This is a genomic window from Aquabacterium sp., from assembly GCF_035476535.1.
GTDB lineage: Bacteria > Pseudomonadota > Gammaproteobacteria > Burkholderiales > Burkholderiaceae_C > Pseudaquabacterium.
In genome coordinates this window covers 1-41,601 of the sequence record NZ_DATILJ010000051.1, presented here as the reverse complement: position 1 = coordinate 41,601, position 41,601 = coordinate 1, and the positions used below count along the sequence as shown (strand labels likewise).

35 protein-coding genes and 1 pseudogene are annotated in these 41,601 nt (G+C 67.3%); 28 read left to right on the top strand and 8 right to left on the bottom strand.

Annotated features, from left to right (window positions below; genetic code table 11):
- The 4 genes from VLK61_RS05470 to VLK61_RS05455 form a co-directional block, all read left to right on the top strand.
- A partial coding sequence (locus VLK61_RS05470; protein WP_325419071.1) for a hydantoinase/oxoprolinase family protein occupies positions 1–1,614 on the top strand: 1,614 nt, incomplete at its 5' end.
- Between the two features lie 14 nt (positions 1,615–1,628).
- On the top strand, positions 1,629–3,287 hold the full coding sequence (locus VLK61_RS05465; protein WP_325419070.1) for a hydantoinase B/oxoprolinase family protein: 1,659 nt from the start codon (positions 1,629–1,631) through the stop codon (positions 3,285–3,287).
- On the top strand, positions 3,284–4,129 hold the full coding sequence (locus tag VLK61_RS05460) for an SDR family oxidoreductase (RefSeq protein WP_325419069.1): 846 nt from the start codon (positions 3,284–3,286) through the stop codon (positions 4,127–4,129). The genes VLK61_RS05465 and VLK61_RS05460 overlap by 4 nt, the downstream gene beginning before the upstream one ends.
- A gap of 17 nt (positions 4,130–4,146) precedes the next feature.
- Positions 4,147–4,848: an HpcH/HpaI aldolase family protein gene (locus VLK61_RS05455; protein ID WP_325419068.1), complete on the top strand. Its 702-nt coding sequence runs from the start codon at positions 4,147–4,149 to the stop codon at positions 4,846–4,848.
- A gap of 7 nt (positions 4,849–4,855) precedes the next feature.
- On the opposite strand, the gene VLK61_RS05450 is transcribed toward VLK61_RS05455, so the two are convergent.
- Complete coding sequence (locus VLK61_RS05450; protein WP_325419067.1) at positions 4,856–5,770, bottom strand: TetR/AcrR family transcriptional regulator; 915 nt, start codon at positions 5,768–5,770, stop codon at positions 4,856–4,858.
- On the opposite strand from VLK61_RS05450, the gene VLK61_RS05445 reads away from it, so the two are divergent.
- A complete protein-coding gene (locus VLK61_RS05445; protein ID WP_414636773.1) occupies positions 5,664–7,781 on the top strand; it encodes a molybdopterin-dependent oxidoreductase in 2,118 nt (705 codons plus the stop codon). The two genes, VLK61_RS05450 and VLK61_RS05445, sit on opposite strands and share 107 nt — an antisense overlap.
- Positions 7,782–7,822: 41 nt before the next feature.
- Entirely contained in the window at positions 7,823–8,743 is a 921-nt protein-coding gene (locus VLK61_RS05440; protein WP_325419065.1) for a DUF1295 domain-containing protein, read from the top strand.
- On the opposite strand, the gene VLK61_RS05435 is transcribed toward VLK61_RS05440, so the two are convergent.
- Positions 8,740–9,699, bottom strand: a complete 960-nt coding sequence (locus tag VLK61_RS05435) for a LysR substrate-binding domain-containing protein (protein WP_325419064.1) — start codon at positions 9,697–9,699, stop codon at positions 8,740–8,742. The two genes, VLK61_RS05440 and VLK61_RS05435, sit on opposite strands and share 4 nt — an antisense overlap.
- 105 nt (positions 9,700–9,804) lie before the next feature.
- Here VLK61_RS05435 and nac point away from each other — a divergent pair, with 105 nt between their 5' ends.
- The 20 genes from nac to VLK61_RS05335 all read left to right on the top strand — a co-directional run bounded on the left by nac (position 9,805) and on the right by VLK61_RS05335 (position 33,642).
- Complete coding sequence (nac, locus tag VLK61_RS05430) at positions 9,805–10,707, top strand: nitrogen assimilation transcriptional regulator NAC (RefSeq protein ID WP_325419063.1); 903 nt, start codon at positions 9,805–9,807, stop codon at positions 10,705–10,707.
- A gap of 172 nt (positions 10,708–10,879) precedes the next feature.
- Entirely contained in the window at positions 10,880–12,010 is a 1,131-nt protein-coding gene (locus VLK61_RS05425) for a methyl-accepting chemotaxis protein (protein ID WP_325419062.1), read from the top strand.
- A gap of 23 nt (positions 12,011–12,033) precedes the next feature.
- Positions 12,034–12,402 (top strand): response regulator, encoded by a 369-nt coding sequence (locus VLK61_RS05420; RefSeq protein ID WP_325419060.1) that lies wholly within the window; start codon positions 12,034–12,036, stop codon positions 12,400–12,402.
- An 11-nt stretch (positions 12,403–12,413) separates the two neighbouring features.
- Positions 12,414–12,749: an STAS domain-containing protein gene (locus VLK61_RS05415; RefSeq protein WP_325419058.1), complete on the top strand. Its 336-nt coding sequence runs from the start codon at positions 12,414–12,416 to the stop codon at positions 12,747–12,749.
- A complete protein-coding gene (locus VLK61_RS05410; protein ID WP_325419057.1) occupies positions 12,746–14,977 on the top strand; it encodes a chemotaxis protein CheA in 2,232 nt (743 codons plus the stop codon). The genes VLK61_RS05415 and VLK61_RS05410 overlap by 4 nt, the downstream gene beginning before the upstream one ends.
- Positions 14,978–14,986: 9 nt before the next feature.
- Positions 14,987–16,609: a methyl-accepting chemotaxis protein gene (locus VLK61_RS05405; protein ID WP_325419056.1), complete on the top strand. Its 1,623-nt coding sequence runs from the start codon at positions 14,987–14,989 to the stop codon at positions 16,607–16,609.
- A gap of 53 nt (positions 16,610–16,662) precedes the next feature.
- The gene (locus VLK61_RS05400; RefSeq protein ID WP_325419055.1) at positions 16,663–18,279 is read left to right on the top strand and encodes a methyl-accepting chemotaxis protein; all 1,617 of its coding nucleotides are present in this window, start codon (positions 16,663–16,665) and stop codon (positions 18,277–18,279) included.
- A 12-nt stretch (positions 18,280–18,291) separates the two neighbouring features.
- Positions 18,292–18,861, top strand: coding sequence for a chemotaxis protein CheW (locus VLK61_RS05395; protein WP_325419054.1), 570 nt, complete (start codon positions 18,292–18,294; stop codon positions 18,859–18,861).
- 46 nt (positions 18,862–18,907) lie between these two features.
- Positions 18,908–20,446, top strand: a complete 1,539-nt coding sequence (locus VLK61_RS05390) for a methyl-accepting chemotaxis protein (RefSeq protein ID WP_325419052.1) — start codon at positions 18,908–18,910, stop codon at positions 20,444–20,446.
- Positions 20,443–20,904 (top strand): cache domain-containing protein, encoded by a 462-nt coding sequence (locus VLK61_RS05385; RefSeq protein ID WP_325419050.1) that lies wholly within the window; start codon positions 20,443–20,445, stop codon positions 20,902–20,904. Before VLK61_RS05390 ends, VLK61_RS05385 begins: the two co-directional genes overlap by 4 nt.
- 60 nt (positions 20,905–20,964) lie before the next feature.
- Complete coding sequence (locus tag VLK61_RS05380) at positions 20,965–21,423, top strand: cache domain-containing protein (RefSeq protein WP_325419049.1); 459 nt, start codon at positions 20,965–20,967, stop codon at positions 21,421–21,423.
- A 90-nt stretch (positions 21,424–21,513) separates the two neighbouring features.
- Positions 21,514–23,097: a methyl-accepting chemotaxis protein gene (locus tag VLK61_RS05375; protein WP_325419047.1), complete on the top strand. Its 1,584-nt coding sequence runs from the start codon at positions 21,514–21,516 to the stop codon at positions 23,095–23,097.
- 9 nt (positions 23,098–23,106) lie between these two features.
- Positions 23,107–23,910, top strand: a complete 804-nt coding sequence (locus VLK61_RS05370; RefSeq protein WP_325419045.1) for a CheR family methyltransferase — start codon at positions 23,107–23,109, stop codon at positions 23,908–23,910.
- Entirely contained in the window at positions 23,907–24,476 is a 570-nt protein-coding gene (locus VLK61_RS05365) for a chemotaxis protein CheD (RefSeq protein ID WP_325419043.1), read from the top strand. The genes VLK61_RS05370 and VLK61_RS05365 overlap by 4 nt, the downstream gene beginning before the upstream one ends.
- Complete coding sequence (locus VLK61_RS05360) at positions 24,473–25,534, top strand: protein-glutamate methylesterase/protein-glutamine glutaminase (RefSeq protein WP_325419041.1); 1,062 nt, start codon at positions 24,473–24,475, stop codon at positions 25,532–25,534. The genes VLK61_RS05365 and VLK61_RS05360 overlap by 4 nt, the downstream gene beginning before the upstream one ends.
- A gap of 22 nt (positions 25,535–25,556) precedes the next feature.
- Positions 25,557–26,171 carry a response regulator gene (locus VLK61_RS05355; protein ID WP_325419039.1) on the top strand — a complete coding sequence of 205 codons (615 nt, stop codon included), beginning with the start codon at positions 25,557–25,559 and terminating at the stop codon, positions 26,169–26,171.
- A complete protein-coding gene (locus VLK61_RS05350; RefSeq protein ID WP_325419072.1) occupies positions 26,171–26,803 on the top strand; it encodes a response regulator transcription factor in 633 nt (210 codons plus the stop codon). The genes VLK61_RS05355 and VLK61_RS05350 overlap by 1 nt, the downstream gene beginning before the upstream one ends.
- Positions 26,803–29,793 carry an EAL domain-containing protein gene (locus tag VLK61_RS05345; RefSeq protein ID WP_325419037.1) on the top strand — a complete coding sequence of 997 codons (2,991 nt, stop codon included), beginning with the start codon at positions 26,803–26,805 and terminating at the stop codon, positions 29,791–29,793. The genes VLK61_RS05350 and VLK61_RS05345 overlap by 1 nt, the downstream gene beginning before the upstream one ends.
- A complete protein-coding gene (locus VLK61_RS05340) occupies positions 29,786–31,183 on the top strand; it encodes a PAS domain-containing sensor histidine kinase (RefSeq protein ID WP_325419035.1) in 1,398 nt (465 codons plus the stop codon). The genes VLK61_RS05345 and VLK61_RS05340 overlap by 8 nt, the downstream gene beginning before the upstream one ends.
- Positions 31,180–33,642, top strand: coding sequence for a tetratricopeptide repeat protein (locus tag VLK61_RS05335; RefSeq protein ID WP_325419034.1), 2,463 nt, complete (start codon positions 31,180–31,182; stop codon positions 33,640–33,642). The genes VLK61_RS05340 and VLK61_RS05335 overlap by 4 nt, the downstream gene beginning before the upstream one ends.
- 19 nt (positions 33,643–33,661) lie before the next feature.
- On the opposite strand, the gene VLK61_RS05330 is transcribed toward VLK61_RS05335, so the two are convergent.
- On the bottom strand, positions 33,662–35,830 hold the full coding sequence (locus VLK61_RS05330; RefSeq protein ID WP_325419032.1) for an InlB B-repeat-containing protein: 2,169 nt from the start codon (positions 35,828–35,830) through the stop codon (positions 33,662–33,664).
- Between the two features lie 284 nt (positions 35,831–36,114).
- Here VLK61_RS05330 and VLK61_RS05325 point away from each other — a divergent pair, with 284 nt between their 5' ends.
- Both VLK61_RS05325 and VLK61_RS05320 read left to right on the top strand, forming a co-directional pair.
- Positions 36,115–36,438: a helix-turn-helix transcriptional regulator gene (locus tag VLK61_RS05325; protein ID WP_325419030.1), complete on the top strand. Its 324-nt coding sequence runs from the start codon at positions 36,115–36,117 to the stop codon at positions 36,436–36,438.
- A gap of 3 nt (positions 36,439–36,441) precedes the next feature.
- A complete protein-coding gene (locus VLK61_RS05320) occupies positions 36,442–37,716 on the top strand; it encodes a type II toxin-antitoxin system HipA family toxin (protein ID WP_325419028.1) in 1,275 nt (424 codons plus the stop codon).
- Positions 37,717–37,776: 60 nt separating this feature from the next.
- Here VLK61_RS05320 and VLK61_RS05315 read toward each other — a convergent pair whose 3' ends face one another.
- The 5 genes and pseudogenes from VLK61_RS05315 to VLK61_RS05295 form a co-directional block, all read right to left on the bottom strand.
- Positions 37,777–38,316: a hypothetical protein gene (locus VLK61_RS05315; protein ID WP_325419026.1), complete on the bottom strand. Its 540-nt coding sequence runs from the start codon at positions 38,314–38,316 to the stop codon at positions 37,777–37,779.
- Positions 38,317–38,367: 51 nt separating this feature from the next.
- Entirely contained in the window at positions 38,368–38,805 is a 438-nt protein-coding gene (locus VLK61_RS05310) for a CBS domain-containing protein (protein ID WP_325419024.1), read from the bottom strand.
- A gap of 179 nt (positions 38,806–38,984) precedes the next feature.
- Positions 38,985–39,932 (bottom strand): AraC family transcriptional regulator, encoded by a 948-nt coding sequence (locus VLK61_RS05305; protein ID WP_325419022.1) that lies wholly within the window; start codon positions 39,930–39,932, stop codon positions 38,985–38,987.
- A gap of 15 nt (positions 39,933–39,947) precedes the next feature.
- A complete protein-coding gene (gene dalD / locus VLK61_RS05300) occupies positions 39,948–41,375 on the bottom strand; it encodes a D-arabinitol 4-dehydrogenase (protein ID WP_325419020.1) in 1,428 nt (475 codons plus the stop codon).
- A 25-nt stretch (positions 41,376–41,400) separates the two neighbouring features.
- Positions 41,401–41,601 (bottom strand): annotated as a pseudogene (locus VLK61_RS05295) (glucose dehydrogenase); the annotation flags it as partial.

The window sequence follows — 41,601 nt, the reverse complement described above, 5'->3', positions numbered from 1 at the left end:
TCGGTGGCGGTCTGCCTGCTGCATGCCTACAAGTACCCGCAGCACGAACAACGCATTGGCGAACTGCTGGCCGAGTACGCGCCCGGTGTCTCGGTCTCGCTGTCGTCCAGCGTCTGCCCCGAGGTGCGCGAATACGACCGCGCCTCCACCACGGTCGCCAATGCCTACACGCGGCCGATGATGGTGCAGCACGTGGACCACCTGGAACGTGAACTGGGCCAGCGCGGCGTGAAGAGCCAGCTGCTGTGGATGACGTCCAGCGGCGGCGTCGTGCCCAGCAGCAGCGCGGCACGCACGCCCGTGCGGCTGATTGAATCGGGGCCCGCTGCGGGTGCCGTCGCCGCGGCCGATTACGCCCGCATCGCCGGCGAACAGAGCGTGCTGTCCTTCGACATGGGTGGCACCACCGCCAAGCTGTGCCTGATTCCCGATGGCCAGCCGCAGATCGCCAACGAGCTGGAAGTGGCGCGGCATGAACGCTTTCGCAAGGGCAGTGGCTTCCCGCTGAAGATCCAGTCGATTCACATGATCGAGATCGGCGCCGGCGGCGGCAGCATTGCGTCGCGCACCAAGCTCGGCACGCTGCAGGTGGGCCCGCGCAGCGCCGCCGCGGCGCCCGGCCCGGCCTGCTATGGCCGCGGCGGCACCGAGCCGACGGTCACCGATGCCGACCTGCTGCTGGGTTACCTGGACGAGAAGTCCTTCCTCGGCGGCGACTTCGCGCTCGACCGCGCCGCGGCGCAGAAGGCGATGGCACGCCTGGCGGACCAGTTGGGCATCAGCATCGAACGTTGTGCCTTCGGCATCCACGACATGGTCAACGAAAGCATGGCCGAGGCCGCTGCGATGCAGGCCACCGACAGCGGCGTCGATCCGCGCGCGCTGCCGCTGATCGCGTTCGGCGGTGCGGGGCCCGTGCATGCGTATGGCGTGGCGCGCAAGCTCGGCATCAAGAAGCTCATTGCGCCGCTGGGTGCGGGCGTTACGTCGGCGATCGGGCTGCTGGGTGCACCAGTGGCGGCCGACCTGTCGACCAGCCATCCGATTGCTGTGCCGCAATGGGACGCAGGCGTGGTGAAGGGCGTTCTGGCATCACTGGCGGCACAGGGCCGCGAGGTCGTGCTGGCCAGCGGTGTGCCCGCGCAGGACATCCGGTGCTCCTACACCGTCGACATGCGCCATGTCGGCCAAGGCCATGAGATCTCGGTGGCGCTGCCCGACGGCGACCCGGCCACGACAGCGTTCCTGGATGAACTGCTGGTGCGATTTCATGACGCGTACATCAAGCTTTATGGGCGCAATGTGTCCGGCACCGACGCCGAGGTCATCACCTGGCGCATCCGCGCCAGCGGGCCGAAGGGGTCTGTGTCCGTCAGCAGCATGCGCGGCGAAGCCAAGGCCGTGCGCAATCCACGCAAGGGCAGCCGGCCGGTGTACTTTGCCGAGTCCGGTGCTTATGTGGACACAGCGGTGTATGACCACTATGCACTGGCGCCCGGCGTGGCCGTGCAAGGCCCGGCCATCATCGAGCAACGCGAGTCCACGGTGGTCGTTGGCCCGAATGCCAGCGCCGCGCTCGATGCGCAATTCAACCTGATCATGCTGCTGGATTGAGTGAGAAACGAATCATGAGTCTGAAGCACCCCGACTACAACGACCCGATCACGCTGCAGGTGATGTGGGACCGCCTGGTCTTCATTGCCGACCAGGCTGACAGCGCACTCGGCCGCACGGCCTTCAGCCCCATCGTGCGCGAGAACCACGACTACGTCACTGTCGTGCTCGACGCCCAGGGCCGGGCGCTGTCGCAATGCACCTGGTCGATCCCGGTGTTCATCACCTCGCTGCCGATGGCGGCACAGAACCATTTCCTGCCGGCCTTCCCGCCCGAGACGCTGGAACCCGGCGACGTCATCGCGACCAACGACCCGGTGATCGGCACCGGCCACCTGCCGGACATGGTGATGCTGACGCCTATCTTCCGCAATGGCAGGATCGTGGCCTACGCCGGCAGCATTGCGCACCTGCCCGACATCGGCGGCCGCCCGCAGTCGCCCGACTCGACCGACATGTTCGAGGAGGGCATCCGCATCCCGATGCTCAAGCTCTACAAGGCCGGCAAGCCGAATGTGGACGTCTTCGCCGTCATCGAAGCCAGCGTGCGCCTGCCCAACGAAGTACGCGGCGACATCCAGAGCATGGTGGCTGCAAACGAGGTGATGAGCCGCGAACTGACACGCTTCATGGACGAATATGGCCTGGACGATGTCGCAGGCCTGGGCGCCGCGATCCACGGCCGCTCGGAAGCCCACATGCGCAAGGCCATCGCTGCCTGGCCGCAAGGCAGCTACAAGGCCGAAGTCACGATCGACGGCTTCGAGAGCGACGTCAAGCTCTGCGTCGATGTGCAGGTGCGCAAGGACTCGATCCACGTCGACTATGCCGGCACCTCGCCCGAGGTGGCGCGCGGCATCAACGTGGTGCCGCACTACCGCGTTGCGCACACGGTGTACGCACTGAAATGTCTGCTCGACCCGGAGACGCCGAACAACGAAGGCTGCATGCTGCCGATCACCGATGAAGCGCCGCTGGGCAGCATCCTCAACCCGCATCCGCACGCGGCCGGCGCGGCACGCAATCTCGTCGGCCACGTGATCCCGAGCCTGATCTTCCGCGCCTTGCAGGGCGTGGTGCCGGACCGCGTGAAGGGCGACAGCGGCGGTGCGCCGATCTGGGGCATCAACTGCCAGGGCCACACGGCCGACGGCAAGGCCTATGGCAGTGCGCAGAACTTCCATGGCGGCCAGGGCGGGCGTTCGACGATGGATGGCCTGGACACCTTGAGCTTCCCGTCGAACTGCAAGGTCACGCCGATCGAGATGTACGAACTGGCGGTGCCGGTGCTGACCGAATGCAAGGCGCTGATTCCCGATTCCGGCGGTGCCGGCAAATACCGCGGCGGCCTGGGCCAGCGCGGCGTGCTGCGCAACCTGTCGGACCGGCCGATGAACGTTTACCTGTCGACCGAACGTGTCAAGCACCCGTGCTTCGGCGTCGTGGGTGGCGGTGACGGCAGACCTGGCGCGGTCCGGCTGAACGGCGAGGCCGTGTTCCCCAAGGGCAAGCTGACATTGCAGCCGGGCGACCGGCTGCAGCTCGAACTGCCGGGTGGCGGTGGTTGGGGCCATGCGCTCGAACGTCCGCGCGAGCTGGTCGAGAGTGACCTGCGCGAAGGCCTGGTCAGTGCAGCGCATGCACGCAGCGCCTACGGGTGGACCGGCGTATGAGCGCCCCGAAGCCAACCGAAGCCGAGCGTGCCCCGCTCGGGAACGCCTTGCAGGGGCAGCTGGCCCTCATCACCGGCGGCGGATCGGGCATCGGCCGCTCGACCGCGCTGCGCCTGGCGGGCGAAGGGGCGCGTGTGGTCGTGACCGGCCGCCGGCAACAGCCGCTCGACGAGGTTGTGGCCGAGATCCACGCGGCAGGCGGCGAGGCCTGGGCCCGCAGCGCCGACCTGCAGCAGCGAGAAGCTTTGCAGGCCCTGGTGAAGGGGATCGAGGCCGATCTCGGTGCGATCGACATCCTGATCAATAACGCGGGCGCATCGAGCCGCGTGCGCAACATCCTCTGGGTTGAGCTGGAGGATTGGGACGCGACGATCGCGGTGAACCTGAACGCCGTCTACACGCTGATCCAGGCCGTGCTGCCCGGCATGCTCGCCAAGGGCGGCGGCACGGTGGTGACGGTGTCCTCGCTGGCCGCAGTGCGTCCGGGCCTGCTGGGCGGTGCGCCGTACGGCGCGGCCAAAGCGGCGGTGAGCAACCTGATGACGTTTCTGCACGCCACATTCCGCAACCAGAACATCCGCTCCACGACCATCCTGCCCGGCGAGGTCAATACGCCGATCATGGACACCCGCGTTCGCCCGCCGACTGCCGCCGAACGTGAGCGCATGGTCGACCCCGACGACGTGGCCCGCGCGATCCTGCTGGTCTGTTCGCTGCCGCCTCGCACCACCATCGAGCAATTGGTGATCAGCCCGACCTTCGCCCGCGACCAGGGGCCGGACACCGAGATCAGCCGCTGGATGGGGGCGCCACAAGACTGGCCCGGCCGGCCTTCGTCCTGACAACCCCAGAGATCCCCATGAGCAAGACCCTGAAAGAACGCATCGCCAGCGGCACCCCGGTGCTGATGGTCAATCCGAACCATGTGTCACCGACCCTGTGCGAGAAGCTCGTGCGCTCCGGCGCCGATGCGGTGTTCATCGACTGCGAGCACGGCCTCGCCAGTTTCGAAGACATCCACCACATGGCCAAGGCCGCGCGCTACGCCGGCGGCTTCGGCATCGTGCGCCCGCAGAACCAGGAGCGCTCGACGATCACACGCTGCCTCAACGCCGGCGCCGACGGCTTGATGGTGCCCTTGATCCACACCGCCGAGATTGCGCGCCAGGTGGTGCAGCATTTCCGCTACGCCGTGCCGGACGAGCATGCGAACAAGCTGCTGATCGGCATGGTCGAATCAGTCGAGGCGGTGGCCAACCTGGATGCAATCCTGGCCGTCGAAGGCATCGATGTGTTCTTCGTCGGCCCCGGCGACCTGTCGCAATCGATGGGCTATTCACCCAGCGTGCCGGCCAGCGGCAAGCGTGCGCAGGAGGTGCTGGATCTCGTCGACAAGACACTGCAGCGCATCCGTGCCGCCGGCAAGGCGGCTGGCACGCTGGTCGTCAAGCAGGACGCGGCGCACCTGGTGGCACAGGGGGCGCAGCTGCTGTACTACCACGCCGACCCGTTCGTGGTCGATGGCGTGAGCACCATGAGGCAGTTGACGGTGCTGCGCTGATCAGGCGCTAGGACTTTCGCAAGGCCGATTCGCACTGCCTGCACAGTTGATCGACCCACCCGTCCAGCGTTCGAATATCCCCCGAGCGCTGACGGAAATATCGCGCCCCCCATACAGCGAGTGCGAGGGCGGCCACCTGGTCACGCTCGGGACGCGGCCCCTCCCAATTCTCGACCAGCGCAACCCAGCGTCGCTCCAGCCTCGCAAAGAAGCGGGTGTAGTCACCGCGTCGCGCCAGCGATGACTCCAATTGCAGCATCTGATCGTCGCAGTAGCCGTCCGCCTGGAAGTCGCAGCACGCGCCTATGAAGCGGTGCAGCCGCTCCCTCCAGTTGCCCTCAGTGCGCGCGAGTTCAGCGTCCAATCGTGCCAGCGCCGTGTCGGCAAGGTGGCGGGCATAGCCTGAGAGCAGCGCGTCGACGTTGGGAAAGTATTCGTACAAGGTGCCGATGGCGAAACCCGACTCGAGCGCCACGTTGCGCATCGTCGCCGCCGCCGGACCGTCTCGAGACCAAATCCGAACAAATGCGTCGTAGATCACCAAGATCGTGAACCGGGAGCGCCGCTGCCGCGGTCGTTTGTGCGGCTGCGCGGGGGCGCTGTCCTGTGCGGCAACCCCGGCCACCAAATCCGAGCGCCGCTTCTGCCTAACTTCTCTATGCTTGGTCACAGGGGTCGATCCTTCGTTCTTCCCGTCCGGAATCACTCGAGAGTGGCCGTCGGCAGCGCCGATTTTCATTGTGGCAGCGCGCTGCCGCCCCATGCCGACAGCCATGGCGCGACCTTCGGCCGCCTTACCACCGTTGACGCCAAACATGTCCGAAGTCCAGACCCATTTCAGAACCTGCAACATCTGCGAGGCCCTATGCGGCCTCGAGATCAGCCACCAGGCCGGCGCCATCCTGTCGATCAAGCCGGACAAGAAGGATCCGTTCAGCCGCGGCCACATCTGCCCCAAGGCCGTGGCGCTGCAGGACTTCCACGCGGATCCGGACCGCATCCGCACGCCGCTGCGCAAAACGGGAAGCGGCTGGCACGAGATCAGCTGGGACGAGGCCTACGCGGAAATCGGGCAGCGGGTGCGTGCCATCCAGCAGCAGCGCGGGGCGGACAGCGTGGGCGTCTACCTGGGCAACCCGAACGCGCACAACCTGGGCAACGCCCTCTTCCTGCCGCGGTTCCAGAAGGCACTGGGCAGCAGGAACCGCTACAGCTCGGCGTCGGCCGATCAACTGCCGCACCACGTCGCCGCGAACTACATGTTCGGCGCGAGCATGGCGATCTCCGTGCCCGACATCGACCGCACGGACTTCATGCTGATCATCGGGGGCAATCCCGTCGTCTCCAACGGCAGCATGATGAGCGGCGCGGGCATGGCCGGACGCCTCAAGGCCCTACAAAAGCGCGGTGGCAAGGTCGTGGTGATCGATCCGCGCCGCACCGAAACGGCCAAGATCGCCAGCGAGCACCTCGCCATCCGCCCCGAGGCCGATGCCTTGCTGCTGTTCGCGCTGATCCGCACCGTGATCGAGGAAGGCCGGGTGGACCTCGGCCACCTCGAGGGCAGGGTCGACGGCTACGAACACATCGCGACCGCCAGTGCTGACTTCACGCCGGAGCGCGTCTGCGCCGCGGTGGGCATTCCCGCGGACCGCATCCGCCGCCTGGCGCGCGAGTTCGCAGCCGCACCGTCGGCCGTGTGCTACAGCCGCATGGGCGCCTCGACGCAGTCCTTCGGCGGGCTGTGCCAGTGGCTGACGGTCGTGCTGAACGTCGTGACCGGCAATTTCGACCGCGAAGGCGGCGCGATGTTTCCGCAACCCGCCTTCGATCTGCTCGCTCGGGTCCAACGCAACGACCCGGACGCGCGCCCGCCGGCACGGTCGCGTGTGCGTCAGCTGCCGTACTTCAGCGGCGAGTTTCCGGTCGCCACCCTGGCCGATGAGATCCTGACCGAAGGTGCCGGGCAGATCCGGGCCATGTTCACGATCGCCGGCAACCCGGTGCTGTCCGCGCCGAACGGCGACCGCCTCGACACCGCCTTCGCGCAGCTGGACTTCATGGTCTCGGTGGACATCTACCTGAACGAGACCACCCGGCACGCGGACATCATCCTGCCGGCCACGACCGGGCTCGAAATCGCCCAGTTCGATGTGTTCTTCAACAGCTTCGCGGTGCGCAACCCCGCGAAGTACTCGCCGCCGCTGTTCCAGGCGAAGGGCAAGCAGCGCCACGACTGGCAGATCCTCAAAGGCCTGATCGCCTGCCTGACCGGTGCGGCCGACGATGGCACCACCCCCGAGATGCTGCTCGACGCCGGGCTGCGATCCGGCCCCTACAAGGACCAGGGCCTGAGCCTGGCGATGCTGTCGGAGCACCCGCACGGCCTCGATCTCGGTCCGCTCAGGCCGTGTGCGCACGAACGCGTCAGAACCCTCAATGGGCACATCCGGCTTGCACCCGGCCTGTTCCTGAACGACCTGCCGCGCCTGAGCGCAGCGCTCCGTGCCGATGCGGGCGAGTGCGAGAACTACCCCTTCAGGCTGATCGGCCGGCGCCTGGTGTGGAACCACAACACCTGGACGCACAACTCGCGGCGCTTGCTCAAGGGCGCGGGCCCGATCACCGCGCAACTGCACCCGTCGGACGCGAGCCGCCTCGGCGTCAGTGCCGGACAAGTCGTCACCGTGCGCTCCCGAACCGGGCAGCTGGACATCGAGGTCGAGATCGATGACGACATGCTCCCCGGCGTGGTCAGCATCCCGCAAGGCTGGGGACACCATCGCCCCGACATCGGCATGCGCACGGCCGCCGGGCATCCCGGCGTGAGCATCAACAGCCTGACCGACGGCGGGCGCGTCGACCCGCTCACCGGCAATGCCGCATTCAACGGCACGCCGGTGGCCATCAGCGCATCACGTCAGGCGGGCTGATCGCTCCTGACAGTCCATCCCCATTCCGCATCCGCCCGCCCATGGTCTTCATCGCCCCGCTGCTGCCGTTCGTCGGTGCCTCCCTCCTGTACTTCTTCCTGCCCGACATGGCCCGGCTCGGCTGGATCAACGGCGTGGGACAGCTGCTGCTGTTCACGCTGGTGGTCTGCATCCCGGCCTGGCGGACGGGCCGGCTGTCCTATGTGGACATCGGCTGGCCGCTGGGCTTGGCGCTCATCGGCCTGGTGGCCCTGAGCTTCGCCCAGGGCGTGGGCTGGCGCCGGCTGATCATCGGCCTGGTCTACCTGTTCATGGGCCTGCGCATGGGCCTGGCGGCGCTGAGGATGTGGCACGCAGGGCACTTCAAAACGGAGTTCCCGCGCTACCAGTACCAACACCTGCGCTGGGAACGCAAAGGCATCACCAAGGTCCGGCTGATGATCCAGGTGGAGGCGCTGGTGCAGGGCTTTGCCAACATCTCCTTCCTGGCCTTCCCTGCCTTCGTCATCGCCACCAACCGGAGCGAGCAGGTTCATGCGCTCGAAGTCGCGGGGCTGCTGCTGTGGCTGGCCGCTTTCGCGACGGAGAGCCTGGCGGACGCGCAGAAGCTGGCGTTCCTGCGCGAGATGAAGCGACAGAACCAGACGCGCCGGGTCTGCAACGTCGGCTTGTGGCGCTACAGCCGGCATCCCAACTACTTCGCCGAATGGATGGTCTGGAACGCGCTCGTCGTCGCGGCCATTCCCGCCTGGCTGGATCATCACGGCCGCAGTCCGCTGGCAGCGTGGGCGCTGCTGGGCATCGGCATCCTCTACGTGTCGCGCATCATGTACACGACGCTGGTGCACTACACCGGCGCCAGGCCCGCGGAGCACTTCTCGGTGCAAAAGCGACCGGAGTACAAGGCCTATCAGCAGGCGACCAACATGTTCTTCCCCGGACCGACCCGGGACCCGGGCTAGGCCGCTGCTGCGCCCGCCGGCGCACGAACCCCGACGCATCGACCGGTCTCGACCAGTTCGTGCACCAGCGCGCCGAGAATGTCGCGCACGATCAGCGCCGGCTCGCTCATCGTCTGCTGCGCCGAGACACACAGCGACACCGTGGTCTCGATGCTGGGTTCGATAACGCGGCGGATCACTGGCAGCGCCGGTCCGGCGAAGGTGCTGGCCAAGGCCCAGGGCAGGATCGTCGCGCCGAGCCCGGCCTCGATGGCCTCGCGCAGCGTGGCCGCCGATTCGATCTCGGCGGTCACGCGGGGCTGCAACTGCGCGCTCGCGAACGCGCTCTCGATCAGGCGGCGCAGGTAGTGCGTGCGCCCCGGCAGCAGCAGTTCCATGCCGGCCAGCACCGCCAAGGGAATCGTCGCTTCGCAACCAGCCGGCAACACGGTGCCCGGCGGCGCGATGAAGAACAGCTCTTCCACCAGCATCGGTTCCAGCTGCACGCCGGCCAGCTGGCTGGGCGCGTAGATGATGGCCATGTCCATGCGGCCGGTCATCACCATCTCGCTCAGCACCAAGCCGAAGTTGTCGTTGATGAACAGGCGGATGCCGGGGTGGTTTTCGCGCACGGCCTTCAGCAAGGGCGTCGAGAGAATCGAGGTCGTGCTGTAGGTCGCCAAGCCCACGGATACCGTGCCCGACACAGTCCCGGCATGGCGCGCGACGTCGCGCTCGGCGCGCTCGAGCTGGTCCAGCATCAGCTTCGCATGACGGTAGAGTTCCCGGCCGGCCGCCGTGGGCACCACGCCGGTGTTCGAGCGCAATAGCAGCTTCTGTGCGAAGTGGCTTTCCAGCACCGCGATCTGCTGGCTCAAGGCCGGTTGCGCCACCTTCAGCGCGTTTGCGGCGGCCGACAGGCTGGTCGTCTCGACCGCTGTCACAAAACTGCGCAGGATCTTGAAGTTCAGCGCCATGGCCGCGATTGTCCCCCGGGCGCATCGCGAGGGTTGCGCCGATTGACGCTGGTGTGCCGCTTGCTTCAGCATCGCCGAGAACCCCTGCCCAACATGTACCGCTGAATGAACCTCCGGCGCCTGAAGTATTTCGTCAAGATCGTCGATGTCGGCAGCCTGACCCAGGCCGCCGAGATCCTGCACATCGCCCAACCGGCCTTGAGCCAGCAGATCGCCACGCTGGAGAGTGAATTCCGCCAGCAACTGCTGCTGCGCACCAAGCGCGGCGTCACGCCGACCGAAGCCGGGCGTGTGCTGTACCGCCACGCCCAGCTGATGCTCAAGCAGTTCGAACAGGCGCAAGCCGATGTGCGCAATTCAGGGCGTGCGTTATCGGGCCAGGTGTCGGTGGGCCTGGCGCCCGGCACGGCGGCATCGGCGCTGGCCTTGCCCTTGTTGAAGGCCGTGCGCGGGCGCCACCCGGATGTCGTGCTGTACCTCAACGAGAACCTCGGCACCACGCTGTGCGAGCAGGTCGGCAACGGCCGCATGGACATGGCCGTGCTCTACGGTGGCCGCAGCATCGTGCAGGGCCTGAGCTTCGAGCCGCTGCTGACCGAAGAACTGGTGCTGGTGACACCGGCCGGGGACATGGGCGACCCGCAGCCGGTGGCGCTGGCCGACCTGCGCCATGTCGAGCTGCTGTTGCCCCGCGCGCACAACTACCTGCGCCAGTATGTCGACGAAGCCTTCGCCAGCCTGCAGATGGTGCCCCGCGTCGTCGCCGAGATCGAGTCGGCGGCCACTTTGTCCGCCGCGGTCGCGAGTGGCGTTGCGGCCACCGTGCTGCCGGCCTCGGCCGCGCGTGCGGTGGCCGAGTCGATTCAGGCACGCATCTGTCGCATCGTGTCGCCAGCGATTGAAGTGCCGCTGGCCCTGTGCACCTCCGACCGGCTGCCGCTGTCGGAGCCGGCACAGGCGGTGCGGGCGATCATTCTCGAACTGGCGGACGGCCTCGAGACGCCCTGAGCGCATCGCTCCCGCCCCGCGTGCCCGCAGGGCCGGCCAGGTGCGAGGTAGGGGAAGCCTGACCCCGCGAATCAGGCGAATCTGAAGTCATTTGCAATCACTTCTGATTTTGTAAGTACCCGCTAGCGACGATGTTACGGGTATGCAATCTTCTGATTCCATCCTTGACACCTTGCGCAGGCAGCCCTGGGCCGCGGGCCTCGCGCCGGTGTGCGCGCTGCTCGCCGGCTGGTTGCTGGGCGAGGCCCGCGTGCACGCAGTTCTGCCCTGGCTGGGTCTTGGGCTGGCGGCGTTGGCACTGTTCCTGGTTTGGCGTCGCGAGCGGGCTGCGGTGGCGCGCACCAGCGCCGCGCCCGGCGTTCCCGGCCTGGACGCCTTGTGCACCGAGGTCCTGCCGGTCTGGGCAGCGCATCTGGAAAGCTCGCGTTCGCAGACCGAGGCCGCCATCGTCGGCCTGTCGGAGCGGTTCTCGGGTATCTGCGGCCGCCTGTCGTCCACGGTCGATCTGTCCCGCCGGGGTGCGGGCAACCAGAGCGTGGTGCTGGCGCTGGGCTCCAGCCGTGATGCGCTGAGCGGCCTGGTCACCGAGCTCAAACAGGCTGCCGGCAGCAAGAACGGCGTGCTGGGAACGATCGAACAGCTGACCGGCGTCAGCCACGAGCTGAAGGACATGGCCAGCGACGTGGCCGCCATCGCGCACCAGACCAACTTGCTGGCCATCAACGCCGCCATTGAAGCGGCGCGCGCGGGCGAGGCCGGCCGCGGTTTTGCCGTCGTCGCACAGGAGGTGCGGGTGCTGTCCAACCGCTCGGCCGCCACTGGCCGCCAGATCGCCGAGCGCGTCGAGTCGGTCGATGAGGCGATGCGCGCGATCTTCCAGGCCGTGCAAGGCTATGTGGCCCACGACGCCCAGATGGTCGGCCACTCCGAGCAGGCCATCGGCCAGGTGCTGGGCGCGTTCGAACGTGTCACCGGTGCCTTGAGCGAAAGCGCCGCGCTGATGCAGCGCGAAGGCGAAACCCTGAACACCGAGATCAGCCAGGTGCTGGTCGAACTGCAGTTCCAGGACCGCACCAGCCAGATCCTGCGCCATGTCATCGACGACACCGAGCGGCTGCATGCCGCACTGGCCGTGGCCGCCCAGGCGCTGGCCGCCGGCGAAACAGTGCACGCGCTTGACGTGCCAGCCTGGCTGGAGGCCCTGCGCAGCACCTACACCACGCCCGAGCAGCAGCAGTTGCATGGGCGCGGCGCACCGGCCGGCAAGACGAGCGAGCCGAGCGCCGAAGTCACTTTCTTCTAACAAGACAAACGAACGGAGTTCCCATGGCAAAGACCATTCTGATCGTCGACGACTCGGCCAGCGTGCGCCAGGTGGTGAGCATCACGCTCAAGCAGGCCGGCTACGACGTGATCGACGCCGCCGACGGCAAGGAAGCGCTGACCAAGCTCGACGGACGCAAGCTGCATCTGGTGATCAGCGACGTCAACATGCCGCGGCTGGACGGCATTGGCCTGCTCAAGCAGATGAAGGAGATGCCAGCCTACAAGTTCACGCCGGTGATCATGCTCACCACCGAGGCCGGCGACGCCAAGAAGCAAGAAGGCCGGGCCGCCGGCGCCAAGGCCTGGGTCGTCAAGCCCTTCAACCCCGACCAGCTGCTGGGCGCGGTGGCCAAGCTGGTCCTGCCCTGAGCGGCGCCGCGATGAACGCGACCCTCGAACAACGCGGCGCGCTGCACTGCCTGCGCCTGGAAGGCGAGTTGTGCATCGTCGACAGTGCGCCGGCCAAGGCGGCGCTGCTGCAAGCGCTGGACGCCGCCGCCGAACTCGACATCGACCTCGCCGGCGTCAGCGCGATCGACACCGCCGGCCTGCAGCTGCTGATCGCCGCCAAGCGCGCGGCCGGCACAGCCGGCAAGACGCTGCGCCTGGTCGGCCACAGCGCGCCGGCGCTGGAGTTGATCGAGCTGTACGACCTGGCCAGCTGGTTCGGTGATCCGCTGGTGCTGCCCGCCACCTCCGCAGGAGTTGCCGCATGAACATGCATGAAGCGCTGATCACCTTCTTCGCCGAAAGCCGCGCGCTGCTGCACGACATGGAAGACGCGCTGCTGCGCCTGGAGGAAGCACCCGACGATGCCGATGCGATCAACGCGGTGTTCCGCGCCGCCCACACCATCAAGGGCTCGGCCGGCCTGTTCGGCCTGAACGACATCGTCGCCTTCACGCACGAGGCCGAGAGCGTGCTCGACCTGGCGCGCGACGGCCGGCTGGCCATCGACGAAGCGCTGTGCGAGCTGCTGTTGCATTGCCGCGATCACATCGAGCTGCTGGTGCGGCACGCCGAAAGTGGCGACGCGCTCACCGACAGCGCTCGCCAGCACGGCCAGGCGCTGCTGGCCCGGCTGCTGGCGCGGCACGGCAAGGCCGAAGCAACGACGGGTGCCGCGCTCACCACTCTGCCGACCACGCAGACCGAGGCCGAAGCGCTGCCGCGCGACGCCGAGGCGCCGGAGAACGAGTGCTGGCACATCTCGCTGCGCTTCGACACCGACGTGCTGCGCCATGGCCTGGACCCCGCGTCGTTCATCCGTTATCTCGGCACCTTCGGTCAGGTGGTGCACATCGCGACACTGCACGAATGGCTGCCGCCGCTGGACGAACTCGACCCCGAGTGCTGCCACCTCGGCTTCGAGATCCAGTACCGCAGCGACTGCGACAAGCAGGCGATCGAGGCGGCCTTCGAGTTCGTGCGCGACGATTGCCAGCTGCGCATCCTGCCGCCCGGCAGCCGCGTGCAGGACTACGTGCGCCTGATCCACGAGCTGCCCGAGGACAAGCTGCGCCTGGGCGAGTTGCTGGCCGCCTGCGGCGCGGTGACGCAGCGTGAAATCGACGAGGCCTTGCAGGAGCAGCAGCGCGGCGCGCTGCGCCCGCCCTTGGGCCAGGTGCTGGTCGACGAACACGTGGTGCGGCCCGAAGTCGTCAACGCCGCGCTGAACAAGCAGAACGACGCGCGCGCCCGCCAATCGCAGGAGGCGATGTTCATCCGCGTGCATGCCGACAAGCTGGACATGCTGATCAACCAGGTGGGCGAACTGGTGATCGCCGGCGCCGGCGTGGGCCTGCTCGCCCAGCGCAACAAGGACGGCGCGATGCAGGAGGCGATGTCGTCGATGTCGCGCCTGATCGAAGAGGTGCGCGACGGCGCGATGCGCCTGCGCATGGTGGAGATCGGCGACACCTTCAACCGCTTCCGCCGCGTCGTGCGCGACATCTCCAAGGAGCTGGGCAAGGACATCGAGCTGGTGATCACCGGTGCCGACACCGAGTTGGACAAGTCGGTGGTCGAGCGCCTGGGCGACCCGCTGACCCACCTGGTGCGCAACGCGATGGATCACGGCATCGAGAGCGGCGAAGTGCGCGCCGCCGCCGGCAAGCCGGCGCGCGCGACCATCGAGTTGAGCGCCTGCCACGAGGCCGGGCACATCGTCGTCGAGGTGCGCGACGACGGCGCCGGCCTGAACCGCGAGCGCATCCTGGCCAAGGCCGTGGAGCGCGGCCTGGTCGACGCCGATGCCCAACTCGCCGATGCCGAGGTCTGGAACCTGATCTTCGAGCCGGGCTTTTCGACCGCGTCGCAGATCAGCAACCTGTCCGGCCGCGGTGTCGGCATGGACGTGGTCAAACGCGGCATCGAGGCGCTGCGCGGGACCGTCGAGATCGACAGCGCCGCCGGCCTGGGCTCGACCATCCGCATCCGCCTGCCGCTCACTTTGGCCATCATCGACGGCTTCTTGATGCGTGTGGCCGGCGTGCACCAGGTGGTGCCGCTGGACATGGTGCTGGAGTGCGTGGAACTGAGCACGGCGCTGGCGCCGGGGCAGGACTACTTCGACCTGCGCGGCGAGGTGCTGCCGCTGCTGCGGCTGCGCGAACACTTCGCGCTGCAGGGCCAGGCGGGCCGGCGCCAGAACGTCGTCGTCGTCAAGGCCCAGGGCCGCAAGGCAGGCCTGGTCGTCGACGAACTCAAGGGCGAGTTCCAGGCGGTGATCAAGCCGCTGGGCGAGCTGTTTGCCGCGGTGCGCGGGCTGACCGGCTCGACCATTCTCGGTTCGGGCGAAGTGGCCCTGGTGCTCGATGTGCCGGGGCTGCTGGATGGCGCGCAGCGCGCCCGCCCGGGGGCCCCCGCCCGCACACCGCGGTCGGGCACGCCGGCGGCCGGTGTGGAACGCGTTTCACACGACCCGGCACGGGTCTCACACTAGGGAGCCGACATGACGATCGCCAAGAAGATGGCGCTGCTGGTCCTGTTCGCCCTGCTGGGCATCCTGCTGCTCGCCGGCGTCGCGCAATACCAGATGGCGCGGGTGTACGAAACGGCCAACTACGCCAACGTCAACACCGTGCCCAGCATCCTCGTGATCGATGAAGCCTTCGCGCCGATGGCGGTGCTGCGCGCCCAGGTCTGGCAGCACCTGGCTCAGAGCGAAGACGCCAGGATGTCGGAGATCGAGAAGTCGATGACAGACAACCGCCGGGCCATCGACGACGCCTTGAAGAAATATGAAGGCCTGTTGAGCGACGACAAGGACAAGGCGCTGCTCGCGGCCGATCGTGCCGCACTGGCTGATTACGACGGGCTGCGGGACAAGGCACTGGGCCTGTCCCGCCAGAACAAGAATGCCGAGGCCCGCGACCTGCTGATGGCCAACCTGGCGGTGGCCGGCAAGGTCTGGGATGCCTTTCAGGCACACCGCAAGTACAACGAAGACCTGGGCAGGAAGGCCGCCGAAGAGGCCGTGGCGGTCAAGGCCGCGGCCACGCTGATCGCGCTGCTGGTGGCCGTCGGCACGGTGCTGGCGGTGGGCGGCCTGGGTTTCTTCATCACGCGCAATCTGCTCGGCCAACTCGGCGGCGAACCCGCCTACGCGGCCGACGTGGTGGCCCGGGTGGCTGGCGGCGACCTGAGCTTGCAGGTGGCTGTCAAGCCGGGCGACACGCGCAGCATGCTGGCGGCAATCGCCGGCATGCGCGAGAAGCTGGCCCAGATCATGAACGAGGTGCGAAGTGCCGCGGACGCGCTGTCATCCGCTTCCGAAGAAGTCAGCGCCACCGCGCAAAACCTCAGCCAGGGCGCCAGCGAGCAGGCCGCCGGGGTTGAACAGACCTCGGCCTCGGTGGAGCAGATGAGTGCGTCGATAGCGCAGAACACCGACAACGCCAAGGTCACCGACGGCATGGCCACCAAGTCGGCCAAGGAGGCCGGCGAAGGAGGTGCCGCGGTCAAACAGACCGTGGCGGCGATGAAGAGCATCGCCGGCAAGATCGGCATCGTCGACGACATCGCCTACCAGACCAACCTGCTGGCCCTGAACGCGGCGATCGAGGCCGCACGAGCCGGCGAACACGGCAAGGGTTTCGCGGTGGTCGCCGCTGAGGTGCGCAAGCTGGCCGAACGCAGCCAGGTGGCGGCGCAGGAGATCAGCGAACTGGCCGGAAGCTCAGTCGATATGGCCGAACGTGCCGGCACGCTGCTGGACGCCATGGTGCCCAGCATCCAGAAGACCTCCGAACTGGTGCAGGAGATCACCGCCGCCTCGCAGGAACAGGCCAGCGGCGTGGGCCAGATCAACAGTGCGATGAACAACCTGAGTCAGGCCACGCAGCAGAGCGCCAGCGCCTCCGAAGAGCTGGCCGCGACGGCCGAGGAAATGAGCAGCCAGGCCGAACAGCTGCAACAGCTGATGGCCTTCTTCACGCTCGACGGCCAAGCCGCCGGTGGCCGTGGCGGCAGCAGCCGCACGGTGCCCAAGGCCGCCGCGCCGCGCAGGCGTGTGCCACCGCTCAAGGCTACCGCCCCGACTGAGGCGACGGGTGGTGAATTCGTCCGTTTTTGACTCCGAGGGCAGGCACCGTGCTTCGCTCGACAACAAAAGGCAAGGGTATCGACATGAGACAACAGATGCGCGTGGGTACGAAACTGGCGCTGGGCTTCGGCATCGTCGTGATGCTGCTGCTGGCCATCGTGGGCATGTCGTTCAGCGGCATGTCGTCGATGCATGACAGCACGACGCTGATCCTTGAGGATCGCTACGTCAAGGTGAAGCTGCTCGACAGCGTCGTGCGCAACGCGCTGGACCAGGGCCTGAGGATGCGCGACCTGATCCTGGTCGCCGACAGCGAGGCTGACGGCGTCCGGCAAAAGATCCAGACCCTGACGACCGAGAACAACGAGCTGCTGCAGAAGCTCGACAAACTGGTCGTTGCGCCCAAGGGCCGAGAGTTGCTCGCGGCGGCCATGAGCAAGCGCGGCGAGCTGGCCTCCAGGACCGAAGCACTCTATGCGCTGGTGAAGACCGACAAGCCGCGCGCGCATGAGTTCTTGCTGAAGAACTTCGTCCCGACCAATCGCGCGTACATGACGGCGCTGCAGGAGCTGTCCCGCTTCCAGGGCGAACTGATGGATGCCGATGCCAAGGCCTCTGCCGAGCGCTACGCGAGTGCCCGCGTGACGATGCTGGCCATGAGCGCGGCGGCCGTGCTGGCGTCGGTGCTCGTGGGCTGGTTGATCACGCGCGGCCTGCTGCGCCAGCTCGGCGGCGAGCCGGGCTACGCGGCGGGGGTGGTCGGCCAGGTCGCCGCGGGCGACCTGAGCGTGCAGATCGTGGTCAGGCCGGGCGACACCAGCAGCATGCTGGCCGCCATCGCCGGCATGTGTTCGAAGCTGGCGCAGATCATGGGCGAAGTGCGCGGCGCGGCGGACTCGCTGTCGTCGGCCTCGGAAGAGGTGAGCGCCACCGCGCAGAGCCTGAGCCAGGGCGCCAGCGAGCAGGCGGCCGGCGTCGAGCAGACTTCGGCGTCGGTCGAGCAGATGAGCGCGTCGATCTCGCAGAACACCGAAAACGCCAAGGTCACCGACGGCATGGCCAGCAAGGCCGCCAAGGAGGCCGGCGAAGGCGGCGAAGCGGTGAAGCAGACCGTGGGTGCGATGAAGAGCATCGCCGGCAAGATCGGCATCATCGACGACATCGCCTACCAGACCAACCTGCTGGCACTGAACGCGGCGATCGAGGCAGCACGTGCCGGCGAGCACGGGAAGGGCTTTGCGGTGGTGGCGGCGGAGGTGCGCAAGCTGGCCGAGCGCAGCCAGGTGGCGGCACAGGAGATCAGCGAACTGGCCTCGGGCAGCGTCGACAAGGCGGAGACCGCCGGCAAGCTGCTGGACGCCATGGTGCCCAACATCCAGAAGACCTCCGAACTGGTCCAGGAGATTGCCGCGGCCTCGCAGGAGCAGGCCAGTGGTGTGAGTCAGATCAACAGCGCGATGAGCAACCTGAGCCAGGCCACGCAGCAGAACGCCTCGGCCTCGGAAGAGCTCGCCGCGACGGCCGAAGAGATGAGCAGCCAGGCCGAGCAGTTGCAGCAACTGATGGCCTTCTTCAAGCTCGAAGGCGCCGCGGCGATGAGCGCGCCCCCCACCCCCAGGGCCGCCATGCCGCGCGGCAACGTGCACTTGGCCAAGGTCGCGCTGGCCCCCAGGGCCGCCGGCGAATTCGTGCGTTTTTGAAGGAGCGCCGAGATGACAAGCAACGCCATGGTCAACCTGCAGCAGCCCAGCGCCGCGGCCGTGGCCGCGGTCCACGAACCCAGCCAATACCTGACCTTCACGCTCGGTGCCGAGATGTTTGCGATCGGCATCCTGCACATCAAGGAGATCATCGAGTATGGGCAATTGACGGCGGTGCCGATGATGCCCGGCTTCATCCGCGGCGTGATCAACCTGCGCGGCGCGGTGGTGCCGGTGATCGATCTGGCCAGCCGCTTCGGCGGCACGCCCAGCCACATCACGCGGCGCACCTGCATCGTCATCGTCGAGCTGCAACTCGGCGACGGCGAGACCCGGGTGCTCGGCGTGGTGGTCGACGCCGTGAGCGCGGTGCTGGACATCGCCAGCAGCGACATCGAGCCGGCGCCGGCCTTCGGCACGCGCATCCGCACCGATTTCATCGCCGGCATGGCCAAGGTCAACAGCCGCTTCGTGATCCTGCTCGATGTCGACCGCGTGTTGTCGATGGACGAGATGGCCGCGCTGTCCGGCGGCATCGAATCATCCATCGGCAGCGCACCGGCCGCGCTGCTGGGGTCATGAGCGCCCCCAAGACGGCATGCGTCGTTCGCGCACAGCAAAGCCCGAGATGAAGTTCTTCCGTGATTTGAAGCTGCGCACCAAGCTCGGCGGCAGCTATGCCTTGCTGGTGCTGCTGATCGCGCTGTGCGCGACGATCAGCTGGGCTGGCCTGACCAAGGTCGATCAGCATGCCGACGCCCTGGCCCACGAGCTGTGGCCCAAGGTGCAGTTGTCGCAGCGCGTGATCAACGTCGTCAACGAGAACGCGCAGGATGTGCTGGCCACGATGTACCTCGAGGATCGCGGGCAGATCCACGACGCCGTCGAGCGCATGGCGGCCAAGTCCAAAACCTTGACCCAGCACTACACCGAGCTGGCCGAGCGCATGTTGACCAGCGCCGAGGGCAAGGCCACGCTGGCCGCCGTGCTGGCCGCGCGCAAGCAGTACGTCGACAGCCGCGGCCAGGCCTTGGCGCTGTTGTCGGCCGGGCAACCGGTGGCCGCGCGCGCGCAGCTGTTGTCAGAGACCATGCCGCTGCGCTTGAAGTACATCGAGACCATCACCGCGGGCATCGATCGTGAACAGCGCTCGATGGAGCAGGCGCTCGACGCGCAGCGTGCCGAAGTGGCCGCGATCCGGCGTGCGATGGTGATCGCCACGCTGGTCGCGATTGGCCTGGCCATCGTCGCGGGCGTCGTGCTGACGCGCTCGCTGGCGGGCAATCTGCGCAAGGCCTCGGAAGCAGCGCAGCGTCTGGCCCAGGGCGACTTCACGGTCCGGCTGGAAGCCACCTCGAACGACGAGATCGGCCAACTCGTCGCGGCGATGAAAACCATGACCGAGAAGCTGGCGCAAGTGGTCGACGAAGTGCGTGGCACGGCCGACAGCCTGTCGTTCACCTCCACCGAACTGAGCGGCACCGCGCATGGCTTGAGCCAGGGCGCCAGCGAGCAGGCGGCCAGTGTCGAGCAGACCTCGGCATCGGTGGAACAGATGAGCGCGTCCATCACCCAGAACACCGGCAACGCGCAGGTCACCGACGGCATTGCGGCCAAGGCCGCCAAGGAAGCCGGCGAAGGCGGCAAGGCGGTGCGGCAGACCGCGTTGGCGATGAAGAGCATCGCGGCCAAGATCGGCATCGTCGACGACATCGCCTACCAGACCAACCTGCTGGCGCTGAACGCCGCGATCGAGGCCGCGCGCGCGGGCGAGCATGGCAAGGGTTTCGCGGTGGTCGCCGCCGAGGTGCGCAAGCTGGCCGAACGCAGCCAGGTGGCCGCGCAAGAGATCGGCGAGCTGGCAGGCAGTTCGGTGCGGCTGGCCGAGCGCGCGGGCACGCTGCTCGACGCCATCGTGCCCGGCATCGAAGAGACCTCCGCGCTCGTGCGGCAGATTGCCTCGGCCTCGCAGCAGCAAAGCGGCGGTGTCGGGCAGATCGACGGCGCGATGAACAGCTTGAGCCAGGCCACCCAGCGCAACGCCGGCGCCAGCGAAAAACTGGCGGCCACCGCCCAGGCCATGAGTGGCCAGGCCGAGCAGTTGCAACACCTGATGTCCTTCTTCAAGTTGAACGCGGCACAGGCCGCACCCCGGGAGCGCGCGTGAGCAGGAAGCCTTCGATCGCACTCGCTGCCATCGTCATGCTGGTGGCCACCCCGCCGCGCGCCGGGGCAGCCGAATTCGCCACGCCCAAGGAGGCCGAGGCCCTGGTGGCCAAGGCCGTGACCGCGATCAAGGCCCACCCGCAGAAGACCTATGAGGAGATCACCGCGAAAGATCCGAAGTGGATCGATCGTGATCTCTATCCCGTGGTCTACGGCCTGGATGGCAAGGTCCTCGCCCATGGCCTGAATCCCAAGATGGTCGGCAAGGACTTGATCGAGCTGAAGGATGCCGACGGCAAGGCCTTCGTCAAGGAGCGTGTCGAACTGGCGCAGAGCAAGGGCAAGTTCTGGCAGGACTACAAGTTCACCGAGCCGACCACGAGGAAGGTGCTGCCCAAACAGATGTACTGCGAAAAGTTGAACGACACCGCAGTGTGCGCCGGTGTCTACAAGCACTAGGCGCCGGCCGCCTGACGAAGATCCCTCCCCCAACTACAACTCGTCCAAGGAGAACAGTCCATGTCCATTCAGCGTTTCATGGTCGGCGCCGCACTGGTGCTCGGCGGCTGTCAAGCCGCACTTGCCGGAGAGTTCGCCACCGCGCAGGAAGCCAAGGCGATGCTGGCGCGCGCGGTCGCCGCGATCAAGGCCAACAAGAAGAAGGCCTTGGAGGAGATCACCGTGAAGGACCCGAAATGGATAGACCGCGATCTCTATCCCTTCGCGCTGGACATGCAGGGTGTGGTGCTGGCGCATGGCGCAAATGCCAAGCTGGTCGGCAAGGCACTGGGCGAACTGAAGGATGCCGACGGCAAGGCCTTCGTCAAGGACATGATCGACCAGAGCCGCAGCACGGGCAAGTGCGTGGTCGACTACAAGTGGACCGATCCGCTCAGCAAGAAGGTGCTGGCCAAGCACGCCTTCTGTGAGCGCATTGATGACGACATGTTCGTCGGTGTTGGCGTGTATGCGCGTTGAGCGGCGGCGGTCACAAGCAAATGTGGCTCCGCCACTTTGCTTGACCCCCTCGGGGGGCGGACGACGTATTTCGTCGGCCTGGGGGTACATATGAGCCTGTTCCAGAGAATACTGATCGCGCCGGCCGTCGCCGTGGTGTTGATGCTGCTGATCGGCCTGGGCCAGTGGCGGGCGATGCACGTGCAGCAAACGCACCTGGCCGGACTGGCGAAGACGCGCTTGCAGCACGCGATGGTCGCCGCCGATGTGCGTGCGGCGGTGCTGGACACCCATACGCGGGCCTATCGCGTGCTGAGCTGGAGTGGCAGCGTCGGCGCCTCCTACGTGGAAACGGAGGCCGAACTGCTGATGGCCGACCTCGAAGCGACCACGGTCGAGTTTGCGCGCTGGCATCGCAGCGACGCACTGGTCGCGGCGGAAAAGGCCATGAGCGCACCCCTGCTGGCCTCGGCGGACAAGTACCGCCAGTCGCTGGCGACCGGGCTGGACCTGGCCTCGGTCGACGTGGCCTCCGGCGTGGCGGCGATGCAGACCGCCGATGCGGACTTCCAGCGGCTGGCGCAACAGGCGCGGGACCTTGTGGCGCTTGAAAAGCAGCTGGCCGCCGACGCGGTGGCCGCGGCTGAAGCCGCCTATCTCAGGAGCGTGCAGTTCGCGGTCGGGCTGGTCGTGCTCGCCGTGCTGCTGGCCACCGGCCTGGGCATCGCCACGGCGCGCAGCGTGATACGCCAGCTCGGCGGCGAACCGGCCTATGCACGCGACGTGGTCACGCGCATTGCCGATGGCGACTTGACGGTGCAGGTGAGCACACGCATCGGCGACGACAACAGCATGCTGGCCGCGGTGAAAGGCATGGCGGCGCGGCTGGCCGGGCTGGTGGATGAGTTGCGGGCCAGCGAACACGCCTTGACCCGCGTGGCAGCGCAGGTGGCGGGCACCGCCCAGGGCCTGTCGCAGGCCTCGGCCACCCAGGTGGCACGTGTCGGCGAAGCGACCGCGGCCGTGCAGCAGATGTCAGGCAGCATCGGCCGCAACGCCGAAGACGCGAAGATCACCGACCAGATGGCCGCACGTGCCGCGCAAGAAGCCATCCAGGGCGGCTCGGCGGTGCGCGAGACGGTGGTGGCGATGCAGCAGATCGCGCGCAAGATCGGCATCGTCGACGACATCGCCTACCAGACCAACCTGCTGGCGCTGAACGCGGCGATCGAGGCCGCGCGTGCCGGCGAGCACGGCAAGGGCTTCTCGGTGGTCGCGGCCGAGGTGCGCAAGCTGGCCGAGCGCAGCCAGGAGGCGGCGCAGGAAATCGGCACCTTGGCCGGCTCCTCTGTGCAGCTGGCAGAACGTGCCGGCGGCCTGCTGGACGACATGCTGCCCAGCATCCAGAAGACCTCCGAGCTGGTGCAGGACATCGCCGCGGCGTCGCAGCAGCAATCGGTAGGCGTCAGCCAGTTCAGCGTGGCGATGGCCCAGTTGAACGATGCCACGCAGCACACCGCCAGCGCCTACCAGGAGATGGCCGACACCGCGGAGAGCATGGACGCCCAGGCCAGGCAGCTGGAGCAGTTGACCGCCTACTTCAAGGTGGCGAGGGGGCCCGCATCGGCGCGGCCACCGCGAGCCCTTCGGCGAGCCCTTGACCTGGAGAGCGAACAGCACTCGCTCACCACGTGAGATGACACGATGACGCACCCGACAGACTTGTCCGATCGCGAGTTCGCGAGCTTCCAGCGCCTGATTCGCGAGGCGGCCGGCATCAGCCTGGCGCCCAGCAAGAAGGCGCTGGTCGCCGGGCGCCTGGCCAAGCGGCTGAAGCATCACGGCATCGCCAGCTTCAGCGACTACCACCGACTGCTCGACGCCCAGCAGGGCGAGCGGCAGATGGCGGTGGACCTGCTGACCACCAACGAGACCTACTTTTTCCGCGAGCCCAAGCACTTCGATTTCCTGCGCCAGCAGCTGCTGCCCCGGCATCCCCGCGAGCGTGCACTGCGCGTCTGGAGCGCGGCCTGTTCCACCGGCGAGGAACCCTACAGCGTGGCCATGCTGCTGGCCGACCACGCCGGCGACAGTGCCTGGGAGATCCTGGCCTCGGACATCAGCACCCGCGTGCTCGACAAGGCCCGGCAGGCGATCTACGCGCTCGGCAGCGTGCGCGGCCTGGCGCCCGAGCAGATGCGCCGGCATTGCCTGAAGGGGACCGGCTCGCAAGAGGGCTGCTTCGCCATCGACCCGGCGCTGTGCCGGCGCGTCAGCTTCCAGCAGATCAACCTCAACACCACGCTGCCCGAGGTGGGCGAGTTCGACCTGATCCTGCTGCGCAACGTGCTGATCTATTTCGAGCCGCAGACCAAGCGCGAGGTCGTCGCCCGGCTGCAGGCCAAGCTGAGGCGCGGCGGTCACCTGTTCGTCGGCCATTCGGAAAGCCTGAACGGGCTGGCCGATGGCTTGGTGCAGGTGGTGCCTGCCGTCTACCGCAAGCCATGAAAAGGAACGCCCACCTGCACGAAGTGCTGCTGCAGCCGGGCCAGTGGTGGTTCGGCGGTGGCGCCACGCGCGTGCGCACGGTGCTGGGCTCCTGCGTCGCGGTGACCTTGTGGCATCCCCGGCGGCAGATCGGCGGCATGTGCCACTACCTGCTGCCGCGACGCGGCAGCGCCGATCGGGCCGCGCCGGAAGCGCCGGGCTCCGCCGGCGACACATCCGACGGCCGCTATGGCGACGAGGTGCTGATGCAGATGGTGCGTGCCGTCGCCTCCACCGGCAGCACACCCGTCGAGTACGAGGCCAAGCTCTTCGGCGGCGGCCGCATGTTTCGATCCCTTGATGCGCGCGGCACCGCCCAGGTGCCGGATCGCAATGTGCAGGCCGGGCGCGACTTGCTGCTGCAGCATGGCTTTGCCTGCAAGGCCGAGCATGTCGGCGGTTATGGCCACCGCGAGGTGGTGCTCGATGTCCCGGACGGCCAGGTCTGGCTGCGTCACACCCCCTTGCGCACGACGCCACCAGGCCCCGACGAGCGCCTGATCTCGGCCTTGGGGGACCTGACGTGAAGCCGGTGCGCGTGATGATCGTCGACGACTCGGCCACCGTGCGCCAGGTGCTGTCCGGCGTGCTGGGCGAAGCGCCGGGCATCGAGGTGCTCGCGGTGGCCTCCGACCCGCTGTTCGCGCTGGAGAAGATGCAGCGCGACTGGCCCGATGTGCTGCTGCTGGATGTCGAGATGCCGCGCATGGACGGCATCACCTTCCTGAAGAAGATCATGGCCATGCGGCCGACCCCGGTGGTGATCTGTTCGACCTTGACCGCGGCCGGCACCGCCACCGCGATGGAGGCGCTCTCGGCCGGTGCGGTGAGCATCGTCACCAAGCCGCAGCTGGGCTTGCGGCAGTTCCTGGTCGACAGCGGCGACGACATCATCAGCGCGGTGCGCGCGGCAGCCCTGGCGCGGGTGCGCCGGCCGACGCCGCTGGCCGCCGTGCCCCCGCGGCTGCCGGTCGAAAGCATCGCCGATGTCCCGCTGGCGATGCACGAAACCACCGAGAAGGTCGTCGCGCTGGGGGCCTCGACCGGTGGCACGCAGGCGCTGGAACTGGTGCTCACGGCCTTGCCGCGGGTCGGCCCCGGAATCGTGGTGGTGCAACACATGCCGGAGAAATTCACCACCGCCTTCGCCGCGCGGCTGGACGCGGTGTGCCAGGTCGAGGTGCGCGAGGCCCGCAGCGGCGACCGGGTGCTGCCCGGCCGCGTGCTGATTGCGCCCGGAGGCCAGCACATGCAGCTCACGCGCAGCGGCGCGCAGTACCAGGTCACCGTGCTGGACGGCCCGCCGGTCAACCGGCACCGCCCCTCGGTGGACGTGCTGTTCCGCTCGGTGGCGCGCTGCGCCGGCGGCAATGCGCTGGGCGTGTTGATGACCGGCATGGGCGACGACGGCGCGCGCGGGCTGAAGGCCATGCGCGAGGCCGGAGCCCTCACGCTGGCGCAGGACGAGGCGAGCTGTGTCGTCTACGGGATGCCCAAGGAAGCCGTCAAGCTCGATGCGGCCGAGCGCAGCGTGCCGCTGGCAACGATCTCGACCGAGATCACGCGCTACGGCGCTCGCCGTTAGGCGACGACTTCGAAAGCCGACCATGATTCGCCTGCTGATCGCCGATGACCACGCCGCAATGCGCCACGGCCTGAGACAGTTGTTCGGCCTGGTCGCCGACGTCCTCGTCACCGCCGAGGCGGCGGACGGCGAGCAGACGCTGAACGCGCTGCACAGCGACAGCTTCGACGTGGTCTTGCTCGACCTGAGCATGCCGGGACTCAGCGGCGTCGAGTTGATCGAGCGCATCCATGCGCGCTACGCCGAGCTGCCGATCCTGGTGCTCAGCATGCACAGCGAAACGCAGATCGTGCAACGTGCGCTGGGTGCCGGTGCGCGGGGCTACCTGGTCAAGGGCTGTGATGGCGAACGCATCGTCGAGGCGGTGCGCTGCGTGGCCACCGGCGCACACTGGGTGGAACAGCTGCCCTTGCCGGCGCCACCGCCCCCCGACGCCTGGGAACGCGTGCTCAGCCCCTTTGGAACACGGGTCGCGCAACTGCTGGACCAGGGGCTGGCAGCCCGCGACATCGCGCAGCGGCTGGGCGTTCGAATCGCCACAGTGCGGCACTTTGTCGACTGCGTAACAAGCGCACAACAAACTTCACGTGCCGCGGATACTCTTCCCAATGAAAAAAATGGCAATGGGGGCACATGATGCTACGTGTACTGGTGGCCGATGACCATGTGCTGGTCCGGCAGGGATTGCGCCAAGTGCTCGCCACGTCGGATGAAGTGGTCCTCACGGCTGAAGCGAAGAACGCGTGGGAGGTGATCGAGCGAGTGCGCCAGGGCGGCATCGACATCGTGCTGCTGGACATGAGCATGCCCGGGCCCAGCGGCGTCGAATTGATCCGCCGCCTGCGCGACGAGGCGCCGCGGGTGCCCATCCTGGTGCTGTCCATGCATGTGGATGTGCAGATCGCCTCGCGCGCCATCAAGGCCGGCGCGAGCGGCTACCTCACCAAGGACTGCGAGCCTGAAACGCTGCTCGAAGCGATCCGCACGGTCGGCCGCGGCGGGAACTTCATCGACCCGTCGATGGCGACGCGGCTGGTCTTCGACACCAACCAGGAGAGCCAGGAAGCACCGCACACCTGCCTGTCGAACCGCGAATACCAGATTTTCCTGGCCTTGGTTCGCGGCCGCGGGCTGGTCGACATCGCCGAAGAACTGAGGCTGTCGCCCAAGACCGTGAGCACGCACAAGTTCCGCCTGATGCAAAAACTCCGGCTCGACAGCGTTGTTGAACTGGCGCGCTACGCCATGCGGCACGGACTGGCGGAGTGATGCAAAAGCCCTCGAACGAACGCGATCCGCGGCCTGCGGCGGCGGGCGCACTGGCGCGGCCGCAGGCCGTTGTCGAAAGCGTGCTGGAGAACTCGTCGGACGTCATCGTGCGCTACGACCTGGCGCTGCGTCGCATCTATGCCAACCCGCGCTTCGAACGGCTGCACGGCGTCACCCCGGCGCAGTACCTGGGCAAGAAGCCGTCGGAATTGGATCTGCTCGGTCCGCAGTCTGCCGTGGTGCTGGAGGGCTGGTTGCAGTCCGCGTTGCACAGCGGTGAGTCGCAAGCCAAGGACTTCGAGTGGCGCGCACCGGATGGCCGGATGTTGTGGCGCAGGATTCGCATCGTCGTGGAGCGCGACACCCAGGGCCGACCGACGAGCCTGCTGTCGATCGCCACGGACATCACGGCGCGCGCGCGCAGCGAGGACGCCTGGCGCTTCATCACCCAGTACGGCTGGAGCGACGCGGGTGAGCCCTTTTTCCCGGCGCTGGTGCGCTACCTGGGTCAATCGCTGCAGCTGGACCATGTCTTCGTCGACACATTCGACGACGAGCAGCCGGGCATCGCCGAAACGGTGGCGCTGTACGCCCAGGGCGAGATCGCGCCGAACCTGCGCTACGCGCTGAAGGACACGCCCTGCGAGAACGTCGCCGGCCGCGTCGCCTGCACCTATCCGCGGGGCGTGCAGCAGCTGTTCCCGAAGGATCACAGGCTGGTGGCCATGCAGGCCGAGAGTTATGTCGGCGTGCCGCTGGTGGACGCCTCCGGCAGGGCGATCGGCCTGATCGCGGCGACGGACCGCCAGCCGCTGGTGGACGAGGACTCGGTCACCGGCGTGCTGCGCCTGGTGGCCGCGCGCGCCTGTGCCGAACTGGTTCGCGAACGCACCGACCGTGCGCTGCAGGCCAGTGAACGCGAGTACCGTTCGCTGGCCGAGAACTCGCCCGACTACATCGTTCGCTTCGATCGGCAGGCGCGCACGCTGTATGCGAACCCTGCCCTGTGCACGCGCCTGGGCCTGAGCCTGGAGCGCTTGCTGGGCACGACGCCGGCAGGCCTGGCCCTGCCAGGCGATGAGCCGGCCATGGCCGCGTACGAACGCGCGCTGGCCCAAGTGCTCCACACCGGCGAAGCACTGGAGGTGGAGCTGGTGCTGCCGGGTTCGGGCGAGGTCATTGAAACCCACCACGTGCGCATCGTGCCGGTCAAGACGCCGGACGGCCGCACGGACGGCGCGCTGGCGATCTCCCGTGACGTCAGCGAACGCCAGCGTGCGATGGCCTTGCTGGTCCACCGCGAACAGGAGTTCCGCGCCCTGGTGGAGCATTCGCCCGACCTCATTGAACGCTACGACCTGCACGGGCACCGCGTCTATGCCAATCCGGCGCTGCGCGAGCTGCAGCAAGACAGCGCCTTGATGGGCATGGCGCCATCGAACGAGCACGGCGCGGTGGTGGTCGAGGCCGAACGGTATCAGCGCATGGTGCACACGGTGCTGGCCACCGGCCGGCCGAAGCGGGCCGAGTTGCGCTACCACCTGGCCGACGGTGGCAGCGGCTGGCTCGATGTGCGGTTCTGCCCGGAGGAGGATGGCGAAGGCCGGATCGCTTCGGTGTTCGTTGTGTCGCGAGACATCACCCAGGGCGTCGAGCAACGCGAGCACATCAAGACGCTGGCCTTGTCGGACCCATTGACCCGGCTGCACAACCGGCAGGCGCTCTACGACTACGCGCCAGGGCTGATCTCCGAAGCCAGCCGGCACGGCCGCCAGCTGGGCGTGATGATCCTCGACGTCGATCGCTTCAAGGACGTCAACGATTCGCTGGGCCATGCGGCCGGCGACCGCCTGCTGTGCGAAGTGGCCCAGCGCATTGCCGAATGCACCCGGGGCTATGACCTGCTGGTGCGCCTGGGCGGCGACGAATTTGCGATCGTCGCCACCAACCTCGACAGCGGCCTGGGCATGGCCACCATCGCCGACAAGATCGATCGCACGCTGTCCGAGCCCTTGCAGATCGCCGGACGGCAGGTGGTGGTCAGCGCGAGCATCGGCATTGCGCTGTTCCCGGCCGATGGCGAACAGCTCGAAGACCTGATGGCGCATGCCGACGCGGCGATGTACCACGCCAAACGTGGTGGACGCAACCGCTACGAGTTCTACCGTGCCGAGTTCAGCGAACGCGCGCGCGACCGCCTGGCGCTGGAGCAAGCGCTTCGCGCGGCCCAGGAGGGCGACGGGCTCGAACTGCACTACCAGCCGCTGGTCGCCCTGGACGACGGCCGCATCCTCGGTGCCGAGGCCTTGCTGCGCTGGCGCCACCCGGATCTGGGTTTGCTGACGCCGGACAGGTTCATGTCGATCGCCGAGGAGACCGGCCTGATCGTGCCGATCGGCCGCTGGGTGATGGACCAGGTCGCCCAGGTGGCACGGCGCTGGAACCACGGCCGGGCCCAGCCCTTGCGGCTAGCGTTCAACGTCTCGACCCGACAGTTCCTGCGCGATGACCTGGTGCTCGCGGTACGCCAGGCGCTGCAACGCAACGCCTGCCAGCCGCAGTGGCTGGGCATCGAAGTCACCGAAAGCCTGCTGCTGGAAGACAGCGAGCAGGTCCGCAACACCTTTCGCGAGCTTCGCTCGATCGGCCTGGAGATCGCGATCGACGACTTCGGCACCGGCTATTCGGCACTCAACTACCTGAGCAAGTTCGACGTGCAGTGCCTGAAGATCGATCGGCAGTTCGTGCACGACATCGATACCGACCCGCGCCAGGCCGAACTGGTCAAGGCATTCCTGGCGATTGCCCGAGCGCTGGGCTTGAGCGTCGTGGCCGAGGGCGTGGAAACGACGACGCAGGCCAGCTTCCTGTGCGCGCACGGCTGCGCCGTCGGACAAGGATTCCTGTTCTGCCGGCCCGTGCCGGCAGACATCTTCGAGCAGGCCCTGCGCGACGAATGCCGGGGCCGGGAAAGGCTGAGTCTTGCGTGAAGCATTGTTCAAGGCCGCACTGGACCAGGTGTGCGAGGCGGTCTATCTGCTGGATGAGCAGGGCGCCATCCATTACGCCAACCACGAGGCCGCGCGCATGCTCGGCTACGAGCGCGAAGCGCTGCTGCGCATGCGCCTCTGGGACCTGGATCCAGAGATTCCGATGGCGCAGCGCCAGATGTACTGGGAAGCCCTGGTCGAGCAGGGTGTGCGCCGCTTCGAAACCAGCCACCGCCGCAGCGACGGCCAGCAGGTTCCGGTGGAGGTGGCATCGAGCTGCATTCATCACAACGACACGCCCTACAGGCTGGCGCTGGTGCGCGACATCAGCGAGCGCAAGCGTGCCGAGCATGACATCGGCCTGCGCATGGAGAGCCAGCGGCAGCTGATCGCGCTGATCGAGAGTCACCCCGACGTCGTCGCACGCTACGACTGCGCCGGGCGTTTCGTCTATCTCAGCCCCCGCAGTGTGCAACGCTTCGGCGGCACCCTGGCCCAACGCATCGGCAAGACCATGGCCGAGGTGAATCCGCGTTATGGTCCGCCGATGCATGAATCGATCCGCCGCGTCGCCGAGAGCGGGCTGCCGCGCCAGCTGGAGTTGCCCTACCCAGTGCACGACGAACTGCGGCACTGGGAAGTCAGGCACGTGCCGGAAGTTGGCGAGCACGGCCGCGTCACCGGTGTGCTGGGCATCGCGCGCGACATCACCGTGGCCCGGCAGGCCGAGCAGACGATTGCCGAGCTGCACCAGCGGCGCGAGGCCGCACGCGAGGAAGAGCGCCGGCACATCGCGCGCGAACTGCACGACGAGATGGGCCAGTACCTGTCGGCACTGCGCATGGAGGTGTCGGTGCTGCGCATGCGCTGGGGTGGCCTGGACCCGGCGTTGCAGGAGAAAGCCGAAGGCCTGCAGCGCATGGTCGACCGGGTGATCCAGGTTATGCGCCATGTGGTGTCGAGCCTGCGGCCGCCGGTGCTGGACATGGGCATCGCCTCAGCGCTGGAGTGGCTGGTCGAGGAGTTTCGCGGCCCGAGCGGTGTCGCTTGCCACTTGACCGTCGACGAGTCCTCCGTGGCCCTGGATGCGCAGCAGACGGTGATGGTCTTTCGCATCGTGCAGGAGTCGATGAACAACGTGGCGCGGCATGCCCAGGCGCGGCGCGTCGACGTGACCTTTGCGCGCCGCGGTGCCAACTACCTGCTGATGGTGCGCGACGACGGCTGCGGCTTCGACCCGGAAGATCGGCCCGTGCGGTCACTGGGCCTGCTGGGCCTTCAGGAACGGGCGACGGCGCTCGGCGGCCTTCTGGACATCCGCAGCCGACCGGGGGCCGGCACCACGGTGTGCGTGACCTTCCCTTCGGAGCGCGCGAACTCACGCTCATGATCAGGTCCACGTTCGTCGCCGCGGCCCAGGCGCTGATCGTGGCCGCGCTGCTGGGCTGCGGCTGCCGGCTCGAAGCGGCGCAAACGGCCTGGCAGATCCAAGCTGCGCGCATTCGCCTGCTGGCTGAAAACGACCCGCCGCTGGCCCGAATGCAGGCGCTCGACCTGCAAGCCGACTTGCCGGCGAACGCGCCGCCGGCCGACCAGGCGCAGGCGCTGAACCTGCTCGCGCGCAGCGAAACCTACCTGGCGCGCACCGCGGAGGCCACCGAACACGCCCGCCAGGCGCTGGCCTTGGCGACGCGCCACGGCGACCGCATCGGGCAGATCGAGGCTCAGCTGAACATGGCGCTGAACAGCATCAACGCAGCAGACATCGATGGCATGGTGGCCGCCACCACGCAGGCGCTGGCGCTGCTCGACGGCATCGATCGCCCGCGGCTGGTGGGCGAAGCGATGCTGCGCGGCGCGATGCTGTACCGGCGGCAAGGCAAGATCGAGGAATCGCTGGTGATGTGTCTACAGGCGATGGAGGTGGCGCGCCGATCCAACGATCCGCTGGCGCTGACCTATGCGCACCAGGGATTGAGCATTTCATATGGTCAGAGCGGCCATCAACAGCAGGCCTTGCAGCACTTTCAGCAGATGCGCGAGTACGCGCAGCGTGTACCTTCGCGCTTGCTGGAAGCCCACGCGCTGGTGGGCCTGGGGGACACCGCCATACACCTTGGCGACACCGACAGCGCACGAGCGCGTTACAAGGAAGCGATCACCCTGTTCCAGGCCGCCGGTTCGCCAGGCTCGCTGAGTTTCGGCTTGTTCGGGTTGGCTGAGTTGCACCGCCAGCAGCACGAGCACGAGCAGGCGCTTGCCCTGCTCGGAAAGGTGGTCGACATCTATGAACGACATCCGAACAAGATCGGTCTCTGGTACACCCTGAATGCGCGCAGTGCCAACCACCTGGCGCTGGGCAACAGCGCCGCGGCGCTGGCCGACGCCGAACGCGCCCGGGCGCTGGCCCAGGCCATCGGCTTTGCGCCTTATCTCGCCGAAAGCGCCCGGCGCGTCGCCACCATCGCTGCCGGCCGGGGCGACCATCGCCAGGCCTACGCGCTGTCGGTCGAGGCGGAAGAACTGTCGGCGCAGGCCGCGCGTGCAAAGGTCAATGCCCAGGTGATTGAACTCGGCCAGCGATTCGAATCCGAGGGCAAGCGCCGCCAGATCGATGAACTGACCCATCGCAACGAGCAGCAATCAACCGAACTGCGGCGCCGCGATCTCGAGCGGCGCTGGCTGGGCTCGGTCCTGCTGGGCAGCCTGCTGGCACTTGCAGGTGCGGCGTACTTCCTGCGTCGGGTGCGCCGCTCGCAGAATGCGCTGGAGCGCCAGACCGAGATCCTGCAGTCGGTGCTCGACAGCATGGCCGATGGCGTGCTGGTGGCCGATCAACGCGGTCACCTGGTCCTGGTGAACCCGGCAGCTGAACGCATCGGTGCCCTGGCTTGCATGGTTGCAGGCGGCGAAGCCTCGGCACCGCAGGTGTACCTGGAAGACCAGCACACGCCCTATCCCAGCGCAGCGCTGCCCCTGGCGCGGGCAATTCGCGGCGAGTCCTGCGACAGCGTTCAGCTGTTCATTCGCGAACCGGACCAGGACCAGGGGCGTTGGCTCAGCGCCTCCTCGCGGCCCCTGATCAACAAGAGCGGCCACATCCGCGGCGGCGTGGCCGTGCTCTCCGACATCACCGTGCACAAGCGCGCCGAACAGGAGATTCGCAGCATCGAGCAGCTGCGCCGCGAGCTGGAGTTCCGGCGCGAAGCGGCGCGCGAAGAAGAGCGCAAACACATTGCGCGCGAGCTGCACGACGAACTGGGGCAACACCTGTCGGCACTGCGCATGGAACTCTCGGTGCTGCGCATGCGCTGGGGCGTCACCGACCTGGAAGTGCGGGACAAGGCCCGCTCGCTGCAAGCCAGCGTGGACCAGGTGATCGCCGTCGTGCGCAATCTGGTGACCAGCCTGCGGCCCGCGGTACTGGACATGGGCATTGCCGCAGCCCTGGAGTGGCTGGCCGCCGAATTCAGCGCCAGCAGCCGGGTGCGCTGCACGCTGACGGTGGACGAAGCCGCCGTGTCGCTCGACAGCCACCAGACCAACCTGGTGTTCCGCCTGGTGCAGGAATCGCTGACCAACATTGCGCGCCATGCCGACGCGCGCGAAGTGCACGTGACCCTGCAGAAACGGAACGACAGCCATGTGCTGCTGGTGCAGGACGATGGCCAGGGCTTCAACCCGCGTGAACGGGCGCCCCAGTCCTTCGGCCTGATGGGCATGCGCGAGCGTGCCGAGATGCTGGGCGGCCGGCTGGACATCCGCAGCCATCGAGGCACCGGCACCTCGATCGCCGTGAAATTTCCGGTCACGCAGCCCGCGACAGCCCAGAGCGGTTCGCCGGGTTGAGAGACCCGGCGATGCCGCTTCAGCGTGCGCAGACGCCCGTGGTCGCCGCTGCGCCGGTCAGCATGAGGTTGTTGCTGACCTGCGAGTTCGGCGCGATCACGCGCACCGCGGTGCTGCCCGAGTGCGGCGTCGGGTAGCAGGCCGTGTTGTTGCGCACGATGGCGTTGCCGTCCGGCACGTCACCGCTCGCGTACTCGGTGTGACCCACCGAGATCCCGGTCTGGAAGGTGGTCTGCGTGTTGATGATGACGTTGCCCTCGACCACGATGCCTGGCGCCGACTGCGCGTTCATCCCCGTGTTGCCCGCATTGATCAGCTTGTTGTTGCGCACCACGAAGTTGCGGAACCACTCGGCCGTGCCGTAGCCCTGCGTGATCGACATCTCCCAGCAGCCCTCGGCCGCGGCATCCTGCTCGATGCGGTTGCCCTCGATCAGCACGCCGTCCATCTGGCCATGGAAGGTCATGTTGCCGCCTTGGCAAACGCCGTTGAGCACCGAGTTGCGGATATAGCGGTTATTGCGCAGCGTGACGTTGTAGCCGCTCAAGCCGTCGTGGCCGGACAGATAGGTGGCGTGGTTGAAGCCCGAGCCGTCGATGTAGTTGTTGCCCTCGAACAGGTTGCCCTCGATCACGGTGTCGGAGAACTGCCCCAGCATGCCCATGCTGCCGTTTCGGCTGATGCTGCTGTTGCGGATCAGCACGTTGTGCACACCGTGCGGCGCGCGGGCCTGCGAGTGGATGCCGATCTGGAAGCCGGTGATGTCGACGTTCTCGATCACGACATCGCGGACATTGCCGTTGAACCAGAAGCCCCAGGCCGAGTTGTTCGACCCATGGAGCCGCAAGTTGCGGAACACATAGCCACCGTCGTTGGAGGTGTTGAAGTAGTCCCCGCCCAACTCGAATGGCGCGATGGCGTTGTTGCTGGTCGTCAGCAGCGGCGCCGGCCCGGTGCCGTAGGCGTCCACGGTGATCGGCGCTGCCGCGCTGGAGTTCATGTTTTCGAACCTCGTCCAGCCGACGATCCACGAACCGCCGCGTGCGAACAGCAGCGAGGTGCCGGCAGGCAGCGTGCTGACGTTGATGCCATCCAGGTTCCGCTTCGGTGCTGCCTGGGTGCCTGGGTTGGCATTGCTGCCCGGCAGGCAACCGGTTGCCGCGCCCGCCTGGCAGTCGGAGAAGTAGTACGCCGTGCCGGTCGACAAAGCGGCAAACGTGGCTGTCGCGGTCCGCGCCGCGGTCATCGAGACCGTGCAGCTGGCGCTACCGCTGCAGGCGCCGCCCCAGCCCGTGAAGGTTTGCCCGGCCGCCGGGGTGGCGGTGAGCGTGACACTGGAACCGGCGGCAAAGCTGGCGCTGCACGCCGTGCCGCAGTTGATGCCGGTGGGCGAGGAGCTGACGACCCCCGAACCACTGACCGTCGTGGTCAGCAGGTACGAGGTGGTGCTTGCGCCACCGGACAGCAGCTCGCAGGTCTTGAAGACGCCCCAGGCCGGGTCGGAGCCGAAGAACGCATTGGTGCATTGCCCGCTGCCGGTCACGCTCCTTTGCACCCAGCTGGATCCGGCACCGAAGCGAACGGTCTGCGTGCCATTCACGGTGAAGGAGGCTCCTTCGTCGGCGATCTTGGTCCAGGTCGATTGCGCAAACGCCGCCGTGACGTTCCGCGCTGTACTCATCGCCACCGTGCAAGTGGGTGCGGTGCCCGAACAAGCCCCGCCCCAGCCGCTGAAGGCCTGGCCGGCGGCCGGCGCGGCCGTCAGCGTGATGGTCGTGCCGTGGTTGAAGACTTCCGTGCAGTCGCTGCCGCAGCTGATGCCCGCCGGCACGGAGGTGACGGCGCCCGAGCCGGTGACGGTCACTGTCAACGCCCGGCCGAACCGCGCATTCACGGTGCGGGCGCCACTCATCGTCACCGTGCACGTGGGCGAGTTCCCGGTGCACGAGCCGCTCCACGCCATGAACTGATAACCCGCCGTTGGCGCGGCACTCAGACTCACCGCCGTGCCTTGCGCATGCGACTGGGTGGTGGTCGTTGTCGTGCTGCCGGTGGCGTTGACCGTGAGCGTGTGGTTCGGCAGCGGCGTTGCGCTGGCCGACACCGTGTTGGCATTCGCCATGCCATTGCACGACAGCACGGCGCAAACCAGCAGGGCCCGCCAGGCCCATGACTTGTATAGGTTCAAGAATCCTCCTTGGGCCTTGCGCCCGACCTCTCGATTTGAGGAGGCAATTCTTCGCCAGACACGCTCACATCACCTGTAATCATTTGTCGGACTGACGGCCTTCCGTCGGCCGTTGTGCGCCGTTCATCTGCCCGGTGAAGTGACCCCCCTCAACAAGGTGGGAAGACTCAGATCGAAGGCCCAGCCCCTTGAGAGAACCTGCTCGTCATCCGGTGTGCGCATGCCGACGTCAACATAAACAATGAGTATTATGATACCCATAAAGTAATTTTACGGGTAACATAATGGCGATCACAACGCCGCTGGAAGTCACGTCCGCAACGCAGCGACTGGGTGGAAACATCCGGGTCGCTCGCGTCCGCCGCCGCCTGAGCCAAGAAGAGCTCGCACAAGCCTGCGGCATCACCCGCAAGACCCTGTACGCCCTCGAGAAAGGTGCACCGGGCGCGACCATCGCCACCGCCTTCACCGTGCTCTGGAAGCTGGGCCTGCTCGACACTGCCCTTGCGCTTGCCGACCCTGATGCTGACGAGCACGGGAAGATTCTTGAGGCAGCCAGCCGGCCCAAGCGCGTTCGCCGGCCGGTCGACAGCGACAACGACTTCTGACCCATGGCCAACGACGAACAAGCCTGCTACGTCTACATCCAGCTTCCCGGGACCCTGGAGACGGTGCCCTGCGCGTCACTCAGGGTCCGCGCCGTCGGTGCGAACGCCTACGAAGGGACGCTCACGTACGGCAAGCGATATCTCGAACGGCCCGAGGTGGTGGCTTTGGACCCGTTCCACCTGCCCTTGTCGACGCGCCCCCAGAAGTTCACGAAACTCAAGGGCATCCCCGGAGCCGTCCGGGACGCCAGCCCGGACGCATGGGGGCGACGGGTCATCCAGGCCAAGCTTCAGCGTCCCGAGGCGGACATCCAGGAGGTGGAGTACCTGCTCAACGGGCCGGATGACGGTGCCGGCAACCTGAGCTTCGGACGAACCACGACGCCGCCCGCCCCACGGCGACCCTTCAATCGCACACATCAGTTGGCTGCCCTCATCGAAGCGGCCGAGAGGCTAGAGCAGGACGGCCGGCTCCCACACGAGGTCCTCGAGGCGCTGGAGCCCGGCACCAGCATGGGCGGCGCACGGCCTAAAGTGACGGTCGAGGACAAGCACAAGATCTGGTTGGCCAAGCTGCCGGAAAAGGCCGACCGGCACAACATGCAGCGAATCGAGTACGCGACGCTGGAGCTTGCGCGCGCCGCCGGGCTTCGTGTTTGTGGGACCCGTGTTGAGCCCGTCGGCGAGCGTGAGGCCCTCATGCTCGAGCGCTTCGATCGCGAATGGAATCCGGATGCCAACGCCTACTGGCGTTACGGGCTCGTGTCGGGCCTGACGGTGATGGACGCTGAGGATGGCTACCTTGGCCGCGACCGTTGGTCATACCTCTTGCTGGCAGATGAACTTCGCCGCTGGTCCGTCAAGAACACCGACGACCGCCGCGAACTGTTTCTCCGCATGGTGTTCAATGCCATGGTCACCAACAACGACGACCATCCGCGCAACCACGCGCTATTGCAGACCAAGAGCGGCTGGCGCCTTTCGCCCGCCTACGACATCCTGCCGGTGCCGCTGGTCTCGGTCGAACGTCGCGACCTGGCTCTCGAGCTCGGCCGCTTCGGTCGAGCCGCCAGCCTCTACAACATCCTGTCTCAGTGCGACGTGTTCGGTCTGACGAAGGAAGCGGCGCGAGCGCTGATCGATGGGATGCTCGAGGTCGTCCGCGGCTGGCGAGAGTTCTTCATCCAGCGAGGCGTCGAGCAGCGCAGCATCGAGATGCTCGAGCAAGCCATGCTGCCGCCCTCCTTCTTCCGCGACACGCCGCCAGACGCAGCCTGAGGGTCACACTGCCATTCAGCATCGAGGACGCGGGCAACGCGGTAGCTCGCTGACTCGCGCTCATGCATGAACGTGTTCTCCGCCGCTCTCTTGCCAACGCTGCTGGATCTGCGCGGCATCGGCATCGGAGTGCGCCTTCACGCCAAGCAGAATGCCGCCCGCACGGATGCCGGCTCCGTACTGCTCGACGCGAGAGTCCGGAATGCCCCAGTTCATGAAGACGCCCATGAGGCCGACGGCCACGCCCGTCGCCGCGGCCGCGGCCAGGGCGATGGCCACCGGTCCGGCCACGATCCCGATGCCAGGGATCAGCAACACGCCCACAGCGGCCACGACCGGTGCCAGCGTGCCCACCGTCCCCCCCACCGGCCCGCCCAACTTGTCGCTGGCTGCGTTGTTGGTCTCTGCCGCGGCCTTTTCTTCCAGGTCAGTCGTATCGGGATCAGCCGTGCTCGGGTTGTCGGCAAGAAAGTGCCGGCGACGAACTTCGTCGGACATGACCACATTGATATCGCTCTTCTCGTAGCCCAGGTCGATAGCGGACTGGAAAGCGCGCTCGGCGCTGTCCTTGTCCTTGAACAGGCCAGTGATCATGGTCATCGCACTCTCCTTGTCGCCCGCCTCTTCGCTGATGAGGCCGAAGCAGAAAAGTCAGTGAACGGCTTGCGAGTGGGCGCCGCCCGGCGCGGAGATGTCAGCGATCGCCTGGCCCGTTTGCTTGGCATCCTCGCATTGCGCCACGTCGCTGATCGAGAGGATGCCGACCAGGCGCTTGCTGCGATTCAACACCGGCAGCCGGCGGACCTTGAGGCTGCCCATGTTCTGCGCAGCATCTTCCAGCTCTTCCTCGTCGAAACAGTAAAGCACCTCCGGCGACATCACGTCGCGGATCGGGGTGTCGGGGCCGAACCCTTGGGCCACGGCCCGCACGGCGATGTCGCGGTCGGTGATCATGCCGACGAGACGATCGTTCTCGCCCACCGGCAGGGCGCCGATGTCCTGCTCGGCCATCATTCTGGCGGCATCACCAATGCTCCGGTCGGGGTCGACCAGGCACACATCGCCTGTCATCGCTTCACGTACTTTCATGGAGAACCTCCTGGAGACGGTTGAAAACACGGACTTCGGGCATGGCCGCTACGGCGCAAGTCCGGAATCAGCTGTTGACACAGGCATACGGCGTGCCTGCGCAGGCCCGCTTGACGATTTGGAACCGCAACGACAATGCGCCGCCAGGCTGTTTCACGCGCATCGCTTTCAGCGTGCGATCAGGTCTGCGGCGGCCCCCCAAAGCGGTGATCGGCCTGCCGGCGAAACTCGCTCGGCGTCACGCCCTTGATCTCGAGAAAGCGGCGGTTGAAGTTGGCGGCGTTGTTGAAACCCACTTCGTAGCAGATGTGCGTGACCGGGCGGTCCGTTTCCATCAGCAACTGTCCGGCGCGGTTCACGCGGATGCGGTTCACGAAGTCGGTGAAGGTGTTGCCGGTGGCCCGGCGAAAGAAGCGTGAGAAGCGGCTTTCGCTCATGCCGAGTTCGAGCGCCAGCTCGCCCGCCGACAGCGGGTGCGCATAGTCCCGCATGATGCGGTTCACCAACGCATTGACCTGATCATTCGCGGCATCGTCTTCCTCGCCTTGCATGCGAACGCTGGACAGTTGCCGGAAGTCGGTGCAGCGCGCCAGATCACTCAGGTACGCGCAGAACGCGGCCAGCCGCTGGAAGCCGCGCGCCGCCTTCACGGCATGGAAGTGCTGGACCGCGCGGTCCGACAGGCCGAAGAACTCGACGCCCAGGCGCGCGCGCTCCAGCAGCGCCATCACCTCGGCCATCTCGGGGATTTGCTCGGCTGCATGGGCGATGGGCCCGTGCAGGAACTGGATCACCAGATCGCGCTCGGGCACGCCGCCCTCGGGCATGTCCATCGAGATCCAGTTGTGCGGCAGCCGCGGCCCGCAGAGCACCAGGTGGCCGGGCTGGAAGGGGCCGATCCAGTCGCCGACGAAGGCCTTGCCCGAGGTCGCCGTGATGAGGTGCAGTTCGTACTCGTCGTGGAAGTGCCAGCGTGCCAAGGGCGTCGGGAAACCATGGGCAATGCAGCGCACCAGCCCGGTGTCCGCCGGCGCTTCGTAGCCGAGCGTGGTCGTGCGCGCGTAGTCCTGCTCCAGTTCGGGCTGGCGCTGGCGCTGTCGGGACAGGTGCTGCTTGGGCGCTGACATCTCGAAGGCCTCTTCTTACACCATCGGATTTCCACCATTCACGAAGTGGGCAACACGGCCAGTTGCCGTCCGCATTGCGGCGACCAGCCGCGGATCGCCCGCGATCGGTCCCCACAGCATGGTATCGGCGCAGAAGGCGGCCACCGGGTCGGCCGCATCGCACATCGCATGGGCGGCAGCAGCGTCCATGCCCTGGTCCTGGTAGGTGTAGGCGATCTGCCCGCGGTGCCAGCGCTGCAGGTAGGCCAGGAACAAGGCCGGCAGCATGGCCGTGCTGGCAATCGGCTCGCCTCGCGACAGGCGTTCGATCAGGGTCGGCCGGATGAAGCCCGGGATCTTCGAGAACCCATCCATCGCGACGCGCTGGTTGGTGTCGCGGATCGCCGGGTTGCCGAAGCGGTCGAACACGATGTCGCGGTAGGCCGCCAGGTCGATCGGGCTGGGCTGCTCGGGCCGGTCCAGGCAGGGCATGACATCGTCGGTGACATAGGCATGCGCAAAGCCGCGGATCGCCGGGTGCTGCATGCCTTCGTGGATGTAGCGCATGCCGGCCAGCGTGCCGGCCCAGGCAATGCAACTGTGCGAGGCATTGAGCACGCGGATCTTCGCCTCCTCGTAGGGCTGCACCGAGGCGACCATCTCGACGCCGACCTTTTCCCAGGCCGGGCGGCCGGCGACGAAGCGGTCTTCGATCACCCACTGGATGAAGCTCTCGGCCATCACCGGTGCGCCATCGGCCCAGCCGGTGGCGGCTTTCACGCGTTCGGCCACATCGGGTGTCGGCCGCGGCGTGATGCGGTCGACCATCGCATTCGGGCAGCAGGTATTCGCCTCGACCCAGCGCGAGAGCGCTTCGTCGCCCAGCAGCGCGATGAATTGCATCAGGCCGCTGCGCGAACGATCGCCGTTGTGGCGCAGGTTATCGCAGTTCAGCAGCGTCAACGGGCCGGCGCCGGACAGCATGCGCGCGCGCAGGATCGCCGTCAGAACCGCATAAATGGTGCTGCCCGTCGTCCCGCCCGACATGCCGCCCGGACCGCCGGCCCGCGCAGCCTCGAGGTCGGCGGCGAGGTCCTTCGCCGACAGATCCAGCCGATCCTGCGCGTCCAGGTAGTAGCCGGCTTCGGTGACCGTGAACGAGACGATGCGCGTGTCCGCGTCGGCGCCGACATCGATCAGATCGGCCAGATCGGGCGCGTAGGGGATCACGCGCTCGATCGCCGTGATGGTTTCGTAGGCTCGCACGCCGCCCGGCGTCACCGTTTCGAGCGTGTACTGGCCGTCCTGCGCGATCAGCGCCGACATCGTCTCGTCCATGTCCGGCCGGCTGTTGCCGCCGACGATGGCCCAGGAACGCTCGCCCGTCTCGCGCAGCCGGTGCACATACACAGCCTGGTGGGCCCGATGAAAGGAACCCAGGCCGATGTGAAGCATGATGTTCATGGCGTCCTCACTGCCAGCCTGGCGCCTACAGATCGAAGTTCGTGGGCATCATGACCACGTCGCGGATGGTCATGCCGCGCGGCCGGGTGAGCATGAACATCAGCACCTGGGCCACGTCGCTGGCCTCGAGCAGGCTGCCCGACGCCTTGGCCTCTGCGAGTTTTTCTGCGGGCCAGTCGGCGAGCAGCGCGCTGATGACGGGGCCGGGCGAGATCGAGCCGACACG

What these genes read in the sequence shown, in the direction of transcription:
- VLK61_RS05465 (WP_325419070.1), top strand. Translation starts at nt 1,629, where the DNA reads ATGAGTCTGAAGCACCCCGACTACAACGACCCGATCACGCTGCAGGTG.
- VLK61_RS05460 (WP_325419069.1), top strand. Translation starts at nt 3,284, where the DNA reads ATGAGCGCCCCGAAGCCAACCGAAGCCGAGCGTGCCCCGCTCGGGAAC.
- VLK61_RS05455 (WP_325419068.1), top strand. Translation starts at nt 4,147, where the DNA reads ATGAGCAAGACCCTGAAAGAACGCATCGCCAGCGGCACCCCGGTGCTG.
- VLK61_RS05445 (WP_414636773.1), top strand. Translation starts at nt 5,664, where the DNA reads ATGTCCGAAGTCCAGACCCATTTCAGAACCTGCAACATCTGCGAGGCC.
- VLK61_RS05440 (WP_325419065.1), top strand. Translation starts at nt 7,823, where the DNA reads ATGGTCTTCATCGCCCCGCTGCTGCCGTTCGTCGGTGCCTCCCTCCTG.
- VLK61_RS05435 (WP_325419064.1), bottom strand. Translation starts at nt 9,699, where the DNA reads ATGGCGCTGAACTTCAAGATCCTGCGCAGTTTTGTGACAGCGGTCGAG.
- nac (WP_325419063.1), top strand. Translation starts at nt 9,805, where the DNA reads ATGAACCTCCGGCGCCTGAAGTATTTCGTCAAGATCGTCGATGTCGGC.
- VLK61_RS05420 (WP_325419060.1), top strand. Translation starts at nt 12,034, where the DNA reads ATGGCAAAGACCATTCTGATCGTCGACGACTCGGCCAGCGTGCGCCAG.
- VLK61_RS05415 (WP_325419058.1), top strand. Translation starts at nt 12,414, where the DNA reads ATGAACGCGACCCTCGAACAACGCGGCGCGCTGCACTGCCTGCGCCTG.
- VLK61_RS05410 (WP_325419057.1), top strand. Translation starts at nt 12,746, where the DNA reads ATGAACATGCATGAAGCGCTGATCACCTTCTTCGCCGAAAGCCGCGCG.
- VLK61_RS05405 (WP_325419056.1), top strand. Translation starts at nt 14,987, where the DNA reads ATGACGATCGCCAAGAAGATGGCGCTGCTGGTCCTGTTCGCCCTGCTG.
- VLK61_RS05400 (WP_325419055.1), top strand. Translation starts at nt 16,663, where the DNA reads ATGAGACAACAGATGCGCGTGGGTACGAAACTGGCGCTGGGCTTCGGC.
- VLK61_RS05395 (WP_325419054.1), top strand. Translation starts at nt 18,292, where the DNA reads ATGACAAGCAACGCCATGGTCAACCTGCAGCAGCCCAGCGCCGCGGCC.
- VLK61_RS05390 (WP_325419052.1), top strand. Translation starts at nt 18,908, where the DNA reads ATGAAGTTCTTCCGTGATTTGAAGCTGCGCACCAAGCTCGGCGGCAGC.
- VLK61_RS05380 (WP_325419049.1), top strand. Translation starts at nt 20,965, where the DNA reads ATGTCCATTCAGCGTTTCATGGTCGGCGCCGCACTGGTGCTCGGCGGC.
- VLK61_RS05375 (WP_325419047.1), top strand. Translation starts at nt 21,514, where the DNA reads ATGAGCCTGTTCCAGAGAATACTGATCGCGCCGGCCGTCGCCGTGGTG.
- VLK61_RS05370 (WP_325419045.1), top strand. Translation starts at nt 23,107, where the DNA reads ATGACGCACCCGACAGACTTGTCCGATCGCGAGTTCGCGAGCTTCCAG.
- VLK61_RS05365 (WP_325419043.1), top strand. Translation starts at nt 23,907, where the DNA reads ATGAAAAGGAACGCCCACCTGCACGAAGTGCTGCTGCAGCCGGGCCAG.
- VLK61_RS05355 (WP_325419039.1), top strand. Translation starts at nt 25,557, where the DNA reads ATGATTCGCCTGCTGATCGCCGATGACCACGCCGCAATGCGCCACGGC.
- VLK61_RS05350 (WP_325419072.1), top strand. Translation starts at nt 26,171, where the DNA reads ATGCTACGTGTACTGGTGGCCGATGACCATGTGCTGGTCCGGCAGGGA.
- VLK61_RS05345 (WP_325419037.1), top strand. Translation starts at nt 26,803, where the DNA reads ATGCAAAAGCCCTCGAACGAACGCGATCCGCGGCCTGCGGCGGCGGGC.
- VLK61_RS05335 (WP_325419034.1), top strand. Translation starts at nt 31,180, where the DNA reads ATGATCAGGTCCACGTTCGTCGCCGCGGCCCAGGCGCTGATCGTGGCC.
- VLK61_RS05325 (WP_325419030.1), top strand. Translation starts at nt 36,115, where the DNA reads ATGGCGATCACAACGCCGCTGGAAGTCACGTCCGCAACGCAGCGACTG.
- VLK61_RS05320 (WP_325419028.1), top strand. Translation starts at nt 36,442, where the DNA reads ATGGCCAACGACGAACAAGCCTGCTACGTCTACATCCAGCTTCCCGGG.
- VLK61_RS05315 (WP_325419026.1), bottom strand. Translation starts at nt 38,316, where the DNA reads ATGACCATGATCACTGGCCTGTTCAAGGACAAGGACAGCGCCGAGCGC.
- VLK61_RS05310 (WP_325419024.1), bottom strand. Translation starts at nt 38,805, where the DNA reads ATGAAAGTACGTGAAGCGATGACAGGCGATGTGTGCCTGGTCGACCCC.
- VLK61_RS05305 (WP_325419022.1), bottom strand. Translation starts at nt 39,932, where the DNA reads ATGTCAGCGCCCAAGCAGCACCTGTCCCGACAGCGCCAGCGCCAGCCC.
- dalD (WP_325419020.1), bottom strand. Translation starts at nt 41,375, where the DNA reads ATGAACATCATGCTTCACATCGGCCTGGGTTCCTTTCATCGGGCCCAC.